Below are 56,827 nucleotides of genomic sequence, written 5' to 3'. Positions count from 1 at the left end.
TAACGTAGTCATATTCCCGCCAATGGCCGATCTCGGCGCGCGAATTGGCAAGCCTCGTCTGGATGACCTCTTCGGTATCTTCGGCACGGCGGTGCAGGCGCGACTGCAATTCGGCCATGGTCGGCGGCAGTATGAAGATCGAGACCACATCGGCCTTCATCTTGTCCTGCAATTGCTGTGCGCCTTGCCAGTCGATGTCGAACAGCATGTCGCGGCCCTGCGACATCGCAAGTTCCACCGGATCGCGCGGAGTGCCATAGAAATTGCCGTGGACCTCGGCCCATTCGAGCAGGGAATCGGAATCGCGCATACGCTCGAATTCGCGCTGGGAGACGAAATGGTAATGCACACCCTCGATCTCGCTCTGACGTCGCGGTCGCGTCGTGACGCTGACGGACATGCCGATATGCCGGTCCCGCTCCATCAAGTTACGCGCGATCGTCGACTTCCCCGCGCCTGACGGAGAAGAAATCACCAGCATCAATCCGCGACGCGCGATCGGAATGACGGTACCCTTGCCTTCTGCCATCAATTCACTCCAAATTCTGGACCTGTTCGCGGAACTGGTCGATGACGACCTTGAGTTCGATCCCGGCCGACGTCACCGCCACCGAGTTCGACTTCGAGCATATGGTATTCGATTCGCGGTTGAATTCCTGCGCGATGAAATCGAGTTTGCGACCGACAGGACCGCCCATGGCCAACAAGTCACGCGCAGCCGTCACATGGGCCTTGAGCCGGTCGATCTCCTCGCGCAGATCGGCGCGGGTCGCCAAAAGAGCGGCCTCGGCGTAGAGCCGGTCACGATCGAGGGTCGCGGCCGCTCCGACCAGCGCCGCCATCTGGCTCTCCAGGCGGCGGGCGATTTCGTCCGGCTGGCGCGACGGATCGGCCTCTACGACCAGCGCCAGTTCCTCCACCCGTGTTACCTGATCAGACAAAAGCCGACAGAGCGCATCACCCTCGACGCGCCGCATGTCGATCAAGGCATGAACGGCCTGCTCCAGACCGGCAAGAATGTCGGCGTCGCGCCGGGCAATCGCCTCGGCGTCGTCGGCCGCCTCCTTGAACTCGACCAGCCCACGGATCGACATAAGAGCATCAAGCGTCAGCGGTGCCGGATCGACCAGATCCGCTCCGAGTTCCTCGCGCAGCCTCAGAACGGCGTCGAGCGCATCGCGGTTGAGTACGGCCTCCACGCGATTCTCGCTGACCTGCACCGTCAAGCCGACCTGCAAGTTGCCACGGGTAACGAACTGCGAAACAAGGCGCCGCACCTCGTTCTCGAAGGCCTCCATGCCCTGCGGCAGACGCATGCGGATATCGAGGCCCTTGCCGTTGACCGAACGCAACTCCCAAGCCCAGCGATACCGACCGCTGGTACCTTCGCTCCGGGCAAAGCCGGTCATGGATTGCAATGCCATCGCCCTGCCCTCGCCTGGTTCAGTTCTTCTTTTTCTTGACGGTGACTGCGTCCGGATCACTCTCCGGCTGTGCGTCGACCGCAGCACCTGGATCCTCGCCGCGCGCGGCCTCCATCTTGCGCCAGTTACGAACGTTGGCGTTGTGTTCTTCCAGAGTCGCGGCGAAGATGTGGCCACCCGTGCCATCGGCGACAAAATAGAGGTCCTTGGTCTTCCACGGTTGAGCAACGGCTTCGAGCGCCGCGCGCCCCGGATTGGCGATCGGCCCTGGCGGCAATCCCTTGATCACATAGGTGTTGTACGGCGTTTCCTTCTTCAGGTCGGACTGGTAGATCGGCCGGTCCGCCGGCTTTCCGTCACCTCCGAACAAGCCGTAGATGATCGTCGGGTCGGATTGCAGCCGCATGCCCTTGGCAAGGCGATTGAGGAAAACAGAAGCGACATGTGCGCGCTCGTCATCCTTGCCGGTCTCTTTCTCGACGATAGAGGCGAGCGTCACGAACTCTTCCTTGGTCTTCAGCGCGAGGTCTGGATCGCGCCTCTCCCAGATCTGGTCGATGAGCTTGGTCTGCGCCGCGGTCATCTGGCTGATAATCTCCGAACGCTTCGTGCCGCGCGAGAATTTGTAGGTGTCCGGACGCAGAGCGCCTTCGACCGGCAATTCGGCTGGCAGGTCCCCCTCGAGGACGGGATCGTCTATCAGCTTCTTGAACATCTGCTTGACGGTCAGACCTTCCGGCATGGAAATCGAATAGAGGATCGACTTGCCGGACTTCAGCAGCTCCATGACCTCCTTCATCGATGCCTGCGCCTTGATCTCGTATTCACCGGCCTTGAGGCTTTCGCCATCGTTCAGGTAAGTGGATGTCACATGGCGGAATATACGGGCATCGGCAATGATGCCGTTACGCTCCAGGCTGTTGGCGATTTCCGCCAGGCCAGCGCCACTGCGCACGACGAAATTGGTGTTGGTCTCCAGCGGCCCCGGCCCCTGGTAGACAGACATGGCGTAGAAAAAGCCGGCGACCGCGAGCGCGCAGACCGCCACCAGAATCGTCATCAGGAAGTTCAGGAAGATCACCAGCTGGCTGCGCGCCTTGCGCGACCGACGGGGCGGGGCTGGCACCCGCTCGGGGCGCAGCGCCTCGGTCGGGGACTTCGGAATAATCGGCCCCTTCGCAGACTCGGCGCCACGGCCGAAGGAACCCCCGCTGTTTTGGTTATTGTCGGTCACCGGCAATCCTCTTCAGTTCGGTATCGCTGCTATCTGGCCAAGCAATACGGCAAAAAGCAGGAGAATGCCGGGCTTCCGCCTCGGCATCCCCAGAGTTTTGGCCTGCTCGCGACTACGCTCAGCCCTGATAACGCTTCAGCACCAGGGAGGCGTTGGTACCGCCAAATCCAAACGAATTGGACAGCGCAACATTGATTTCGCGCTTGCGTGCCTTGTGGGGCACAAGGTCGATCGCCGTCTCGACAGCGGGATTATCGAGGTTCAACGTCGGGGGGGCGATATTGTCGCGAATGGCAAGCACAGAGAAGATCGCTTCCACAGCCCCGGCAGCGCCAAGCAGATGTCCAATCGCCGACTTGGTCGACGACATCGAAATCCGCGAGGCACTCTCACCGACCAGACGCTCGACAGCGCCAAGCTCGATCGTATCAGCCATGGTCGACGTGCCATGAGCATTGATATAATCGACGTCGGACGCCGTCAGACCGGCACGCTTCAGCGCCATCGTCATGCAACGGAAGGCGCCGTCGCCGTCCTCTGACGGAGCGGTGATATGGTAGGCATCGCCAGACAGGCCGTAGCCGACCACTTCGGCATAGATCTTGGCGCCGCGCGCCTTGGCATGCTCAAGCTCCTCCAGCACGACAATGCCGGCACCTTCGCCCATGACGAAGCCGTCTCGATCCTTGTCATAGGGCCGCGAGGCGGCCTTCGGATCGTCATTGCGGGCCGTCGACAAGGCCTTGCAGGCAGCGAAGCCGGCGAGCGAAATCCGGCTGATCGGCGATTCCGTGCCGCCCGCCACCATGACGTCGGCATCACCGAAACCAATCAGGCGCGCCGCGTCGCCAATCGCATGGGCGCCGGTCGAGCAGGCCGTGACGACGGCGTGATTGGGACCGCGCAGTTTGTGGCGGATCGAAACATGGCCGGAAGCCAGATTGATCAGGCGGCCAGGAATGAAGAAGGGCGACAAACGCCGTGGCCCCTTGTCGCGCAGGATGTAACCCGCTTCGACGATCCCCTCTATGCCGCCGATGCCGGACCCGATCATAACACCGGTGGCGCACTGGTCATCGTCGCTTTTCGGGTGCCAATCCGCATCGTCAAGCGCCATATCGGCTGCGGCTACGGCGTAAATGATGAATGGATCGACCTTGCGCTGCTCCTTGAGCTCCATCCAGTCGTCGGGACTGAAGGCACCTTCGGCGTCACCGGTCGGGATACGGCAGGCAATCTTGGCCGGCAGGTCATCGACCTCGAACTCAGTTACAAGGCGGGCACCGCTTTGACCGGCGAGTATCCTCGACCAGGTCAGTTCCGTTCCACACCCCAGCGGAGATACCATGCCGGTACCAGTGATAACGACACGTCTCATCGCTCGTAATCCACCCCACTCTTACAATCGACGCCACCAGAAAACAGTAAGGCCCGCAGTTCGCGGGCCCAGGCGGGAAAGTCAACCGAAGCCGCCTTCCCGCTATTTTTGCAATCGATCAGGGCTGAGCCTTCTCGATGAACTTCACAGCGTCGCCGACCGTCAGGATCGAGTCAGCAGCATCGTCCGGAATCTCGACGCCGAACTCTTCTTCGAAGGCCATGACCAGTTCGACCGTGTCGAGCGAATCCGCACCCAGATCGTCGATGAAGCTGGCGCCTTCAACGACCTTCTCAGCGTCAACGCCGAGATGATCAACAACAATTTTCTTAACGCGTTCTGCGATATCGCTCATGTCGGTTTCCTCGACCTTCTTAATCTCAGGGGCCGTCTGTACGACTTCCCTACCCTGTTCAAACCGGCGAACACTTCGTTGCCACCGGCAAACCCGTTCAGCCCCGTCTCAATGAACCAACCATACAATCAAATGCATAGCAATCGCCTTGGGAGACGGAACGACTGTTCACAGTCATGGCCCGATTAACACGGTTTAGTCGCGTCGCAAAGCCTGAAAATGCCCGCGAGCGCAGCACTCAACATGCATTTTCAAAGGCCACTCGCTTCATCTCAAGGGCCGGGACAGAACCCCGCACGCGCCCAGAGTCGAATCAGACGAGCGGGAGTGTCCGAGTCCGAGAGGCGCCATGGGGATCCGCATCACTAGGCGCGAACAAAAAAGCCGCCCGGAAGGGCGGCTGATGTCTCGCAGAGCGACCGCGACTTTTGCCCGCTCAGATCATCGCCATGCCGCCGTTGACGTGCAGGGTTTGCCCCGTCATGTAGCTGGCCTCGTCGGAGGCAAGGTAGACGACGGCGGACGCCACTTCCGCGCCGGTGCCCATGCGCTTCATCGGGATCGCGCCCATGATCGCTTCCTTCTGCTTGTCGTTGAGCTTGCCGGTCATGGCGCTCTCGATGAAGCCCGGAGCGACGCAATTGACCGTCACGTTGCGGGTGGCGATTTCCTGGGCAAGCGACTTCGACAAGCCGATCATGCCGGCCTTGGAGGCGCAGTAATTGGCCTGCCCCGGATTGCCGGTGACACCGACGACCGAGGTGATGTTGATGATGCGACCAAAGCGGCGGCGCATCATCGGATGGGTAAGCTCGCGCGTCAGACGGAAGACAGCGGTCAGGTTGACTTCGAGAACGGCGTCCCAATCGGCGTCCTGCATGCGGACAAACAGGCCGTCTTTGGTGATGCCTGCGTTATTGACGAGAATGTCGACGCCTTCGAGTTCGGCCTCCGCCTTTTCGGCAAGCGCCTTGACCTCATCGCGATCCGAGAGGTTCGCCGGGAAGATCTTGACGCGATCGCCAAGCTCCGCGGCCAGCGCCTCGAGCTTTTCGACGCGGGTGCCGTGCAGGCCGACGGTTGCGCCCTGGGCATGAAGCTGGCGAGCGATTTCCTCACCAATGCCGCCGGTCGCGCCGGTGACGAGAGCCTTGCGGCCGGTCAGATCAAACATGTTCAAAGTTCCTTGTTCCAGATCATCCAGACAATCAGCCGAGAAGCGCGGCAAGCGCCGCTTCGATGTCGGCCGGAGAATTGACGGCAACGCCGGTGACATTCTTGTCGATGCGGCGGGCAAGCCCCGTCAGCACCTTGCCGGAGCCGATTTCGTAGAGAGTGGCGACGCCATTGGCACCAAACCATTCGACCGTCTCGCGCCAGCGCACCTGGCCCGTCACCTGCTCGACCAGCAGATCGGCGATCTCATTGGCATCGGAGACGGGCGCTGCGCGCACATTGGCGATCAGCGGCACGACCGGATTGCGCTTTTCGACCTTGGCCAGCGCCTCGCGCATCGCCTCCGCCGCCGGCGCCATCAGGGCCGAATGGAAGGGGGCAGAGACCGGCAGCATGATGGCGCGCTTCGCGCCCTTTTCAGTCGCAAGGGCTGCCGCCTTCTCAACGGCTGCCTTGCCGCCGGAGATGACCAGCTGTCCACCGCCATTGTCATTGGCGATCTGGCAGGGGCCGGCAGCAGAGGCTTCCTGACACACTGTTTCGACAACTCCATGCTCGAGGCCGATGATCGCCGCCATGGCGCCCTCACCCACCGGAACGGCGGCCTGCATGGCATTGCCGCGGATGCGCAGGAGGCGCGCGGTGTCAGCGAGGGAAAAGGTGCCGGCAGCGCAGAGCGCGGAATATTCGCCGAGCGAATGACCGGCGACATAAGACACCTTGGACGCAAGATCGAGGCCGCGGACCTGCATGACACGGATCATCGCCATAGACACGGCCATCAGCGCCGGCTGCGCGTTGGCCGTCAGGGTCAGCGTTTCCTCCGGCCCCTCAAACATGATCGAGGACAGCTTCTCTCCGAGAGCCTCATCGACTTCGGCGAAGACCGCTCTGGCCTCCGGATACGTCTCGGCAAGCTCCTTGCCCATGCCGACGACCTGGCTGCCTTGGCCGGGGAATGTGAATGCAACGTTCATGGGGACAATCCTTCTCGGGAGCGTGTTCTTCCCTAGTTTTTTCTTTCCAATTGACGTGTTTTTCCAGTGAGTCAAGACCGGGTTTCCGGGCAGCGGCGTTTGCCCACCATTGGAAAGCGCCGCATTTTGCACTTGCGAAAGGTCACCGGGCGCCTAAATTCCCGCCAGACCTTCTCCCATTTCGCAGCGAAACAGCACGGACTCCTTTTATGAAATATAATACACTTGGCCGCACTGGCATTTCCGTCTCGGAGATCTGTCTCGGAACGATGACCTGGGGTTCGCAAAACTCCGAGGCAGAGGCCTTCGAGCAGATGGATTACGCCCTGGCGAACGGCGTCAATTTCTTCGACACCGCCGAACTCTATCCTACGACGCCGCTTTCTCCGGACACCTACGCGCTGACCGAAACGATCATCGGCAATTGGTTCGCGCGGACCGGCAAACGCGAGGACGTGGTGCTGGCCACCAAGGTTGCCGGTGCCGGGCGCCCCTATATCCGGGAGGGTAAGCCAATCACCGGAGCGGCGATCCGAGAGGCGGTGGACGCCAGCCTCAGGCGTCTGCAGACCGACTATATCGACCTTTACCAGATCCACTGGCCGAACCGCGGGCATTTTCACTTCCGTCAGTCCTGGACCTACGACCCTTCCAAACAGGATCGGGAGCGCACGCTTTCCGACATGAACGAGAAGCTCGAGGCGCTTGATGCTTGCGTCAAGGCCGGCAAGATCCGCGCCATCGGGCTTTCCAACGAGACCACCTGGGGCACACAGAAGTTCATTGCGCTGGCAGAAGCGCGCGGCCTGCCGCGGGTCGCGACCGTGCAGAACGAATACAATCTGCTCTACCGCCATTATGACCTCGACATGGCCGAGCTTTCACACCATGAGGATGTCGGTTTGCTTGCCTATTCGCCGCTCGCCGCCGGCCTCCTGACCGGAAAATATCTCGAGGGCCAGAAGCCGGCGGGATCCCGCGCAACGATCAACGGTGACCTGGGCGGGCGCTTGCAGCCGCTCGCCGAACCCGCTGTACGCGCCTATGTCGACATGGCGAAAACGCATGGCCTCGATCCGTCGCAGCTGGCTCTGGCCTTCTGCCTGACGCGCCCCTTCATGGCTTCGGTCATCATCGGCGCCACAACGATGGAGCAGCTGAAGACCGATATCGGGTCCGCCGACATCACGCTTTCGGACGAGATCCTGCGTGAAATCGCCAAGGTGCATCGGCTCTACCCAGCGCCCATCTGAGCCGCATCATGGCCCTGATCCGGCTTCGCAAGCCAACTGGGCCGGACTACGGTCCGATCCAGGCAGAACAAACGAAAACGTTATCAGGGTCAGGCCTGTAAACTGGCATCTCCGGCAACCACTTGCCAAGCGGTTCACAGAACCTCGCCCGTCGCGCGACCGTAGTGAGAGGGAAGCCTTTGGATTATCTTCTGGTTGCTGGAGGCCTTGTCGGCCTCTATTTCGGAGCGGAATGGCTGTTGCGTGGCGCGATCGCGCTCGCAGAGAGAATGGCAATCCCAACCATGCTGGTGTCACTCGTGATCGTCGGCTTCGGAACCTCCGTGCCCGAACTCCTGGTGTCGGTGCGCGCAGCCATGTCCGGGTCGTCCGACATCTCGCTGGGCAATGTTGTCGGGTCCAACACAGCGAATATCCTGCTGATTGTCGCAGTCAGCGCCCTGATCCACCCGATCACCGTCTGGGACAAAGGCGTCAAGCGTGACTCCTTCATCATGATGGGCTCGGCGGTCCTGCTGCTGGCTCTCGTGCAGTTCGACGCGATCAATCGTGTCTCCGGACTGTTCATGATCGCCCTCTTGTTGGCCTATATCGGCTACGCCTATATCCGGGGTCTCGGCGCTGGCGAACGACCGGAAGAGAGCCTCAGTCATGAGCAGTTGAGCAAAGTGCTCACTGGCACGCTCATCGCCGGCGGGCTCGCAACGCTGTTCGTCGGCGCGGAACTGCTGGTGCGTGGGGCCACGAGCCTGGCGCGCGAGTTCGGCGTGTCCGAAGCGGTGATCGGCTTGACGGTCGTCGCTGTCGGCACCTCCTTGCCGGAACTGGCGACGGGGGTCATGTCGGCCCTGCGCCGACACTCCGACATCATGATCGGCAACGTTGTCGGCTCGAACATCTTCAACGTCCTGTTCATCCTCGGCGCAACCGCCATCATACAGCCGATCAGCGTCGATCCTCGCTTTGCCAATTTTGACGTTCCGGTAATGCTGGCCGTGACTCTCGGCTTTGCGGCCCTCCTGCTCACACACGCCGGCGTCAAACGACTCACCGCCGCGACCATGCTGCTGATTTATGCGGGGTATAATGTCGCCTTGGTGCTGGTTTGACGACCAAGCGCCGAGGACCTCGCTGGAGGAAAGACCACGCAACCGTGAACAGTCCGGCCCTTTACTCCAGCGCAAGACTATGGTCGAGCCCCCCCGCGCGCTGCCGAATATCACATTGCGACATAACGATTGAGCGTATGCTTTTATATATAGCATACGTGCCTGTCTGTCTGAATGCGGCAATCAGTCGGTTAGCGGGCCGCATGGTCCTCGACCGACTTACAAGTCATAATTTGGCCCGCCCCTTGCTTTTCCTCGAAAGACGCGTATAAGCGCCCCGTTCACAACACCCGGTCTCCTGGCTGGTGGCTGAACGGAGGGCCGGTTTCCGATGAGGATGCCGCAGGAACCAAGAGAGGTTCCGGCCTCCCGTGTCTCCGCTCTCGACCGTCTCGATACAACAGCTTTTCTTGCCTTGGGTTTCCCAAACAGGAGCAGTCGTTGAGGCTAAGCGCCGGATCCGGGTGATGACAACCGCAAGAAAGGCAAAGCTTACAATGGCTCTTTACGAACATGTATTCCTTGCCCGGCAGGATATGTCCGCTCAGCAGGTTGATGCCCTCGTCGAACAGTACAAGGGTGTCCTCGAAGCGAATGGCGGCAAGGTCGGGCGCGTAGAAAACTGGGGTCTGAAGTCCCTCACCTACCGCATCAAGAAGAACCGCAAGGCTCATTACGCCCTCATGGACATCGATGCTCCGGCAGCGGCCGTCCATGAAATGGAGCGCCAGATGCGCATCAACGAAGACATTCTTCGTTACATGACCATCGCTGTGGAAGCCCACGAAGAAGGCCCGTCTGCCATGATGCAGAAGCGCGACCGTGACGACCGTCCGCGTCGTGATGGCGATGACCGTGGCCCGCGTCGCGAAGGTGGCTTCGGCGACCGTGGTCCGCGTCCGGATCGCGCCCCCCGCGAAGGTGGCTTCGAGCGTCGTCCGCGCGAAGACCGCGCGTAATTTCGAGCAACAGGAGAAAACACAATGGCTGATGCATCCTCTGCTCAGGCGCGCCGTCCGTTCCACCGTCGTCGCAAGACCTGCCCCTTCTCGGGCGCAAACGCACCGAAGATCGACTACAAGGACGTTCGTCTTCTTCAGCGCTACATTTCCGAGCGCGGCAAGATCGTTCCCTCGCGTATCACCGCAGTTTCCCAGAAGAAGCAGCGCGAACTGGCCCAGGCCATCAAGCGCGCCCGCTTCCTCGGCCTGCTGCCCTACGTGGTCGCCTAATTGATCCGAAGCCTGCCGGTTTTGCCGGCGGGCTTCATCCCTTCCGCGTTGGGCGCGGATCGGAACCATGCCAAGGGTCGACGGCTTCAAGCGAAGCATGAATGACTTAAGGTGAAATCCCATGTTGGGGACGGGGTTCGGGATCTGAATCCGGACTATCCCCTAACTGCTTGAACCGGCAGGACAGCGAACTTGAAACAGGTAAATGGACAACTGCTGCTGATCGGCGCAATCGCCGGTATTACCGCCGCCCTGCTGGTGCTGGGCGCGAACGCGCAGCCGTCCTTTTCGTCCATCCTCTACGCCGCATCGGCCCTGCCCGTGCTGATCGTCGGCCTCGGCTGGGGCAATGTCGCGGCAATCACCGCGGTCGCCACGGCAGCCGCTCTCGGCGCGCTTGCGATTTCACCGCTCTTTGCGCTCGCCATGACGATCTTCACCCTGCTGCCGGCCGGCTGGCTGAGCCATCTTGCCAATCTCGCCCGCCCGGCGTCCGAGATCGGCGGACCGGACGACCTGATGGCCTGGTACCCGCTTTCCGACATTCTGCTGCACCTGTGCGGTCTGGTCTCGCTCGCCGTCATCTTCCTCGGCGTGATGATCGGCTACGGCCCGGAACTGACCGGCCAGATGGTCGACGTGCTGTTCGCCTCGGTCGCCAACCGGGATCCGACGCTGGTGGCGGACCCGGCCTCGGTCGAGCAGATCAAGCGTACGATGGTGCTGCTCCTGCCGATCGTTCAGGGCGGCATGTGGGTCCTGATGCTGTTCGCCGCATATTATATCGCCATGCGCATTGTCAGCGCTTCGGGCCGAGCGCTTCGTCCGCGCGAGGACCTGCCGTCGTCGCTGCGCATGAACCGCAATGCGGTCTTCGTCTTTCTCGCCGGCATCGTCGCCTGCTTCATCGGAGGCACGCCGGCGCTGATCGGGGCAACGGTCTGCGGCACCTTCGGCGCGGGCTTCCTGCTGGCGGGCTTCGGCTCCCTGCATCTGCGCAGCCGCGGCAAGGACTGGCGCTTGCCGGTGCTGGTGCTCGCCTATATTTCCGCGCCAATGATTCTGCCGGCCTTCTTCATTCTCGTCCTCGGACTTGCCGACACCAGGCGGACCGTGGCCCTGACACCGGCCCGCAAGGCCGGGACCGACCAATCCAATTCGTGAACTCAAACTGAAAGGAACAGAAAATGGATGTCATCCTTCTCGAACGCATCGCCAAGCTTGGCCAGATGGGCGAAACCGTAAAGGTCAAGGACGGCTTTGCCCGTAACTACCTTCTGCCGCTCGGCAAGGCCCTGCGCGCCAACGCCGCCAACAAGGCCCGCTTCGAAGCCGAGCGCGCAACGCTCGAAGCCCGCAACCTGGAACGCAAGTCGGAAGCCCAGCAGGTCGCCGACGTCCTCGGCGGCAAATCCTTTATCGTCGTCCGCTCGGCCGGAGAAACCGGTCAGCTCTACGGCTCGGTCGCTGCCCGTGACGTCGTCGAAATTCTCGGCGCCGAAGGCTTCATTATCGGCCGGAACCAGGTCGAGCTGAACACCCCGATCAAGACCATCGGCCTGCACAACGTAACGCTGCACCTGCACGCCGAAGTCGAACTCACTGTCGAGCTCAACGTTGCCCGTTCGGCCGAAGAAGCCGAGCGCCAGGCCAAGGGCGAAAGCCTCACCTCGGCCGACGCCATCTACGGCGTTGATGAAGACGCACTTCGTCCGGAAGACTTCTTCGATCCGGACGCAGACCGCGACGGCGACGAAGAATAAGATTTGGCGCAAGCCGAACGCGAAACGCCCGGGTCTTGCGACCCGGGCGTTTTTGTTTGACGTGCCAGCGCAACGCTGCCCGGAAATGGCCGCCGACTATGCTATGATCGGGCCTCGTTTGGCGATTCGCACGGCGATCCTCGACGCAAGCGCTTTCATCCATAGGTGTGCTGATTTTTCTGTGACACCTGTGGATTAAAGGGGACAAGTCACACACGCTCGATTGCGGTTGACTTGGGGCCCGTCGGCCGCCAAATCGAAAGCACGATGGACACTCCCAAGAAGAAAAGACGGTAGCCCGCGATGAACGACGCTGCACGCAAGATCGCCCCCCTCCAGCCGGCCGAACCCCACTATCGGGAAGCGCCGAACAACATCGAGGCCGAACAGGCGCTCCTGGGCGCGATCCTCGTCAACAACGACGCCTATTACCGGGTCTCGGACTTCCTGAAGCCGGATCACCTCTACGAACCCCTGCACCGCAAGATTTTCGAGGTCGCCTCGGAAATCATCCGCATGGGCAAGACCGCCAACCCAGTCACCATCAAGACCTTCCTGCCGGCCGAGCAGAGGGTGGGAGACCTGACGGTCGCGCAATATCTCGCCCGTCTCGCCTCCGAAGCCGTCACCATCATCAATGCCGAGGACTATGGTCGGGCGATTTACGACCTGGCGCTGCGCCGTTCGCTGATCCAGATCGGCGAGGACGTGGTCAACATCGCCTATGACGCCCCCCTCGATATGCCGCCGCAGGCCCAGATCGAGGATACCGAACGCCGCCTGTTCGCGCTTGCCGAGAACGGCCGCTATGACGGCGGATTTCAATCGTTCAACGACGCGGTATCCCAGGCAATCGACATGGCTGGCGCAGCGTTCGAGCGCGACGGCCACCTCTCGGGTATTTCCACCGGGATCATGTCGCTCGACGGCAAGATGGGCGGTTTGCAGCGTTCCGACTTGATCGTGCTCGCCGGCCGTCCGGGTATGGGTAAGACCTCTCTGGCCACGAATATCGCCTACAATATCGCCGCCGCCTACGAGCCCGAGGTCATGCCGGACGGATCATTCAAGGCCAAGAACGGCGGCGTCGTCGGCTTCTACTCGCTCGAAATGTCGTCCGAACAGCTCGCGACCCGTATCATCTCCGAGCAGACCGAAGTTTCGTCCTCGAAGATCCGCCGTGGTGACATCACCGAGGCCGATTTCGAAAAGCTGGTCGCCTGCAGCCAGATGATGCAGAAGGTTCCGCTGTTCATCGACCAGACCGGTGGCATCTCGATCGCCCAGCTGTCGGCCCGTGCCCGTCGTCTCAAGCGCCAGCGCGGCCTCGATTGCCTGGTGGTCGACTATATCCAGCTGATGACCGGCACCGGCAAGGCGGGTGAGAACCGCGTGCAGGAAATCACCCAGATCACCACCGGCTTGAAAGCGCTCGGCAAGGAACTCAACGTGCCGATCATCGCGCTGTCGCAGCTGTCGCGTGGCGTGGAAAGCCGTGAAGACAAGCGGCCGCAGCTCTCCGACCTTCGTGAATCGGGCTCGATCGAGCAGGATGCCGACGTCGTGCTCTTCGTGTTCCGCGAAGAGTATTACGTGAAGAACATGGAACCCCGCGACATGGCCGATCCCAAGTATCCGGAATGGGAAGCGCTGATGGACAAGGTCAAGGGTACGGCCGACGTCATCATCGCCAAGCAGCGCCACGGGCCGACCGGCACTGTGAAGCTCGCGTTCCAGTCGGAGTTCACCCGTTTCGCCGACCTCGCTGAGCCGTCTTTCACCGCCTACGAGGAACCGTAAGGCGTCTCAAAGACCGGCGAAACGCAAGAGCGCAACTGTCGCGACGCCGGCTGTGGCGGCCGCCAGCATGGGCAATTTAAGGGCCGCAAGGACCGTCACTGCGCAGGCGATGCTCTCGGCCGGCCCGGTCGCAAACGCCGTCGGCGTGACGACCGCGACCATTACCGCCGGCGGGATGGCTTCAAGCCTCCTCTGCGCGCTCGGTGAGAGCGTCGCGAACTTCAACACGACCAGCCCTACCTGCCGCGTCAGCACGGTCGCGGTCGCCATCGCCAATATGGCCACAAAAGTCGCAAGATCGAGGCTCATCTGGTCTTTCCATCCGACTTTCCGCCGTATGCTGCGGCAAGCAGGCCGCTGGCTGCACCGGCAGCGATGTACCAGACGCCCGGCACGACATGATGGACGGCGAGCGCGGTCACAGCGCTGGCGAGCAGCACGATCCCGGTCTCCCTGCCCTTCCAGAACCCGGTCACCAGCACGATGAAGACCGTGGGGAAGGCAAAGTCGATGCCGATCACCGCAGGGTCTCCAACGAAGCTGCCAAGCAGCGCGCCGAGAATGCCGGCAAGCACCCAGGCGAGATAGAACGGTCCGACGACACCCGCGTACCAGGCCGGCGTCAGCGTGGTCTCACGGGCGCGAAACTCCGACATCGCCCATATCTCGTCGGCAAGAAAGAGCAGCGAAATGCCCTTCTGCGCGCCGCCGAAGGCTTCCATTTTGCCGGCAATCGAGGCTCCCATGAGCACATGGCGGACATTGACCAGAAGAGCGGCTAAACCGACCGCCGTCCAACTCGCCGGGTGGGTCCAGATATCCATGGCGACGAACTGCGATCCGCCGGCGAAGACGAGCGCGCTCATCAGCGTGGTCTCCAGCGGCGAAAGTCCCTTGGTTACAGCGACCGCACCGAACACCATACCGACGGGCAGGACGGCTATGGTGAGCGGCGCCATGCGCCGCACCCCTTCGAGAAATTCCTGCGCTGCTGTCTGTTTTGTCGCCATTTCACGTTCCGATCGAGAGCTTTGACGCGACTTCTATGGAGCGGGTGCCGGTCGGTCTTGAACAAAAGTGATCAGCGCTTGCGGAACTGGCCCGGCGTGACGCCGACGCGTGCCTTGAAATGGCGGGTGAAGTGGGCCTGATCGGCAAAGCCACAGGCAAAGGCGACGTCCGCCGGACTTCGACCGAGGCACAGAAGCGCGCGCGCCCGACGAATACGGACGTCAGTGAGAAAGGCATGCGGCGTGATGTGAAATTCCTTGCGGAAGACGCGGATCAGGTGAGCCCTTGACAGGCGTGCGATCCCTGCCAGTTCTTCCAGACCGATATCCGTTGCGAAATTCGCGATAAGGTAATCGCGTGCACGCCAGACCGCGGTGCGTTCCCGCCCCTCGATCGGTGCGCGCTGTTCCCTGCCGTGGCGCAGGATCAGAGCGGTGAGCACGCCGTACATGCTCTCCTCCGCCTCCAGTGTGCCGACATTGTCCTCAAGCGCGCGGTGAGCGCGATGAAAGGCAAATGCCAGCTCGGAATCCTGCGACAGTTCGCGCGCGAAGGTTGGTGTCGAGCGGCAGGCACGCCCGGTCACATCTTCCAGCACCTCGCGAAACAGCGCCTCGTTCGGATAGATCATGCGGTAGGTATAGCCGCCCGGCCCCGGTGCGCCGTCGTGCACGACCTCCGGATTGATCAGGTAGAGGCAGCCCGGCCCCGTTTGTTCGCGCGCACCGCGGATTCGGGCTATCTGGCTTCCGCTCACGATCGCTCCGATCGAAAAGGTTTCGTGCGTATGCGGGGCATAGGCATGGGTCTGGAAAGTCGCGCTCAAGCACTCCATGCCACCGAACCGGACATCGCGCCAGAATCTGGTGCGTTCGGCCGCGGTCAGTGGCATGTCGTTTGCGGCATCCATCTGCGAAACGTTGTGCATTGCAGAATTATAGCCGCGCCAAGCATTCCAGTCTTGAAGAAAAGTGCTAGGGTCCCGGCCAGTCCTTCACTGATATGTGGTTTCCAATTTCAAAATGTCTGCCGCCTTCGATCTGACTGATGCTTCCGAAGAATTCCTCGCCGCGCCATTGCGGCTGACCGTCGACCTTTCCGCGCTCGCCGACAATTGGCGTGACATGGCGAAGCGCTCGGGCAAGTCCCGCACCGCCGCCGTGATCAAAGCGGACGCCTACGGCCTTGGCACCGAGGATGTCGGCCAGACCCTTTATCATGCCGGCGCGCGCGACTTCTTCGTCGCAGTGCCTGCCGAGGGCGCCACGCTTCGGCCCTACGCGCCGGAAGCGCGCATTTTCGTGCTCTCCGGCATCTGGCCGGGCATGGAAGATGTTTTCTTCGACAATGATCTGGTACCGGTCATCGCCTCGCAGGAACAGCTGGCATTTTGGATGTCGACGGTGTCCGAGCGCGGTGACCACCCGTGCGCGCTCCATGTCGACACCGGCTTCAATCGCCTTGGCCTGTCGCTCGAAGACGCTTTGGCGCTCGCCGACGACGTGTCACGGCCAGCCAGCTTCTCGCCTGTGCTGATCCTTAGCCACCTCGCCTGCGGCGACGATCCGGAATCCCCGATGAACCGCCAGCAACTGGAGGTTTTCCGCAGGGTTAGCGACGCTTTCGAAGGCATTGATTCAAGCCTTTCGGCTTCTGCTGGAATTTTCCTCGGCACCGAATACCACTTCGACCTCACCCGCCCCGGTATTGCCCTTTACGGCGGTGAGGCGGTCAACGGAGCGAAGAACCCCATGCGCCCGGTCGCAACGGCCGAGGCCCGCATCCTGCAGATCCGTGACGCCAAGGTCGGCGAGACGGTCAGCTACGGCGGAACCTGCAAGCTTGCCCGCGACAGTCGCCTCGCCATAGTCTCCGCCGGCTATGCCGACGGTTACCTGCGCTCGCTTTCCGGCAGTGGGGTTGCCGTGCGCAACACCGGGATCGTCGGCGCCTATGGCTATATCGCCGGGCACAAGGTTCCGGTCGCCGGCCGCGTGACCATGGACCTGACGATCTTCGACGTGACAGACGTTCCGAGGAACGCAATCGCGGCAGGAGACTATATCGAGCTGTTCGGCCGCAACGTGGCACTCGACGATGTGGCGCGCGCGGCCGGCACGATCGGCTACGAATTGCTGACAAGCCTCGGCCTGCGCTACGAGCGGCGCTATATCGACGCGCTGTAGGATATTCGCCGGCGCCTTGCACATTCCCGCGATTTCTCCTAACTGAGAGATCAATATTCACTTTTTGTTCCGCCCTTCGCGCGGACGCGGGAATTCTCAGGATGGCGAAAGCGAAGACCCAATTCATCTGTCAGAACTGCGGCACGGTTCATACCCGCTGGGCGGGGAAGTGCGACGGCTGCGGCGGGTGGAACACCATCGTCGAAGAGGACCCGATGGGCGGCATCGGCTCCGGGCCGGGCAAGGTGCCGAAAAAGGGGCGCCCGGTCACCCTCACCTCACTGTCCGGCGAGATCGAGGAAGCGCCGCGCATCCCGACCGGCATGGATGAACTCGACCGCGCGACCGGCGGCGGCTTCGTGCGCGGCTCCGCCGTGCTGATCGGCGGCGACCCCGGCATCGGCAAGTCGACGCTCCTGATGCAGGCCGCCGCCGCCCTGTCGCGCAAGGGGCATCGCGTCATCTACGTTTCAGGCGAAGAGGCGGTCGCCCAGGTGCGCCTCAGGGCGCAGCGCCTGCACGCAGCCGAGACCGACGTGCTGCTTGCCGCCGAAACCAATGTCGAGGACATCCTCGCCACCATTTCCGAGGGCAAGCGTCCCGACCTCGTCATCATCGATTCGATCCAGACGCTGTGGAGCGACACGGCCGACTCTGCCCCCGGCACCGTCACCCAGGTGAGGACCGGCGTGCAGGCGATGATCCGCTTTGCCAAGCAGACCGGCGCCACCATGGTTCTCGTCGGCCATGTCACCAAGGACGGCCAGATCGCCGGTCCGCGCGTCGTCGAACACATGGTCGACGCCGTGCTTTATTTCGAGGGCGATCGTGGTCATCACTACCGCATCCTGCGCACGGTGAAGAACCGTTTCGGCCCCACCGATGAGATCGGCGTATTCGAAATGTCGGACAAAGGGCTGCGCGAAGTCGCCAACCCTTCAGAACTCTTTCTCGGGGAGCGCAATGCGAAGGCGCCGGGAGCCGCCGTTTTTGCCGGCATGGAGGGAACCCGTCCCGTGCTGGTCGAAGTGCAGGCACTCGTCGCGCAGACGGCGCTCGGCACCCCGCGTCGCGCCGTGGTTGGCTGGGATTCGTCGCGGCTTGCGATGATCCTCGCCGTGCTTGAGGCCCATTGCGGAGTGCGCCTTGGACAGCACGATGTCTACTTGAATGTCGCCGGTGGATACCGCATCTCTGAGCCGGCGGCCGACATGGCGATCGCCTCGGCTCTTGTTTCGTCACTGGCCGGTCTTGCCCTTCCGGCCGATTGCGTCTATTTCGGCGAAGTCAGCCTGTCAGGGGCCGTGCGTCCGGTCGCACACACGGCCCAGCGGTTGAAGGAAGCGGAAAAGCTCGGCTTTTCGTCCGCCGTTCTACCCGCCGCCTCGCCGGAACTTCCGAAGGGGGCGATGGGAAGGTGGAGTGAAATCGAGAGCCTGCCCGATCTCGTGGCGCGGATCGCCGGTTCCCGGCTGAAAGCACGCACGGAAGAGGCCGGCGACTGATCCAATCCGGCGCGCCCGGCCGGCTGAAGACGGCCCGGTCGCGATGGCAATCAAGCGGGCGTTGGCCGGCAAGTCTTGGAGTTGGTATTTATGCCCATTACAATTTTCGACGGTATTGTCATCGGGGTCGTGCTGTTTTCCGCCGTGCTCGCCATGGTGCGCGGGTTTTCCCGCGAAGTGCTCTCGATCGCCAGCTGGGCCGGCGCGATTGCCGCCGCCTACTATCTCTACCCGGTCCTGCTTCCCTATGTGAAGAACTATACCAGCGACGACCGCATCGCCATGGCCGGGTCGGCCGGCGCTATCTTCCTGATCGCGCTGATCGTCATTTCGTTCATCACCAGCCGCATCGCCGACCTCATCATCGACAGCCGGATCGGTGCGCTCGACCGCACGCTTGGCTTCCTGTTCGGCGCGGCCCGTGGCATTCTGCTTCTCGTCGTCGCCGTTGCTTTCTGGAACTGGCTGGTCGACGTCAAGCATCGCCCGGACTGGGTCAACAACGCCAAGTCCAAGCCCTTCCTCGACACCCTGGTTCTCAAACTCGAGGCTGTGCTGCCGGACGACATCGAGCCACAGATCCGCGCCCGCATCCTTGGCAAGCAAGAACCCGCGGCCGACGCACCGGCCGCCGAAGCTCCAGCAGATCAGGCTCCGGCGGAAGACGCCCCGGCCGCCAACAACTGACCGGGCTGCGGCCTTCGGCCGCGCCCTTGAAATCCACAAGCGGACGCCGCCGGATCAGGACAGACCGGCGGCTTCCGTGTTAAAGCCGTCCCGGCACATCTGTCCGATCGAGCAAAGGCCTGCTTCCATGTCTCAGTCTGATTTTTCCGGTTCCAATTGGAGTCTCGAGGACGACACACTCCATGAGGAATGCGGGGTGTTCGGCATTCTGGGCCACACCGATGCGGCGACACTGACTGCACTTGGCCTGCATGCGCTACAGCATCGCGGCCAGGAGGCGGCCGGCATCGTCTCCTTCGATGGCAAGCAATTCCACACCGAAAAGCACATGGGCTTGGTCGGTGACCACTACACCAATCCTACGACGCTGGCGAAGCTGCCGGGATCGTCCGCGATCGGCCATACCCGTTATTCGACCACCGGCGAAGTGGCGCTCAGAAACGTGCAGCCGCTGTTTGCCGAACTCGAGGAGGGCGGCATCGCCATTGCCCATAACGGCAATTTCACCAACGGCCTGACGTTGCGCCGCCAGATCATCGCCACCGGCGCCATTTGCCAGTCGACCTCGGATACCGAGGTCGTGCTGCATCTGATCGCCCGCTCGCGCCACTCCTCAACCGCCGACCGCTTCATCGACGCCATCCGCCAGATGGAAGGCGGCTATTCGATGCTGGCCATGACCCGAACCAAGCTGATCGCCGCGCGCGACCCGATCGGTATCCGCCCGCTGGTGATGGGTGAACTCGACGGCAAGCCGATCTTCTGTTCGGAGACCTGCGCACTCGACATCATCGGTGCGAAATTTGTCCGCGACGTCGAGAACGGCGAGGTGATCATCTGCGAGATCCAGCCGGATGGTTCGATCACCATCGATGCCCGCAAGCCGGCCAAGCCGCAGCCGGAACGGCTCTGCCTGTTCGAATACGTTTATTTCGCCCGCCCCGATTCCGTGGTCGGTGGCCGTAACGTCTACCAGACGCGCAAAGCCATGGGCATGAATCTGGCCAAGGAAGCCCCGTGCGACGGCGACGTCGTCGTGCCGGTACCGGACGGCGGCACGCCGGCTGCGCTCGGTTACGCCCAGGCGAGCGGCATTCCCTTCGAATACGGCATCATCCGCAACCATTATGTCGGCCGCACCTTCATCGAGCCAACCCAGCAGATCCGTGCCTTCGGCGTCAAACTCAAGCACTCCGCCAACCGGGCGATGATCGAGGGCAAGCGCGTTGTCCTGGTCGACGACTCGATCGTGCGTGGCACCACCTCGCTGAAGATCGTCCAGATGATTCGTGATGCTGGCGCCAAGGAAGTGCATATCCGCGTCGCCTCGCCGATGATCTTTCATCCGGACTTCTACGGCATCGACACGCCGGACGCCGATAAGCTGCTGGCCAATCAGTATTCCGGGGTCGAGGCGATGGCGAAATATATCGGCGCCGATTCGCTCGCCTTCCTGACAATCGACGGGCTTTACCAAGCCGTCGGCGGCAAGCCACGCGACCCGGCTGCGCCGCAGTTCACCGACCACTATTTCACCGGCGACTACCCGACCCGCCTCCTCGACAAAGAGGGCGAGAAGATGGGTCGCAAGGTTTCCATGCTGGCCACCCACGGCTGAGCTTCAAGGATTATTATACGATGACAGTTGATCTGAAGGGCCGTATCGCGCTCGTCACCGGCGCCTCGCGCGGTATCGGCTATTTCACCGCGCTGGAGCTCGCCAAGGCCGGCGCCCACGTGATCGCCTGCGCCCGCACCGTCGGCGGCCTTGAGGAACTCGACGACGCAATCAAGGCTGTCGGCGGCACCGCCACGCTCGTGCCTTTCGATCTCGCCGACATGAACGCGATCGACGCGCTTGGAGCCTCGATCAACGAGCGTTGGGGCAAACTCGACATCCTCGTCGCCAATGCCGGCATTCTCGGCGTGATCTCGCCGATCGGTCACATCGAGGCAAAGGTGTTCGAGAAGACAATGACCATCAACGTCACCGCCACCTGGCGCCTCATTCGCTCGCTTGAGCCGCTGCTGGTAAAATCCGACGCCGGCCGCGCGCTGATCCTTTCATCCGCCGCCGCCCATAAATGCCGGCCGTTCTGGGGCGTCTATTCCGCCTCCAAGGCCGCGGTCGAGGCACTGGCCCGGACCTGGGCAGGTGAAACCCAGCGCCTGCCGCTTCGCATCGTCTCGATCGATCCAGGCCCGACGCGGACCGCCATGCGCGCCCAAGCCATGCCGGGCGAGGATCCCAACACCGTTCCACATCCCTCGGAAGTCGCCGCCAAGCTGCTGCCGCTCTGCGGCCCCGCACTCACCGAAACCGGCAAGCTTTTCGTCGTTCGCGAAAACAAGCTCGTCGATTACCGGATGCCGGAATAAAGCGGGCCAATTCGCCCCACTGCGATGGCATACTTGCCGCCGGCGCACGTGCCTTAGCGATCAGGCCTGACGACTGATCCTGAACGGCAACGCGGCGGGAACTTGTGCCTTATTGGCAGCGACCGGATAACCACCGTCATTCGGCCGGTCATCAAGCAATACGAAATCGCGACTGAAGCAACGCACGCGGTTTCGCCCCTCGCCCTTCGCCTGATAGAGGGCGACGTCGGCGGCCGCGAACAGCGAATCCAGGCCCGCCGCCACGTCATTGGAGGCGGCGACGCCGATACTGACGGTCACGGCCACAAGACCGCTGTCGAACTCTCTATGAAGCTCCTCTACGGCCCGTCGCATTGTCTCTGCGATGTTCGCTCCTTCCTCGGCGGATCGGTTCGGGATCAGGCAAGCGAACTCCTCGCCGCCGATGCGAGCAAAGAGCCAGTCCGCCTGCGTGCGCGCGTCGAGCATGGCGGCGAACCCGGAGAGAACCTTGTCTCCGGTGGCGTGGCCGTGCGTATCGTTGATCTGTTTGAAATGATCGATATCGAACAGCAGCAGGGCCGCCGGGCCACCATTGCGCGCCAGCATCGCCTCAGCCTCGAGCACAAAGGAACGACGATTGCGGACATTCGTCAGCGGATCACGCGCCGCCGCGAGGCGACTGATGCGCTCTTCGCGCTCCAGCGCCAGGATCATCAGGGTCATGATCGACAGGATGATCAGCAGCGCCTGGGCAAGAGACGCGAGCACGAACCAGGGGGCGTAGTGACCCGGCGCCGTATAGGCCGGCGCAAGCAGAAGGCTCGCGGCCAGGACCGCATACCAGATCACGCCGCGGGCGCAATGAACGCCAGCGGCCAGCTTGCGCGAGGCCAAGGGTTCGCGCCGTCTTCCGCGCCAGATTTCGCGACCGGCGAGCATGGAATAGGTTCCCATGATCAGCGAGATAACGGTGGTGCGCAACGTGATCGATGCCTGGAAGACCGGCAGGAGGAAGAGAACGGCCCAGATCACGGCGCCCATGGCGGCGCGGAGATAATTGGGACGCCGCCCCTCGAACACGACAATCGCTTGCCACAATAGGCCGAGCGACAAGGCGCCGGCGCCGAGCGCCGCGCCGGCCGACATCCAGAAAGGCACGATCGACCGCATGGCGTGCATGATGGTGGCAAAGAAGGCGATGGCCGCAGCCAGGGTCAGAATGCCGAGAAGAGTGCTGTGCGGTCGCTGCCGCCAGAGATTGCCGATAACCAGGGCGGAGATCAGCGTCGAGCAGGCGTGGAACACCATGATCGTCGGAAGATGCAGCAGTGGGTCCATATGGAATGAAGCGCCCGTCCGTTGACCTAATAGTCGCAGCGTAAAGCCGTTAGCCTTTACAATTCCTTACCGTCCGCGGGAACTCGATCCAAAGCAGGCTTGGACACTCCGCCCTTTTTTCGACGCGAGATGACGTTCGGCATGACCAAAAAGCGGCGGCTGAATGCGCGCTCCGCACCAGTGTCCATCCAAGATAGACGCACGCGCGGACCGAGCACGGCCCTCCTCGCCCCCTTGACCAATCCCGGCCGGCGCGCCATAACAACGCCCATGAAAACGACCATCTGCATTTGCGGGATCATTATTCGCTAGCGCATCGCTGGCCTGGCCGTTTTCGTCTCCTGACCCAAGTCCCAGATGACAAACGACCCGGCCCAGCCGGACGTGTTGGCTATCGGGAGACAGGAATGGCGGCAAGCCTCAAGCTTTACAATACACTGACGCGCGACAAGGTCGATTTTGAACCGATCGATCCCAACAACGTGCGCATGTATGTGTGCGGCCCGACGGTCTACGATTTCGCCCATATTGGCAATGCCCGGCCCGTCATCGTCTTCGACGTGCTCTATCGGCTGCTTCGCCATGTCTATGGCGAGAGCCACGTCACCTACGTGCGCAACATCACCGACGTCGACGACAAGATCAACGCCCGGGCCTTGCGCGATTTCGGCGCGCAGATCACCAACGGTTCAATGACGCTGAACGACGCCATCCGCGCCGTCACCGGCAAGACGGAGAGCCAGTTCCATGCCGACGTGGCGGCACTGGGCTGCCTCAAGCCTACGGTCGAGCCCCGCGCCACCGATAACATCCCGCAAATGATCGCCATCATCCAACAGCTGCTCGACCAGGGCCATGCCTATGTGGCAAGCGGCTCTGGTGGGCGCGAAGTGCTGTTTTCCACTGCCTCCATGGCCGATTATGGTCAACTCTCCAAGCGCAGGCTTGAAGACCAGCAGGCCGGTGCCCGGATCGCGGTCGAAGCGCACAAGATGAACCCGGCCGACTTCGTGCTGTGGAAGCAATCGGCCGATACCGAGCCCGGCTGGACCGCCGAATACCGCTTCGAGGGCGAGACGGTCTCGATCCACGGTCGTCCCGGCTGGCATATCGAATGTTCCGCGATGTCGGACCGCTATCTGTGGGAGGAAATCAAGGACAGGCTTTCGCCGAAGGCCAAGGCGCGCCCGCACCAGTTCGACATCCATGGCGGCGGGCTGGACCTGATTTTCCCGCACCACGAGAACGAGATCGCCCAGTCCTGCTGCGCCTATGACACGGACATCATGGCCAATGTCTGGATGCACAACGGTTTCGTTCAGGTTGAAGGCCGCAAGATGTCGAAGTCGGAGGGCAATTTCGTCACCATCAATGAGCTGCTGGAAACGGAAAAATTCGGCGGGCGCAAATGGCCCGGCGAGGTTCTGAGACTTGCCATGCTGATGACACACTACCGCGAGCCGATCGACTTTTCGGTCAAGCGGCTGGAGGAGGCGGAACGCCTTCTGGCAAAATGGCCGCTCGCAGACGCCGGCGATGCGACACCCGATGCTTCGATCCTCAACGCGCTGGCGGATGATCTCAATACGGTGGCGGCTGTCCAGGCACTGCACACGCTGGCGCAGGCAGCCAACAGCGATCCGTCAAAGGCCTGCGTGTTCGCCGCAAGCGCCGCCTTGCTCGGCATAGAGCCGAAAAAGACGGCGTTGAGCGATGACCTCTCCTCCGCCGTCCAGGCCCTCGTCGACATGCGCCTCGAAATGTTGAAGGCGAAGAACTTCGCCGAGGCGGACAAGATCCGCGACGATCTTCTCACCAAGGGCATCCAGCTCAAGGACGGCAAAGACAAGGAAACCGGCGAGCGGGTCACCACCTGGGAGGTCAAGCGTTAGGATGGCACTTCAGCCGCTGCATCCCCTCCTCCGTCCTGCCGGGCTTCTCCTCCACATGGGGGGAGACCGGGATGCCGCGCCGTCAATCTGTGGAGGTCGATCATGAGCACTATTTACACCGGCGGCTGTCAGTGCGGCGCTGTCCGCTTCCGGGTTACCGGGACCCTGAAGGACAGCTCCATCTGCCATTGCCGCATGTGCCAGAAGGCGTTTGGCGCCTATTACGCACCGCTCGTTTCGGCACGGGGCGCCAAGCTGGAATGGACGCGCGGAACACCGAAAAAATTCCGCTCCTCGAACTTCGTCTCGCGCGGCTTTTGCGACCATTGCGGCACGCCGTTGACCTATGAGGCGCCGGACGGGATCGCGGTCGCCGCGGGCGCTTTCGACGATCCGTCGCTTCTGCCGCCGACCATCCAGTTCGGCACCGAGGGCAAGATCGACTTCGTCGACCACCTCGCCGAACTGCCCGGCCACCGTACGGAAGACGACGCGCAAGCCGCACCCTTCGTGCTGGAAATCGTCTCCTATCAGCACCCCGACCACGACACGGACGGCGTTTGGCCGAAGGAGAACGAAGGATGACTGATAGGAACCCGAATACGCAGATGCCGAAATGGCTGCTCTACGGGCTGATCGGCAAGGGTATCCTCGTCGTCCTGGTGACGGCCGGCGTCGTCGCCTACGTGGCCCTGCACTAGGAGGCAAGAGATGGAAGGTGTATTCACCGGCGGATGCCAATGCGGTGCGGTCAGGTTCAGGGCGGAAAAGCTTGGACGCCCGTCGATCTGTCATTGCCGTATGTGCCAGAAGGCCTTCGGCTCGTTCTTCGGTGCGCTCGTCACGGCCGACCAGGCGCATCTGACCTGGACACGCGGCCAGCCGTCGCTGTTTGGCTCCTCGGCCAAGGTCAAGCGCGGCTTCTGCAACAAGTGTGGCACGCCGCTCACCTACCATGCTGGCGAGCATATCGAGCTTGCGATTGGCGCCTTTGATCATCCGGCACTGCTCGAGCCACAGGTGCAGGTCAATCACGACCAGCGACTGCCGTGGATCGACCATCTGTTCGAGAAACCGGCTGCAACGTCGCCGGAGATGGAAGCCTTTTTCGCCTCGGTGGTCTCCAACCAACACCCCGATCACGACACGGCGGTCTGGCCGCCCGAAGAGGATTAAGCAATGAGCGGATCGCTGAGTCATAGCGGTGGATGCCAGTGCGGCGCGGTTCGCTACCGGATCGCTGGCACGCTCGGCTATCCGCATCTCTGCCATTGCCGCATGTGCCAGAAGGCCGGAGGCAATTTCTTCATGGCTCTGGCAGGGTGCCGCATGGAGCGATTCGAGATCACACGCGGCGATCCGCGCTGGTTTTCCTCATCCGATCCCTGCCGCCGCGGCTTTTGCGACCGGTGTGGCACGCCGCTTTTCTTCAAGACCGTCGATTCGCCCTATGTCAGTGTGACAATCGGCAGCCTCGACAAGCCGGAAGCGACCATGCCCGTATCGCAGGACGGAGTGGAGGCGCGGATTTCCTATTTCGACAGGCTTTTTTCGCTTCCGGAAAAGGCGACGGATCGCTCCGACATGCCGGATGGCAACAATCGGATCGCCCGGAGCAATCACCAGCATCCCGACCATGATACGGCGGCTTGGCCGCTGGCAAAGGATTGACCATGACGACTGAATTGCGTGGATTCTATCCCGAGATCGAACCGTTCGAGACGGGTTTCCTCGACGTCGGCGACGGACACACCATCTACTGGGAACGCGTCGGCACCAAGGGCGCCAAACCTGCCGTGTTCCTGCATGGCGGCCCGGGCGGTGGAAGCAGCCCGACACAGCGGCGCCTGTTCGATCCGAAGCTCTACGACGTACTCTTGTTCGACCAGCGCGGCTGCGGCAAATCAACCCCGCACGCCGGCCTGGACGCCAACACCACCTGGCATCTGGTCGCCGACATCGAGCGACTGCGCGCGCTGATGGGCGTCGAGCAATGGCTGGTGTTCGGCGGCTCTTGGGGCTCGACGCTGGCGCTCGCTTATGCCGAAACCCATCCGGACCGGGTCTCCGAACTCGTCTTGCGCGGCATCTACACGCTAACCAAGGGCGAGCTTGACTGGTATTACCAGTTTGGTGTCTCGGAAATGTTCCCGGACCGGTGGGAACTGTTCCAGGCGCCGATCCCCGAAGCCGAGCGCCATGACATGATGGGCGCCTACCGCCGCTATCTAACCGGCTCCGACCGCAAGAAGCAGCTCGAATGCGCAATCGCGTGGAGCACCTGGGAAGGTGCGACAATCACGCTGCTGCCCAACCCGGAATACGCCGCCCATTTCGGCGGGGACGACTATGCGATCGCCTTTGCCCGGATCGAGAACCATTTCTTCGTCCATGCCGGCTGGCTGGAGGAAGGACAATTGCTCCGGGATGCCGACAAGCTGAAGGATATTCCGGGCGTCATCGTCCACGGCCGCTACGACATGCCCTGCCCGGCGAAATATGCCTGGGCCCTGCACAAGGCTTGGCCGAAGGCCGATTTCCACCTGATCGAGGGCGCCGGCCATGCCTATATGGAACCCGGCATTCTCGACCAGCTGATCCGCGCAACCGACCGGTTCGCCGGCAAGAAGAACGCATGAAGCGCGTTCATGGCGGAAAACAGAAAGCCTGTGGAGACAAAAGCATGACACGCGAAAAGATCTATCTCTTCGACACGACACTGCGCGACGGTCAGCAGACGCCGGGCATCGATTTTTCCGTCGAGGACAAGATTGCCATCGCCGCCATGCTGGATACATTCGGCCTTGACTATGTCGAGGGCGGTTATCCAGGCGCCAACCCCACAGACACAGCCTTTTTTTCGCAAAACCGCACGCAGAAGGCCAGCTTTGTCGCCTTTGGCATGACCAAGCGGGCCGGCGTCTCCACCTCGAACGATCCAGGTCTCGCCCAACTTCTGCAAGCCAACAGCGATGCGATCTGTTTCGTCGCCAAGAGTTGGGACTATCACGTCAAGGTGGCTCTCGGCTGCACCAACGAGGAGAACCTCGGCTCGATCCGCGAGAGCGTCGAAGCCGCGGTTGCCGCGGGCAAGGAGGCCTTGGTCGATTGCGAGCATTTCTTCGACGGCTACAAGGCCAATCCGCAATATGCCCTCGCCTGCGCAAAGACCGCCTATGAAGCCGGCGCGCGTTGGGTCGTGCTGTGCGACACCAATGGCGGCACGCAGCCGCCGGAGATCCGCGACATCGTTCTGGCGGTAATCGCCGCCGGCGTGCCCGGTTCCGCACTTGGCATCCACGCCCATAACGACACCGGACAGGCGGTCGCCAATTCGCTCGCCGCCGTGGAAGCCGGCGTACGCCAGATCCAGGGCACGCTGAACGGTATCGGCGAGCGCTGCGGCAACGCCAATCTGGTGACGATCATCCCGACGCTCTGTCTGAAAGAGACCTATGCGTCGCGCTTCGATACAGCGGTCAACACCGACAAACTGGTTGAGCTCACACGCCTGTCCCACGCCTTCGATGAGTTGCTCAACCGCTCACCCGATCATCAGGCCCCCTATGTCGGCGCCTCCGCCTTCGCCACCAAGGCCGGCATCCACGCTTCGGCGCTGCTGAAGGACCCGCGCACCTACGAGCATGTCGAGCCCGAAAGCGTCGGCAATTTCCGCAAGGTCATGGTCTCGGACCAGGGCGGAAAGGCCAATTTCATCAACGAGTTGAAGCGCCGCGGCATCGAGGTCGACAAGCAGGATCCGCGCCTCGACAAGTTGATTTCCATCGTCAAGGAGCGCGAAGCCGGCGGCTATGCCTATGAGGGCGCGGACGCGAGCTTCGAACTCCTGGCACGCCGAACGCTCGGAACGGTGCCGGATTTCTTCGCGCTGGAGGGTTTTCGCGTGATGGTCGAGCGCCGCTTCGATGCCAACGGCCATCTCAAGACCGTGTCCGAGGCGGTGGTCAAGCTCGCCATCGACGGCACCCCTATCATGTCGGTGGCCGAGGGCGACGGTCCGGTCAACGCGCTCGACCTTGCACTGCGCAAGGATCTCGGCAAGTACCAGACGGAAATCGATGACCTCGAACTGGTCGACTTCAAGGTCCGTATCCTCAACGGCGGCACCGAGGCCATCACCCGCGTCCTGATCGAATCGTCCGACGACACCGGAGTCCGCTGGTGGACGGTCGGCGTGTCGGAGAACATCATCGACGCCTCGTTCCAGGCCTTGATGGATTCCGTCGTCTACAAACTGATGAAAAACCGACAGCTGGCGGGCAAGATCGCAGCGGAATAACCATCGCTGCGGCAGGCCATGGAACGCCCCGGGCGGGAAGCCCCCGGCCGGGCGTGGGTGTTCGGTGCATACATCAAAAGCAATCAGCCATTCTTCACCGGAATGAATTTGCCCATTCGCGAGGCATCCGCTAGTTCCGCTGCTCAAACAAAGATCAGGATCGCCCATGACCGAGCAGATCGCCTCTGCGGAGAAGAACGAAGACAGCGTCCGAGGCTTCCTGTTCGCACTCTCGGCCTATGTTCTCTGGGGCTTTCTGCCTCTCTACATGAAGGCGCTGGCGCATATGTCGCCTGCCGAAGTGATCGCGCATCGCATCCTTTGGTCCGTCCCCGTGGCGGGCCTGCTGCTCATCATCCTCAAGCGTACGGATGACCTGAAGCGGGCGATACGCAACCCGCGCATGCTCGGCATGGCAATGGTGACGGCAACGCTGATCAGCCTCAACTGGGGTATCTATGTCTGGGCGATTGGGGCGGATCATGCGCTCGATACGGCGCTTGGCTACTTCATCAACCCGCTCTTTTCGATCCTGCTCGGCTCGGTGCTATTGAAGGAAAGGCTGCAGCGCACCCAGATCGCGGCGCTGGCGTTGGTCGTGGTCGCGGTGGCGATCTTGACGGTCGAAGCGGGCCGGCTGCCGATCGTGGCGCTCGCGCTCACTTTATCGTGGGGCTTTTACGCCTTCTTTCGCAAGACACTGCCGATCGGTCCTAACCAGGGTTTTCTGCTCGAAGTGCTCCTGCTGTCGCCGATCGCGCTTGGCTACCTCATCTATCTCACCCTCTCCGGTGAGGGGCATTTCCTGATGGGCAACACGATGGATACCATTCTTCTGGCGTCCGCCGGGCTCGTGACCGCCATTCCGCTGATCCTCTACGCCAACGGAGCCAAGCTGCTTCGGCTGTCGACCATCGGCATCATGCAGTACATCGCGCCGTCGATGATCTTCGTCACCGCCGTTTACGTGTTCAAGGAGCCCTTTAGCGGCGCCAAGGCGGTCGCCTTCCCGCTGATCTGGGCCGCGCTGGTCGTTTATTCCTGGCCGATGATCAGCGGCCGGTTCATGCGCTGAGGCTCACTGGCGGGCTCACAACCTGGCGATAAGGTCTTCGGCACCATCGAGGCCACCGACGGTTTCCAGCTTTTCGAGGATGGCCGGAATGATGTCGTCGATCTCGCCGATCACCATGGGCTGGACCCGGTGCGCGGTGTGGATGAAGCCCTGCTCACGCATGTGGCGGATGAGCTCCAGCATTGGATCCCAGAAACCATTGACATTGGCGAAGACCATCGGCTTTTCGTGACGGCCGAGTTGGGCCCAGGTCATGATCTCGACGATCTCCTCCAGCGTACCGATACCGCCCGGGAGCGTCACGAAGGCGTCCGCCCGCTCGAACATGGCGTGCTTGCGCTCGTGCATGTCCTTGGTCACGATCAATTCGCTCAGTTGCCCGAGAGAATGGTGTGTGGCTTCCATATCCATCAGGAATTCGGGGATAATGCCGGTAACCAGACCGCCGTTTGACAGGACGCCGCTGGCTACCGCGCCCATAATGCCCTTGGTGCCGCCGCCGTAAACCAGGCGCAGACCATTGGCGGCGATCGAACGGCCAAGCGCGCGGCCGGCGGCCATATAGGCGGGATCGCGTCCGGGCTGGGAGCCACAGTAGACGCAGACGGATCGAATCGAAGATGCTTTTTCAGTCATGGCAGAAACATGACTATGAGCTGGCGGCGAGGTCAACAAATTTGACCGAATCCTGTTCGCCACTTCACCGAATCCCTTGAGAATGCTTGTGAAAGCGGCAAGATAAGGCTAGCAATTTTCTTAGATTATAGCGGCTGTTCCGCCCGGAGACCAACAATGATGAAAAACCGCGCCGTTTGGGTGGCCCTGTTGGTGCTCGGCGTTGCCACCTTGCTGATGGTGTTCTTCGTCCTGCCGCGCATCGCGCCGGACACGCGGAACGCCAGCGAGGCCGTCAACTCGGCTGCTGACACAAGCAAGAACGCGAATGGCAAGGCACAGGCGACGGTCGAAGACATCGCCACGTCAGCGAGCGAAAAGATGGGCCGACTGACGAGCGAGGCCACCGCCGCGGTCACGACGATGAAAGGCCTGTTTGCCGAGGGCCGGACTCCGGCCGCCGACGCCTTTGCAACGGCAAAGGGCGTGGCCAGTGTCGCCGTCTCGGCCCTGGCTGGCCTCGACATTCCGGCTGGCATCGACGCCACGCTCGAGGCTGCGATGAAGACAGCACGCGAAAATGCGGCAAAGGCACTCACGCTCATTCAGTCGCTTCCCGATGATCCGGCCAAGGCCGCCGGGCTGATCGCCGCAATCGAAAGCGCGCTGACCGGGGCTCCCGAACCGACGACCGCCGTGCCTCCGGCCTCGTCCAACGAGGCGAGCCAGGCCTCCGACCTGCCGCGCTTCGATGTGTTGCGCGTCGAACCAGACGGCTCGACGGTGATTGCCGGTAACGCCGCGCCGGGCTCCACGCTCGAGATTGTCGCCGACGACAAGGTCATTGCTTCGCTCGAGGTCGATGCCAGCGGTGATTTCGCCGCCGTGCTCGATGCCCCCCTGCCGCCGGGCGACCATAGCATGCAACTTCGGGCCACGGACAAGGATGGCCAGATGGTGACGTCGGATGAGGTCGCGACCATTTCCGTTCCCACCGACTCGACTGGCAAGCTGCTCGCCATGGTTTCCAAGCCCGGTGAGGCAAGCCGCCTGATCACGCTGCCCGAGAGCATCAATTCGGGCGCCAAACAGGAGCGCGTCGCCGCCAGCGGTACCACATCGAATGCCGATGAACCTGTAGCGACACAAGACAGCTCGACCTCGCCGCCCGGCCTGAGCCAGCAGGCGGAAATACAGGTGACCGCCGTCGAGATCGAAGGCGAACGGATCTTTGTCGCAGGCAGGGCCCCGCCCGGCAGCAATGTGCGCGGCTTTGCCGACGAAACGCTGATCGGAACCGTCGTCACGGACGTGAGCGGACACTTCGTCGTCGATGGCAAGGTCAGCCTTTCGGTCGGGTCGCATGTGATCCGGGCAGAACTGCTTGACGCCAGCGGCGCGGTCGCCGTGCGCACCTCGGTCCCGTTCGAACGGCCCGAAGGCGAGCAGGTCTCCGTCGTCGCCCAGGACAGTCAGACCGCTTCAGGGCGGGGCGGCGCCATGGTGCCCGTCGATCTGGCGGACTTCGAAAGGCTGCGTGGATCACTCGCCCAGGCATTCTCCCTGCTGCAGGGACTCTATGCCGATGGCAAAAAGCCGGCCCTCGAAGAGCTTGCGGCCGCCCGATCGGCAACCGAGATCGGCCTCAAGTCGATCGCCGACTTCCGCCCGGCCGCCACGGCAGCCGAACCGCTGGTCCGCTTCGTCGGCACCACCGCCGCCAAGGCAGGAACAGCGCTCGCCGCGCTTCAAGCCCTGCCAAGGGAGATCGACGCCATCGGCGCGGAACTGCCCCGGATCGCGGCCCTTATCGATGCAGTTCTGGCACCGCGCGCGCCGGCAGTAGAGGTCCCACTCGCCGCCGAAGCCACCGCGAGCGCGCCACCCACCCCGGCCACATCGCCCGAAGTGGCCGCAGCCGACGGCGGACCGAAGACGATTGAGCAAGCGCCGCTCACCGAGAGCCGTAACAGCGTTATCATCCGTCGCGGCGACACGCTGTGGCAAATCTCCCGCCGCGTCTATGGTCAAGGCGTCCGCTACACGACGATCTATCTCGCCAACGCCGATCAGATCAGAAATCCGGATCTTATCGAACCCGGCCAGGTCTTTACCGTACCGGCAGAAGCCCTGCCCGATGCGGAGGCAATCCATCGTAAGCGGCTGAAGGGCGAACAGATCAACTAAGAGCAAGGCGGGAGATGTAGTTTTCTCCGCCACGACGTTGCATTGGCCAAGCCGAAGGCCTATTTGCCCAGCAGGCGGCGGCTCTGACAGAGACGCCGCCTTTTGGCACTGAATAGGTTCTCGGGGGCGATGCGAATGGCTGAAAAGAAGAAGACGGTTTCGGCGGACAGCAGCAACCCCCTTGGCACGCTGGTCAATCTCTGGCCCTATATGTGGCCACGCGATCGCCTGGACCTGAAGATGCGGGTCGTCTGGGCAACCGTTTTCCTGATCATCTCAAAGCTGGTGCTGATCCTTGTCCCCTACTTCTTCAAGTGGGCCACAGATGCTCTGAACGGCAAGCTAGACATGGCTGGCATCCTGCCCGCCTTCCTGCTCGGCGCCGTGGCATTGGTGATCTTCTACAATCTGACCCGCATTGCTCAGGTCGGGCTCAATCAGTTGCGCGACGCGCTGTTTGCCAGCGTCGGTCAGTATGCGGTGCGTCAGCTCGCCTATCGGACCTTCGTCCACATGCACAAGCTGTCGCTGCGCTTCCATCTGGAGCGCAAGACGGGTGGCCTATCGCGCATCATAGAGCGCGGCACCAAGGGCATCGAGACGATCGTCCGCTTCACCATCCTCAACTCCATTCCAACCTTCATTGAATTCCTGCTGACGGCGACGATCTTCTGGTGGGGATACGGTTTCTCCTATCTTGCCGTCACCGCGGTCACTGTCGCTGCCTATATCTGGTTCACCATCCGGGCCAGCGACTGGCGCATCGGTATCCGCCGGTCGATGAACGAAAGCGACACCGATGCCAATACCAAGGCCATCGACTCGCTGCTCAACTTCGAGACGGTCAAGTATTTCGGCAATGAGGAGATGGAAGCGAGCCGTTTCGACGCCTCCATGGCCCGCTACGAAAAGGCCGCCACCCAGGTGTGGACCTCACTCGGCTGGCTGAACTTCGGCCAGGGCGTGATCTTTGGCCTCGGCACCATGGCGATGATGGTCATGTCGGCGCTTGCGGTCAGCCGCGGCGAGCAGACGATCGGCGACTTCGTCTTCGTCAACGCATTGCTGCTGCAGCTTTCTGTGCCGCTCAACTTCATCGGCTTCGTCTATCGCGAAATCCGCCAGGGGCTGACGGACATCGAGCAGATGTTCGACCTGCTGGAAGTGGATGCCGAGGTGGTCGACAAGCCGGGTGCCACCGATCTCGCCATAGCGCAGGGCGCCATCATCTTCAAAGACGTGCACTTCGCCTATGATCCGCAAAGACCGATTCTCAAGGGCGTGTCGTTCGAGGTGCCGGCTGGAAAGACGGTCGCCGTGGTCGGGCCGTCGGGTGCAGGCAAATCGACGATCTCGCGCCTGCTCTACCGTTTCTACGACATCCAGCAGGGATCGATCACGATCGACGGGCAGGACGTGCGCGACGTAACCCAGAAAAGCCTGCGCTCGGCCATCGGCATGGTGCCGCAGGACACGGTCCTGTTCAACGACACGATCGCCTATAACATCCGCTATGGTCGTCCGTCCGCCAGCGATGCCGAAATCCGGCAGGCGGCAGAGGTCGCGCAGATCGGTCATTTCATCCACGATCTGCCGGACGGCTTCCAGACCAAGGTCGGTGAGCGTGGGCTGAAACTCTCGGGCGGAGAAAAGCAGCGTGTGGCGATCGCCCGCACAGTGCTCAAGGCCCCGCCCATCCTCATTCTCGATGAGGCCACCTCCGCACTCGACACCACGACGGAACAGGAGATCCAGACAGCTCTCGACGTGGTGTCGAAAAACCGTACCACGCTGGTGATTGCCCACCGGCTCTCCACCGTGGTGGGCGCCGACGAAATCATAGTCCTGAAGGGCGGAGAGATCGCCGAGCGCGGCACCCACACCGCGCTGCTGGAGAAGAAGGGACTCTACGCCTCGATGTGGAATCGCCAACGCGAAGCCACCCAGGCGGAAGAACACCTGCGCCAGGTCCGCGAGAGCGACGAACTCGGCATCGTGGTGCGCAAACCCCCGGCGTCCTAAGGGTTATCCGGGATTTCGACTGAGGCTTGCAAGTCTATTCAGGTTGCGACACAAATGCGGTTGCGCCCGCTGTTCTTGGCCTGGTAGAGCGCATCGTCGGCGCGTTTGAGGGCTTCATCGAGATCTTCCGTCTGCGGATCGAAATCGGCAAGCCCAATGCTGACCGTGCCCGCAACGGCCGACAGCGCCATTTCGCGGCAGGAGCGCTCAACTGCGGCGCGCATGTTGTCAGCGATCTGCTCCGCCTCGGTGACGCGGTTCTCTGGAAAGAGCGCATAGAACTCCTCCCCGCCGGCTCGGGCGATGACATTGCCCGGCCCAATCGCATTCTCCAGGGTAGCGGCGATCGCCCTCAGCGCATTGTCACCTTCGGCGTGGCCAAGGCGGTCATTGATCAATTTGAACTGGTCGACATCGATCACGGCGACCGCCATCGTTTTGCCTGCGTTTTCGGCCCGGTCCACGATCTGTTCGGCCAGTTCGAAGAATTTACGGCGGTTGTAGGCATTGGTCAGAGGATCGCGCTCGGCGGCCTCGATGAGCCGGGCCTCGAGCATCTTGCGGTCGGTGATGTCGAGGATGGCGCCGGCGATCCCGCGAACACGCCCGTCTCCACCTTGCATTGCCGCTTTGTGGAACACCACATGACGGCTCACTCCGCCGGAGTGGCAGACCTCGCTCTCATAGACTTGTGTCCCGCCCCGCACGAGCAGATCGTCGTCGGCCGCCTGATAACGGGCTGCCAGTGCCTCTGGAGCCACTTCGAAAACCGAGCGTCCGACCACGCCGTCCGCGGTCTGGCCAATGAAGGTGGCAAACGCGCCATTGCAGCCGACATAAATACCCTCGGCATTCTTGAAGAAGATGGGGGCCGGCAGGTTGTCGATGCAGGCCTGCAGATAGTCGCGTTCCAGCGCCAGATGCGCCTGCTCATGATAGGCGCCACGCGCCCTTTCGAGGGCGCGCCGGGTGCGCGCCAGACAGATGAGAACATCCGCCTCCGAGGCAGAGTCCACGACGTCATCCGCCCCCAGGGCCATGGCCCGCGCGATCCATGCCGCATTGAGACTCTGGGCGGCAATCACGATGTAGGCGTGGTCCCCGAGGGTCCGACGCAACTCTCGGACCTCATGGCCCAGACGAACGGCTTCGACCGGGACGAGATAGGCCACGGGCTTGTCGGAAATTTCCACGGATAGCGGCGCGGTCACGCCGCATTGCGCCAAAAGCGGCGGTACTGGACGGCTATCGACGGCAAGCCAGAAAATCTCTCGGTCCCCGTGTGCAGCTCCCCGCGGCATCGAACCCTGTTCAATACTGGACAATTGATCTTCCACTTTGTGAAACCGGAAATATATCTTCACAGCCGACAGATGATTTCTTGCAGACACCTTTAATGCGCAATTATTGACGGAAGGTGCACGGACGTGAACGTGCCAAGAAATGGCCGGAGTGCGAAGAGCACTGTGACGTCTTTTGCCTCATACGCCGAAACCCTACCGCGCAACCATTGCCCCCGCCGCGCTTTCGGGGTAGTCAGCGGGCTTTGATCCTTTGCAGCAAAACGAGGTTTTTCATGGATCTGTTTGAAAGCATCCGTAAGGCTATCGTGCCCGTGCACAAGGAGGGCTATCCCTTCGTCGCCATCTTCATCGTGGCGTCCCTGATTCTTGGCTGGATCTTCGAGCCACTGTTCTGGGTCGGCATGGTGCTGACGCTGTGGTGCGCCTATTTCTTCCGCGATCCGGAGCGCGTCACACCGCAGGACGACGATTTGGTGGTCAGCCCGGCCGACGGCCGTGTTTCCTTGATCCAGATGACCGTTCCGCCGGAAGAACTCAATCTCGGCACGGAGCCCATGCTGCGCATCTCGATCTTCATGAACGTGTTCAACTGCCATGTGAACCGTGCACCCATGCGCGGCCGGATCGCCAACATCGTCTATCGCGAAGGCAGCTTTCTCAATGCCGAACTGGACAAGGCGAGTGAGGAAAACGAACGCAACGGGCTCGTGATCGAGACCAAGCACGGCAACCTCGGCGTGGTCCAGATCGCCGGTCTCGTCGCACGCCGCATCGTCTGTTGGGCGAACCCGAACGATTCTCTGTCGGCCGGCGAGCGCTTCGGGCTGATTCGCTTTGGCTCGCGTCTTGATGTCTTCGTCCCAGCCGGCGCAGAGCCTCGCGTATCGGTCGGCCAGACCGCCATTGCCGGAGAGACGGTGATCGCCGAGTTCGGCTCGTCGAAGGGCCCCGTTATCAGCCGCCGCAGCTGAGCCCAAGAGGGACGCAAACCATGCAGACGCCAGAAGAGCCGATGGCAGACGACAAGGAGGACAACGACCGCGCAAGAGGGCCTCGCCTGCGCGAAATACCTCTGCGCCTCATCGTACCCAACCTGATCACCGTACTGGCGATTTGCGCCGGCTTGACCGGCGTCCGGCTGGCCTTTGAAAACCGCTATGAACTCGCCGTCGCCATGGTGCTCGCCGCCGCCTTTCTCGATGGCATCGACGGTCGCATTGCGCGCATGATGAAGGCGACCTCAAAATTTGGCGCACAGATGGATTCGCTGGCCGACATCGTCAATTTCGGCGTTGCCCCCGCCCTTGTCCTTTATGTCTTCCTGCTCGACCAAGCGCGATCCTTCGGCTGGATTGCCGCGCTGATCTACACCATCGCGGCGGGACTTCGCCTTGCACGCTTCAATGTCATGGCCGAGCGTGAGACCAAGGTTCCCTGGCAATCGGAATTTTTCGTCGGGGTTCCCGCGCCGGCTGGCGCCATGCTGGTTCTGCTGCCGGTCTATCTCGGCTTTCTCGGCGTACCGCCGAGCGCGCCAGTCGCTTTCGGCGGCGCCGTCTACACCATACTGATCGCCTACCTGCTGGTCAGTCGCCTGCCCGTCTGGTCGGGAAAATCGGAGACCAGCCGCATTCGCCGTGACCTTGTCCTCCCCATGATCCTTGGCGTCGTACTCTATGTGGCGCTTCTGATGAGCTTCACGTGGGAAGTGCTGTCGCTGACGGTGCTTGGCTACCTCCTCTCGCTTCCCTTCGGCGCGCGCTCCTGGCACCGTCGCTACGGCACGCTGACCATCGACGAGGAGGGGCCGGAAAACGGGCTCTCGGAGATCGATCGCGGCCTCTAGTCGTCTGGATCGGCGAAAAGGGTCTCACTCCAGTGTCGGAAACAGGCTTTTTCTTGCAAAATATGTTCGCAGCTCATCAAAATTGATTTGCACCTTGGTTAGCGCCACGCTTTTGTCTTGATCTGCTCAAATAGAGCAAAAAAACAAAAGACGACGAATACCTAGGAAACACTTCAGGAGCACGACATGACCACTCAAGCGCCCGCCGAGGCGAAGCCGGCGAGCCAGAATCTCGCCTCCAACTACCGGCCGCTCGGCCTCAGGGCCGTCATTGCCGCAGCCCTTATGCTGCAGCGCAAGACGGCCAAGAAGGCTGCGGCCTGAGATCAGAACAGACTCATCTGGCCGGTGCCGGGTGAGTTCTTCTCCGGCTTGGCCACGGCCAGGCTTTCCCCGACCGGGGCTTGCACTTCCGGTCCGGTATTGGCGACCTTGTTGACGAGATCCGAAACGGGGATCGCTTCGAAAAAATCCTCCTCGACCGGCGCCATGAGATCGGCGACATGGCGTGGCTCGCCGGACTTGCAGTCCAACCAGCGCTCGAAATCCTCCGGCTTGATCACCACCGGCATGCGACCGTGAATACGCCCGATCGTTTTGTTGGAGCCAACGGTCAGGATCGCGCCGGTGTCGACTTCCGAGCCATCGGCCGAAGACCAGTTTTCCATCAGGCCGGCGAAGGCGATGATCCTGCCATGGCGCGGTCTGATCCAGTAGGCTTGCGATCTCTCACCACTCTCCTTGGCCGGCCGGTGCCATTCATAGAAACCGGAAGCCGGCACCAGGACCCGATGGTGGCGCATGGCAGCCCGGAACGAGGCCTTGTCGATCGCGGTTTCCGAGCGGGCATTGATCAGCAACGGGAATTCCTTGGGGTCCTTGACCCAGGACGGCATCAGTCCCCAGCGGACCAGGACGGCCTTGCGATCGGGCAAATTGCTGCCCGGCTCCTGCCGATCACCAGCGACGACGACCAGAATCGGCTGCGTCGGTGCGATGTTGAAGCGTGGCGGAAAGCCCTCGAGCTCCAGGAGACCGAGGAAATCCCGAACATCTTCGGGTGTCGCCGTCAGGGAAAAACGTCCGCACATGGGCCAGCCATCGCACTTGCCGCCGAGCCGGTCAAGCCATCGGCAAAGCCGGTCCATGCTTGCGACACCTGATGAAACTGGAGATAATCAGGCGATCAGACTTTCCCATGCGGCCGTATCCGCCGACCAATCCCCCCTCACCCCTCGCAGGAAATCCGATTGATGCAGCCCCGTCCCCGCCTCGCCTCCTCCGCCATCGTCGAACGTGAAGGCCGGTTCCTGCTCGTGCGTCGGCGCAATCCACCTGCGGCGGACCTCTATGCCTTCCCGGGCGGGCGCGCCGAGCCCGGCGAGACGCCCGAGCAGACGGCATTGCGTGAACTTTTCGAGGAGACGGGTTTGCTGGGCCACACACCCAGACTTTACGAAACCGTCGAGCTTTTTCCCGAGGACGGCGTCGCCGAAAGCCACTATCTGCTATCGGTCTTCAAGGTCGAGGCCGCAGCGGAAACGCCCGCCGTCGCCGACGACGATGCGCTGGAGGCCGATTGGTTTCTGCCAGAGGAAATCACCAGTCTGCCCGTTCCAGACAGCGTGCGCGCCTGCGTCGAGAGACTGGTCAGGGACCGCGAAGCGCGTTAGATAAGGCTTCAGGCGTATCGATCGCCGGCAGGTTACGGCAGCGACAAGGCAGGGCATGCGCGCGACAGGATCTTCCGCCAAGGTAGTTTTCGCCCTCGTCGCGCTGCTGTTCGCGCTTGTGCCGGCGAAGGCACAGACCGTGGATTCGTCAAAGGACTTGCCCGACGCTGCGTCCGGCCCGGTGGAGAAGCCGGCCCCTTACGACGACAAGCTGGCGCGCCTCTCCGAAGTTATCGGCGCGGTTCACTACCTGCGCAATCTCTGCAACAAGGACGGCGAGCCAGAGTGGCGTCAGGCCATGCAGTCACTTGTCGATGCCGAAACGGCGGACGAGCCACACCGGCGGGCGCGGATGATCTCCGCCTACAATCGCAGCTACCGCTCCTTTGCCTCGGTCTACACCACCTGCACCGCGTCGGCGATCGCAGCGGAGAGTCTCTACCGTAACGAAGGCGCAACACTGGCGGGAGAAATCGCCGCGCGCTATGGAAATTAACGAATAATTCACCTGTTTTGGTCTCGGGCCGTGTCGTTTTGATAAAAGGCTGATAGTGTCATTAATAGCTGAGTAAGGACTATGCTTCGGGGAATGACCATGGAACCGCGCCGCAACGAGATCGACGAAATGATCGTACATGAAAAGACGCAGGCTGCGCTGGAGTACCAGAACGAAGCCTGGGCCGACGGCATCGCGGACGGCATCGAACCCGAAATCATCGCCGACGCTGCTTTCGCGCTGGCCATGCGCGAGACCATCCGCATTCACGGCGAGCATGGCGCGGAAGCGATTCTTGATTCGCTGCGCAGCCGCATGCTGGCTGGAGAGTTCTCCCCAGAACGGCGTTTCCAATAACCAGATCCAGAGGCAGGTTGATGCTTAGCAGATCGAAGCTCTCGCGGCGTGATCGCCTCCTGCGAGCCGTATCCGTTGGGCTCGCGGTTGCCGTCATCGGCGCTTCGCCGGCGCTGGCCTTGTCCGACATCCGCCAGCTCCCGGCTTCCAGTCAGGATCCAGCAGCGCCGGAGGATAAGGAGAAGCTCGACACCCGCCCCGATACCGGATTGACCGGCATTCCCGACCCCGATCCGCTGATCAGGAAACCGGGCGACAATCCACCGCCGGCCAGTACGACAAGCGATTCCGACGAGCAACCGCCTGAGGTCATTTACGATCTTTCCAAGGCGCCCGAACCGGTGCGCCGCATGCGCGAGCTGCTGATCGAGGCAGCCGCTTCTGGTGATGTCGAGCGCATGCGCCCGTTGCTGAATCCCGGCCCGGACCAGACCCAGATCGCTCTCGGGACGAGCGACGCCGATCCGGTCGCCGCGCTCAAGCAACTCTCCGGCGACGAGGATGGTGTCGAAGTCCTCGCCATCCTGATCGACATCCTGTCCACCGGCTTTGTGCATCTCGATGCCGGGACGCCAGACGAGGTCTATGTCTGGCCCTATTTCGCCGAGAGGCCACTCGCGCTGCTGACCCCGCCGGAAAAAGTCGAACTGCTGCGCATCGTCACCGCCGGCGATGTTGCCGAAATGCAGGATCTCGGCAATTACAATTTCTTCCGACTGGGCATAACGCCTGACGGACGCTGGAAGTTCTTCACTTCAGGCGATTGAGTCTGTTTGTCGCGCCCTTAGTCCTTGCGCTCTTCGCCGTGGATCATCCGAGGCCCCAGGAGCGGAATCGATTCCATTTTCCGATGCGATGCTCTAACTCTCGGACATCGACCAAACGGAACGGAACGACAATGCCCGCAGCCCTCTTGCCCGACCGCGCTCTGATTCGCGTATCCGGTACGGATGCCGAACACTTCCTGCACAATCTGGTGACCACGGACATCGCCAACCTACCGCAAGGCGAAGCCTGGCCCGGCGCGCTTCTGACGCCGCAGGGAAAGGTCCTGTTCGACTTTCTGGTGTGGCGCGACGGAGCGGCTTTCATCCTGGATACGTCCAATGATCAGCGCGACGCGCTGATCAAGCGACTTTCGATGTACAAGCTGCGCGCCGCCGTCGAAATCGCGCCGGTCGACGCGACCGGCATGACCGTCGCATGGGGCGAGGACGCGGACACGGGCGGGCTCATCGACCACCGCTTCGCATGCGCCGGCGTGCGCGTGACACGTAAAGCGGGCGGCTCAGCCGAAACCGGCTCGCAAGCCTACCACGCGCTTCGCGTTCTCGCGGGCATCGCCGAGTCGGGATCGGACTTCGCCCTGCAGGACGCCTTTCCCCATGACATTCTCTTCGATCTGACCGGTGGGGTCTCTTTCAAGAAGGGCTGCTACGTCGGCCAGGAGGTGGTGTCGCGCATGCAGCACCGCGGCACAGCGCGGCGCAGGGTGGTCCTTGTGACGGCCGAGTCCGATCTCCCCCCCTCGGGCACCGAGATCAACGCCGGAGGAAAACCGGTCGGCGCGCTCGGGACGGTCGCCGGCAATCGCGCGCTGGCGATCGTCCGCATCGATCGCACCGGGGAGGCACTTGCGACCGGCAGGCCGATCCTGGCCGGCGACACACCGGTCGGTGTGGCGCTTCCGGGCTGGTCGGGGCTTGCCTTTCCCCGCGATGCAACCGAGGAGGTCTGAACCATGGCGGAGGCAGCAGCCCTTTCCGGCCGGGCGTGGCAGCGCATGCTGTCCGGTCGACGGCTCGACCTGCTCGACCCCTCGCCCCTCGATGTCGAGATCTCCGACATCGCCCACGGCCTTGCCCGCGTCGCCCGCTGGAACGGTCAGACTTTTGGTGACCACGCCTTTTCGGTCGCCCAGCACAGCCTGATCGTCGAGGACATCTTCCGCCGCCTGAACCCGAAGGCGAGTGCCGACGACATGCAGATGGCGCTGCTGCACGACGGACCGGAATATGTGATCGGCGACATGATCTCACCTTTCAAGGCCGTGGTCGGCGGCGGCTACAAGCTGGTCGAGAAGCGCCTCGAGGCGGCAATTCATCTGCGCTTCGGTCTGCCGGCGCATCCAGGCCGGACGCTGAAGGCCCAGATCAAGAAGGCCGACACGATCTCCGCCTATTTCGAGGCAACCGAGCTTGCAGGCTTTTCGGAGGCGGAGGCGCGCAAGTTTTTCGGCCAGCCTCGCGGCATCACCCGCGACACATTGCCGATCAAGCCGCTGCCAGCCTATCAGGCGCAGGCGCTGTTCATTGAGCGCTTCGAGGCCATCGAGGCTATGCGTGGCCTTGGCGAGAAGGTGGCCCGATGAGCCTGATCGTCGTCTCGCCCCTGTCGCGCATCGCCGAGCTCGCCGTGCGCTACAAGGCGCGCGAGATGATCACCCTGATGGCCGAGAAGCAGGACTTCCACCGCCCGGCAGTCATATCCGCCGAGCGCCACCTGAAGCTCGGCATGAACGACATCACCTTTGCCGGCACCGGCGACCTGATTGCGCCGCAGGAGCGGCATGTCCTGCAAATCATCGATTTCGCCCGCACCTGGGACCGCAGTGCGCCGCTTTTGATCCACTGCTGGATGGGCGTGTCGCGCTCGCCGGCAGCGGCCCTCATCGCAAGTCTTGCGGTGGCGCCGGAGGATGATGACGAGGCGCTGGCACTCAGGCTGCGGGCTGCGTCGCCCTATGCTACGCCCAATGCGCGGCTGGTCGAAATCGGCGACGGCCTGCTCGGCCGAAACGGGCGGCTGGTGAAGGCCGTGAAGGGTATCGGCCGCGGTGCCGATGCGGACGGCAATGCCCCCTTCGCGCTGGCGCTGCCTCCAGCACAGGATGCCATCCCGTGAGTACTTCGGTCGAAATCGGTCTCAATGCGGCGATCGTCGCCGTCAGCGGCGGCAGTCCACGCATTCTGGTTGTCAGCGACCCGGCCAGCCAGCTTGAAGGCCTGCCCTTCGGCCCGTTCGACCCGATGCGCCACCGGACGATGGAAATGTCGCTGCGCACCACGGTCACCGCGCAGACGGCATTGCATATGGGCTATATCGAACAGCTCTACACCTTCGGCGACCGTGGCCGGTACAAGATGACCGGTGACGTTGGCCCGCATGTCGTGTCGGTCGGCTATCTGGCACTGACGCGCATGGATCCGGCGCGCGAGGCTGGTCTGGACGCCGCCGGTGCCCACTGGCGCGACTGGTACAGCTACCTGCCCTGGGAGGACTGGCGCCACGATCGCCCGGCGGTAATCGACCGGATCATTCTGCCGGCGCTCGCACAATGGGCCGAGGAGGATCCAAGCGAGGACAAGGCGGAAATGCGGCCTTCCCGGCGCTCGCGGCTGAAGCTGGCCTTCGGGCTCGACGACTTTCCCTTCGACGAAGAACGCGTGCTGGAGCGCTACGAACTGCTGTACGAGGCAGCCCTGGTCGAAGAGGCCGTGCTCGACGGCCGGGTCTCCGTCCGCCGGGTAACGGAACCGCTCGGCATTGCCATGCTTTTCGACCATCGCCGGATCGCCGCGACCGCGCTGGCACGCCTGCGTGGCAAGATCAAATATCGACCGGTCGTCTTCGAGCTCATGGCACCGGAATTCACCTTGACCGAATTGCAGGCGACCGTAGAGGCCATCTCCGGGCGTCACCTGCACAAGCAGAATTTTCGCCGGCTCGTGGAGGGCGCGGAACTGGTCGAACCGACCGGCGGCATGCTCGCGACCGGAGGCCGCCCGGCAGCGCTTTTCCGGTTCCGGCGCCAGATCCTCGAGGAGCGGCCGGCGCCCGGTCTCAAGCTCGGCGGACGCTAGGCCCGGCATCTTTCGGGTCACCCCACCCGCCGGTGAGCTTGACCCTGGCTCGCCCCGCTCCATCTAGTCCCTTGCCGCATGCGAACGTGAAGGAGTGACCCAATCAATGGACCAGCAGGCAACAGACTTTATCGTCGCCACACGAAGCGCACTCAGCCAGGCGAGCGCGCTTGCGGTCCAGTATTCCTTTTCAATTGTCGGCGCTATGCTGCTGCTGCTCGTGGGGTGGGCGCTCTCCGTGCTTGTCAGGCGCTGGGCGCACAACGGCCTGCTGCAAGTGCGGGGTATTGATGAGACTCTCGCCCGTTTCTTCGCCAACTTCATTCGCTATGCCGTCCTGTTGCTTGTCTTCATCGCCGTGCTTGGCCAGTTCGGCGTGCAAACCGCCTCGATCATCGCCGCTCTCGGCGCGGCCGGCCTGGCGATTGGGCTCGCGCTCCAGGGCACATTGCAGAATATCGCCGCGGGCATCATGTTGCTGGTGCTGCGTCCGTTCCGCGTCGGAGAGTATATCGAGACCGGCAATATCTCCGGCACGATTCAGGAGGTCGGACTGTTTGCGACCGAGCTCAGAACGCCAGACGGGCTTTATCGGCTGGCACCGAATTCAACCCTTTGGAATGTCCCCATCACCAATTTCAGCCGTGAAAGCACGCGTCGCTTCGCGTTGACGATCGGGATCGGCTATGAAGACGACATTGATATCGCACAAAATCTCATGCGGGAACTTGCCGAGCGCGACCCGCGTGTGCTGGCCGATCCGCCGGTATCGACCTTCGTCAGCGAACTGGCTGACAGTGCCGTGGTGCTGACCATGTGGTACTGGACGAGCGCGGCCGATTTCTGGCCGACATCCCGCGACATGATCAAGGCGGCCAAGCTGGCCTTCGACGAGAACGGGATCTCTATCCCGTTCCCGCAGGTCACCTATAACAGCAGCGCACCGCTGATCACGTCCCCGCCTGAGAAGGCGAAACGCGAAAAGGCCTGATAGCCAAGCCCGGAGTTGATGCCTCTTCGGGTCAAAGCGTGATCTTGGAGTCGGCAGTCTCGGCGGCGGTCTCCCCGCCATTCGCCGCATAAGCGGCGATAACCTGCTGCATCTCCGCCAGCACATCGAGCAGGCTGACAGTTTCGGATTCACTATCGCTCGCAGACGCTTCACCGACCGGCGATGGCGGAGGACCATCGGGCCGGTTCGCTTCCATGGCCGAGACGAACTGCTCCTCGGTCAGGGTGCCCGTACCTTCGCCGTCCAGCTTGGCAAAGAATGCGGTGGCATTCTCTTCGCTGACGTCGTCGGGGCGAGAGGCCACGAACTCGGCTTCGGTGACCTTGCCGTCGCCGTCCGTATCCATCGAAGCAAACATGTCCGAACTGGACTTCTGCTGCTCGTCGCTCAGGCCGGAATTATCACCGGACAGCAGCAAAGCCATGAAACCGCCAGTCACCTGAGAGATGGGACCGCTCGCGGCACTGTCGCTGCTGACAGTCGGGTTCTGTGTACGCTGGTTGCCGCTTTCGGCAGCGGCCAATTCGTCGGCGGAAATGACACCATCGCCGTTCGTATCCAGGCTGGAGATGCTGCTGGAATACAAAGAGCTGGCGCCGGACGAGGAAGAAACACTGGTCATGAAAACCTCCGGAATAATGACTGAAAATGTCTGTTTCCGCAGTACGCAAGACACAACCCGGCGGCATGCATCCGGGCTACGAGATTCTCCGAAAAGGGTCAAAAGCGAATAATTATCTACGATAAGTAGTTTGACGACGCCCTAATATAGGACAAGTGCTTGCTAACAATAGTTTATGCCTGTGCGATGTGATGAATATCACCGCCGGAAGAGTGGTTGCAACCGAAGCTGAATGTTTGATTTGTATCAGCCGATCGACACGTCAAGGCCGATATCAAGGGTTGGCGCAGCCATAGTGACCTTCGATGTGGAAATGAAGTCGACACCCGATTCGGCAATGGCGCGGACCGTCTGGAGGCTCACATTGCCGGATGCCTCGAGTACGACGCGGCCGATGGCCAGCGAATATTCGGCGCTCGAAAGCCCGTGATGCTGACGATTGATCTCCACGGCCTCGGCAAGCAGGTTCGGGCCCATATTGTCGAGCAGGACTGCATCGGGCTGGACGGCGAGCGCCTCCCGCATCTGCTGAAGATTGTCGACCTCCACCTCGATCTTCACCAGATGGCTGGCATAAGCGCGCGCCGCCTCAATGGCCGGTGCGACACCGCCGGCGACGGCGATGTGATTGTCCTTGATCAGAATGGCGTCGTCGAGACCGAAACGATGGTTGGAGCCGCCACCCAGTCGCACCGCGTATTTCTCGACGGCCCGCAGACCCGGCAGCGTCTTGCGGGTACAGGTGACGCGGGCGCGAGTGTGGGCGATCTCGGCGGCGAAACGCGCCGTATAGCTCGCGACGCCGGAAAGGTGCATCAGGTAGTTGAGCGCGACGCGCTCGGCCGAGAGGATGGAGCGCGCCGCACCTTCGACCTGGATCAGCGCGTCGCCCGCCCGCACATGGTCACCATCGCGGACCAGAGCTTCGAAACGGACCGAGGGGTCGACCAGCCGGAAGGCGGCACCCGCCAGGTCGATGCCAGCGATCACACCGTCTTCACGGCTGTTGAGCTTCGCTGCCGCCGTCTTGCCCGGCCCGATCGTTGCATAGGTGGTGATGTCGCCGGCGCGACCGAGATCCTCAAGGAGCGCCGCGCGCACCTGATCCTCGACCATCAGGGCAAGCAGCACGGGGCGAAACGGCTCTGTCATCGGTGTTACCTTTGTCTTTGATCAGCCGGTGATTTCGGCAGCGATGCGCTCGGCGTCTTTGAGCGTCATGAAGGTACGGCGGCGGAAAGCCTCGACCGGCTCGGGGCAATCGGCGCGATAGTGCCCACCACGGCTTTCCTCGCGTGTCAATGCGGCGGTTGCGATCAGCTTGGCAGCAGTCGCCATGTTGGAGAACCGCACCCGCTTGTTGGCGCTCTCGAGACGCACGATCTCGCGGATCAGGCCCTTCAGCCCGTCGGCATCGCGAATCACGCCGGCGTTGGCCGACATTTCCCGCCGCAGCGCCTTCAGTTGGGCGCTGTCCTCCAGCGTGACCAGTTCGTCGTTCTCGCCAGCGTCTTTGGGCCATTCGTAGTGCGCGGACTCGGGCAGCATGCCCTTGATGTTCTCGGCAATCCGCGCGGCGAAGACGACGGCTTCCAGCAGCGAGTTGGATGCCAGGCGATTGGCGCCATGAACGCCCGTCGACGTCACCTCGCCGGCCGCCCATAGCCCATCGACCGTGGTCTTGCCGTCAGCATCCACCAGCACGCCGCCCATATGATAATGCACGGCCGGCACGACCGGGATCGGCTGGGAGACAGGATCGATCCCGGCAGCCTTGCACGAGGCGTAGACAGTCGGGAAGAGATCGGGGAAGTGTGAGCCGACCGCCTTGGTGCAGTCGAGGAAGGCACCGCGACCGGCCTTGACCTCGGCGAATACACCGCGGGCCACGACATCGCGCGGGGCGAGCTCGGCGTCGACATGAAGATCGGTCATGAAACGATGGCCGGCCCGGTTGACGAGGATCGCACCATCGCCGCGCAACGCTTCGGTGGCAAGTGGCGCAGGGTCCTGGCCGATGTCTATCGCGGTTGGATGGAATTGGACGAATTCGGCATCGGCGATCATCGCACCGGCCTTGGCCGCCATGCCGAGGCCGGCGCCACGCGCTTCAGCGGGATTGGTCGTCACCTGGTAAAGGTGACCGATGCCGCCCGAGCACAGAACCACGGCGCGCGCCGGAAAGGCGACACGGGTCTTCGACTGGCCAGCATCCGGACGGGCGATGACACCCGAGACAAAGCGCCCCTCGGAGATCAGTTCCTCAACGACATAGCCTTCCATGACACGGATCGATGGCGTCTTGCGCACCGTCGCGATCAGCGCCTCCATGATCGCCCTGCCCGCCTGGTCTCCCTTGACGCGGACGATGCGACGCTCGGAATGGGCGGCCTCGCGCGACAGCAGCAATTGCCCCTCGAGGTCGCGATCGAAAGGAACGCCATAGGCCAGAAGGTCGCGGATTCGATCGGGACCTTCCGAAATCATCAGTCGGGCGATGCGTTCATCGACAATGCCGGCACCGGCGGCCAGCGTGTCGGCGAGATGCTTCTCGATGGTATCACCGGGGCTCATCGCCGCTGCGATACCGCCCTGCGCCCAGGCGGAGGAGGCGCCCTGACCGATCGGGGCCGCCGCCAGAATGGTCACCGGACGGGGAGCAAGCTTCAATGCACAGAACAGACCGGCCAGACCACCGCCGATAATGACAATGTCATCGATCCCCTGCCAGGACTGCGGACGCATGGATTCCAGTTTCGTCGACATACGGGCAATCTCCACCGGCGCATGGCCGGGCCTCGTCAGTTCTTCAGATTGATCATCCGCTCCACCGCAAGGCGGGCGCGGTCGGCGATCGCCGGATCGACGGTCACCTCCTCCGTCATGAACAGCAGGCTGTCGAGGATCTTCGGCAGCGTGATGCGCTTCATGTGCGGACAGAGATTGCATGGCTTGACGAAATCGACGTCGGGGACCTCGGCCTGGATGTTGGAGGCCATGGAACACTCCGTCACCAGCAGCACACGGCCGGGGCGCTTGGTCTTCACATAATCGATCATGCCCGAAGTCGAGCCGGCATAGTCGGAGACCGAGAGCACGCTTGGATGACATTCCGGATGGGCGACGATCTCGATCGACGGATCGGCGGCCTTGTATTCGAGCAATTCCTCCGCCGTGAAGCGCTCGTGCACCTCGCAATGTCCCTGCCAGGTGAGAACCTTTTTATTCGTCCGCTTGGCGACATTCATCGCCAGATATTCGTCGGGAATGCAGAGAACCGTGTCCGACTCGAGACTGTCGACGACGGCAACCGCGTTGGACGAGGTACAGCAGATATCGGTCTCGGCCTTCACATCGGCAGAGGTGTTGACGTAGGTGACAACCGGCACACCGGGATAGCGAGCTTTCAGCGTCCGTACGTCGGCACCGGTGATCGATTCAGACAGCGAGCAGCCCGCCCGGCTATCCGGTATCAGCACCGTCTTTTCCGGATTGAGCAGCTTCGAGGTTTCGGCCATGAAATGCACACCGCACTGGACGATGATCTCGGCATCGACCCGCGTCGCGTCGCGGGCGAGCTGGAGCGAATCGCCGGTGATGTCCGCAACGCAGTGGAAGATTTCCGGCGTCTGGTAATTATGGGCCAGAATCACCGCACCGCGCTCCTTTTTGATCCGGTTGATGGCGTGCACATAGGGCGCGAAGACCGGCCATTCGATGGCCGGAATGAAGGCCTTCACCTTCTCGTAGAGGTGCTCGGTCTCCCTGGCGACCGCCGGCGTGAAAGTGAGATCAGGGCGCTCAACCACGCCAAAACGTTCCGCCGCCGTCTGCGACTGGCGCGCCTGCGCAAGGTTGGCGTCTCGACTGATATGCGCCATGCCAAATTCCTCCCGACTGATTGCCTGCTTATACTCATGTTGAGCAAAAACAGGATCAAAGAAAACCGGCTGCGGCCGGTGGCGTTGATTTAGAAAGTTTTGTGACAAATTGCAAGGGTGAAGAAAGTGGACGAAATGCGCCGGCGGTCGCATTCTGGACTGGCGACCGGCATTGACCTTGGCTTTGGCGCTCGCCAAGAATGCCGCTATGACAACCATACCCTCGCCCACCCCACCCGATCCGAGCCGTTTCCTCCCCCACGAGGCGCTGGCGGCGCAGCTGTTACCGCATGCTGTCATGAGTGACGACGGATCCCACGACCTGGCGCACATCCAGCGGGTCTTCCGAAACGCGATGCGCATTGCCGAACAGGAGGGTGGCGATCGGCGCATCCTTGCGGCGGCCGTGCTGCTGCATGACTGCGTCGCGGTCGAAAAGAGCTCACCGCTGCGCGCGCAGGCCTCGCGGCTGGCGGCGGAAAAGGCGAGCGCTATTTTGACGGACCTTGGCTGGGCCAGACCCGAGACCGACGCCGTCGCCCACGCGATTACGGCGCACAGTTTTTCCGCCGCCATCGCGCCCGAGACGCTGGAGGCGAAGATCCTGCAGGATGCCGACCGGCTTGACGCCATCGGCATGATCGGAGCGGCGCGCTGCTTCTACACCGCCGGCCGGATGGGATCGGCCCTCTACGACCCCGCCGATCCGCTGGCCGAACATCGTCCCCTCGATGACCGCAATTACGCCATCGACCATTTCGCCGCGAAGCTGTTCACGCTCTCCGGCAATTTCCAGACTAGGACGGGCGGCCTGCTCGCCAGCGAACGCCACGACCGCCTGACCGCGGTCCTTGCCCAATTCATCGACGAGATCTGAGGCCCTGATGCAAATTAGCGAACTGAACATCTATCCGTTGAAGAGCGCCCGTGGCATCCCGCTCCCTGCGGTTCCCGTCGATGCGCGAGGGCTTTCCGGCGACCGGCGGATGATGATGGTCGATCCGTCCGGGCACTTCATCACCCAGCGAGAACTGCCGGCGCTGGCGACGCTCACCGCCCTGCCCCAGTCCTCGCACCTCCATCTGGCGCTTGCCGACGGCCGGGAGATGATGGTCGCACCGCCGCATCCGGAACGCCGCATGGATGTGGCCATCTGGAAGTCGATCGTCAGCGCGGCGGTCGCCGAGGACAGCGTCAATCAACGCCTGTCCGACTGGTTCGGGCGGGAGATGAAGCTGGTTTTCTTCGACGGCCAGGCCAGCCGTACGGCAAGCGTCGAATGGGCCGGACCCGACACACCGGTCGCCTTCGCCGACGGCTATCAGGTTCTCGTCACGACGACGGGTTCCCTCGCCGCGCTTAATGCCGATATGGCCGCGCACGGCGAAGGCGAGGTCGGCATGGAGCGCTTCCGGCCGAACATCGTCATCGAGAACGACGAGCCCTGGGCGGAAGACCGCTGGGCGACGATCGACATCGGCGGCATCCGCTTCGACCTGGTCAAGCCGTGCGCCCGGTGCATCATGACAACGCAGGATCAACACAGCGGATCGCGCGACACGGCCAATCCCATGCCCGCCATGGGCCGTATCCGCATGTCCGCAGACCGGCGCGTGCCCGGCCCCCTGTTCGGCTGGAACGCGGTGCCGCGCAGTGAAGGTCGCATTACCGTCGGGGACGAGGTCAGCATTGTGGAAACACGTCCCGACGGCTGGCCGCTCAAGCAACGCAGATACCAAAAATAGTCTACCACTAATGAGGGGTCTTTTTTTGGGGTATTAAAGGAAACTTCAGAATATTCGAACATTTTTATCGTTGCGCAGATACTGCCATGAAAGGCGGCGGGCATGCCCGGGCGCGATGATTTTTCAGCTCAATTCGAGTATTCCATGGTCAGTATTCAAACCAACGGCGCAGCCATCGCGGCGCTCGATACCTTGCGCTCGATCAACAGCCAGCTCGACACGACGCAGTCGCGGGTATCAAGCGGTTACCGGGTGGAAACGGCAGCCGACAATGCCGCCTACTGGTCGATCGCCACCACCATGCGCTCCGACAACAAAGCACTCTCCGCCGTGCAGGACGCACTGTCACTCGGAGCAGCCAAGGTCGACACAGCCTATACCGGCATGGAGGCGGCGATTGATGTCGTTGACGAGATCAAGGCAAAGCTGGTCGCCGCGCGCGAGCCCGGCGTCGACAAAGAAAAGATCAATTCCGAAATAACGGAGTTGAAAAGCCAGATCACCTCGATCGTGGAGTCCTCAAACTTCAGCGGGCAGAACTGGCTGAAGTGGGACAATGATCAAAATCCGTGGTCGTTGCCTGACACCGAGCTCGTCGGTTCCTTTACCCGACACGCGGATGGAACTGTGTCCGTCGACACCATCACCTACGACAACATCGATACCTCGACATTCCCCCGCAGCAATGCGTTGATCGACAATTCCGACGGCACGATGGGCGAGTTTGGTGTATTGACGTCGGACACCTATTCCTCTGGCCTCGGCTATACGACAGGCTGGGTCCTGATCCAGTCGCAGGGCGCATCGTCCGGCGGCTATGCCTATATGGGAGGCGATACTGAAATTTCGCTATCCTCGGCCACGACAAGCAGCGAAGTGGAGGAAATGATCTCTGTCGTGGATGCCATGCTGCAGGATATGACAGATGTCAGCGCCGACCTCGGTGCGCTGAATGCGCGCCTGACGTCGCAAAACGAGTATGTCTCCGATCTCAGCGACACCATCGAGACAGGCATCGGTCGCCTCGTCGATGCCGACATGAACGAGGAATCGACCAGGCTCAAGGCGCTGCAGACGCAACAGCAGCTCGGCATCCAGTCGCTGTCGATCGCCAATTCGAATTCGGAAAACATCCTCTCTCTGTTCCGCTAAGGCTTCAGCGCCCGAACGACAATAAAGGCCGGCTTATCTCCGGCCTTTTCAGTTTTTCTGTCATGAACCGTGATTTCGATCAAATCCCCTTATCGAAGCTTCACGAAAAGGCACTTTTCGCGATCCTGCCTGCACTCTATCGTCACTCCTCCCCAAAGGAGACGATTCATGGCCACGACTGCCCGCAACCCCATGCCCTGGCTGATCATCATCAGCGGTTCGCTGATCGCGATGCTGACCTTCGGCCCGCGCTCGGCCATGGGCTTCTTCCAACTGCCCATGCTCGCCGACACTGGTTGGGATCGATCGACCTTCGGCCTCGCCATGGCGCTGCAGAACCTCTGCTGGGGCCTGAGCCAGCCCTTCTTCGGCGCCCTCGCCGACAAATACGGTACCGGCCGCGTATTGGTCGCGTCAGGCCTGCTCTACGCCGCCGGGCTGATCCTCATGGCCCATGCGGATGCGCCGATCTGGCTGCATATCGGCGGCGGTGTGCTCGTCGGCACGGCCATCGGCGCCGGTTCCTTCAGTGTCATCCTGTCAGCCTTCGCGCGGCATGTGAGCCCGGAGCAGCGTTCGATGGCCTTCGGCATCGGCACGGCGGCCGGCTCCGCCGGCATGTTCATCTTCGCGCCACTCAGCCAGGCTCTGATCAGCAATCTCGGCTGGTCCGACAGTCTGGTTTACATGTCGGTCATGATGCTGATCGTGCCCCTGCTGGCCTTCCCGCTGCGTGGCAACGCCAATTCCGGCAACCAGTCGCAAAACCAGTTCAAACAATCGGTCGGCGAGGCCTTGAAGGAGGCACTGGGCCACAAGAGCTATCTGCTTCTGACCACCGGCTTCTTCGTCTGCGGCTTCCAGGTCGCCTTCATCACCGCGCACTTTCCAGCCTATCTCGGCGACGTCGGCATCGAGGCACGCTATGCGGTGATCGCCATGGCGCTGATCGGCTTCTTCAATATCATCGGCTCACTCGCCGCCGGCGTGATCGGGCAGCGCTATTCTAAGCCTTATTTCCTGGCACTCATCTACATCGCCCGCTCGATCGCCGTCACAGCCTTCCTGCTTCTGCCACAGACGCCGCTTTCGGTTGTAATCTTCGCCTCCGTCATGGGCCTGCTCTGGCTCTCGACCGTCCCGCCAACCAATGCGCTGGTCGCCATCATGTTCGGCACCCGCCACCTCGGCTTGCTCGGCGGCCTAGTGTTCCTGTCGCACCAGATAGGCTCCTTCCTCGGAGTGTGGATGGGCGGCTACCTTTATGACCGGCTCGGCTCCTACGACAGCGTCTGGTGGTTCGGCGTGGCGCTCGGCCTATTTGCCGCCCTGGTCCACTGGCCGATCCGCGAAAAACCCGTGGAACGTGCGATTCCGGCGGCGGCTTAAGCCGCCGCCTCTGGGTTCATTTTTCAACGATCGCCACAGCTTCGATCATTTTTTGCCGCAATGCACCCGTATTAAAACCTTCACAGAATATTATTTTATTTTTCGCTCAAGGCTGGTTGACGTCGCAGACAGGCAAACCTACTTTGTTGCAACCGGTGCGAACCGGGAGAAACCGGGTCTCGATGATGAGACCCTTGCCGATAAGGAGGTTAGCGAAATGCGTGTACTTTTCCATCATGCCGCCCGCTCCTGGCAGGAATCCTCGCTCGGTGTGGCGACGTGCAAGCCCGCGCGACGCTTCTGTCGAATGTGACGCTGCGCAAGCTCTGAATTCTACAATCGACGCAATATGTTATGTCTGCGCTACCGCGTGGGCGGGGAAACGTTATGGAAAAGCAAGTTATCGAATACGCCGGAATTCCGGTCGGGATCACCATTCCTGACGGTGATCGGCTGAAGTTCATCGCAGTCAAATATCCGGTCATCGCACTGGACGGCGGCAGCTATCTCAATATCGGAGAACTTCAGAACGCCATTCACCAGCACATCCAGGAAACAGGGGACGATCAGGATATGTTCCGAGTTGCCGCCAATGGCGGCGCGGCATCTGCCGCGCGCAAGGTCTTCAGCGCCGCCTGACAAAAGCCTTCCCGAGCCGCGCCGGCTTCGAGCCCGCGCGGCTCGTAGACGTGACGGTTGAGAAAAAATCCTGTCAGCCGAAAGGCCGCCGCGAGGCTCTCACTGTCCGCTGCCGTCTTGGCACCCGCATTGAGGAACCCCGGCAAAGCAAGCATACGATCGGCCCAGGGGAGACCCGCCTCCCGGCAGACGGCCCTTCCGGTCTTCGGTGAGACGAAGGCCAGTTCCTCCTGCCCTCCGGTCGCTGCGCACCGCTCCAGATCCAGGCCGAACCCCAGATCGTCGAGCACAGCAAGTTCGAAACGGATGAACAGTTCGCCCGCGGTCGCCGGCTCGTCCAGATGATCAAGGATGACGTCGAGCGCCTCGAACAGATGCGGGTGTGGCTCACGCTCCGGCAAAAGCCTGAGAAGCGCTGCGAGCGCCTGAACGCCATAGACAGCTGTTGCGCGCTCCATCAGCCGCGCGGCCCTCTGGGTAATCGGTTCGACGCGGAACTCGCCCAGATGATCCTCCAGTCTCGCCCGCCAGGTCACCTCCAGGCGATTGCCCGGCTGCAAGACCGGCTGCTGGCTTCGTGAGCGTCCACCCCTCACCATTCCGAGGTGACGTCCACGGGCGCGCGTCATCACCTCGGCGATGACACTTGTCTCGCCGTGGCGCCGCGCGCCGAGGAATATCGCTTCATCCGTCCATTGCATGGTGCTGTTCTAGCCGATTTGTCAGGGCGCGGACAGACGGTATGGGCATGGGTTCCTCGCCATAAATGAGCCCTGAACTGATCTTCGCCAAGTTTTCGCACGACTGCGCAACGAATCGGTATAGTTCAGCGCACTATCTGTTCCGCGCCCGCCCAGCATCAGGCCTTCCGCAATGCAGCCATCACCAGCCGGACCTGCCGACCATCAGCCCGATCCGGGATTGCTGACACAATTGCCGGTTTCGCTGCGCTGGACCGTCCTTCTCTTCGTCTCGGTTCTCTTTTCCGCCCTGCTTCAGCGCATTCACCTACCGGGCTCACTTCTGCTCGGCCCAATGGTCGCGGCCATTGTCATGGCCACGCAAGGCGCCCGGCTTTCGGTACACCGGATTCCATATATTGCCGCCCATTCGCTCATAGGCTGCGTCATCGCCCGCTCGCTCGACCCGAAGATCATCGACGCCTTCGCCGCCGACTGGCCAGTGTTTCTAGCGATCGTGCTTGCTGTCATCGGCGCCAGCAGCGTCATGGGCTATCTCATGGCGCGCAGTGGTACGCTGCCGGGCACGACGGCGGTATGGGGCACGTCGGCGGGGGCGGCTTCGGCGATGATGCTGATGGCAGAGGCCCACGGAGGCGATGTTCGGCTGGTCGCTTTCATGCAGTATATGCGGGTCGTGTGCGTCGCCTCTGCCGCCTCGCTGGTCGCGGCCTTGATGTTCCAGGCGCGCGGTGGTGCCGCTGAGGAGATCATCTGGTTTCCGCCCGTGGACTGGATCGCGCTGGCAAAGACACTGGCCGTCTCCTTCGCTGCCAGTGCAGTCGGCGCACGGCTGAAGATCCCGGCCGGCACCATGCTCCTGCCGCTGATCGCTACCGCCGCGCTGCATGCGGCGGGCTGGATCACCATCGACCTACCACCCTGGCTACTCGCTATCGGCTATGGCACACTCGGCTGGAAGATCGGCTTGGGCTTCACCCGCCGGATCCTGCGCCACGCGGCCCATGCGCTGCCGCAGATTCTTGCCTCGATCGTCGTGCTGATCGTCTTCTGTGGCGGTCTCGCGGCACTGCTGACCTTTGAGTTCGGCATAGACCCGCTGACCGCTTATCTGGCGACAAGTCCGGGCGGACTGGACTCGGTCGCCATCATCGCCGCCTCGACGCCGGTCGATATATCCTTCGTCATGGCCTTGCAGACGGTCCGGCTTTTTCTGGTGCTGCTGCTCGGCGGGCCGATCTCGAAATTCGTCGCCCGCCGCATAGAG

Annotated in this window: 58 protein-coding genes (2 of these 58 cut by a window edge); 39 read left to right on the top strand and 19 right to left on the bottom strand. The window is 62.2% G+C overall.

Going from position 1 to position 56,827, the window contains the following annotated elements; translation table 11 throughout:
• The 7 genes from gmk to fabD form a co-directional block, all read right to left on the bottom strand.
• A protein-coding gene (gene gmk / locus RNA01_RS07345) for a guanylate kinase (RefSeq protein WP_147179314.1) crosses the window boundary here: on the bottom strand, positions 1–529 show its 5' portion. It extends 131 nt beyond the left edge of the window; 529 of the gene's 660 nt are visible here — the first part of the coding sequence; it begins with the start codon at positions 527–529; its stop codon lies beyond the left edge, outside the window.
• Positions 530–533: 4 nt separating this feature from the next.
• Positions 534–1,424 carry a YicC/YloC family endoribonuclease gene (locus RNA01_RS07340; RefSeq protein ID WP_147179313.1) on the bottom strand — a complete coding sequence of 297 codons (891 nt, stop codon included), beginning with the start codon at positions 1,422–1,424 and terminating at the stop codon, positions 534–536.
• A 19-nt stretch (positions 1,425–1,443) separates the two neighbouring features.
• A complete protein-coding gene (mltG, locus tag RNA01_RS07335) occupies positions 1,444–2,664 on the bottom strand; it encodes an endolytic transglycosylase MltG (RefSeq protein ID WP_371864055.1) in 1,221 nt (406 codons plus the stop codon).
• Positions 2,665–2,776: 112 nt separating this feature from the next.
• Positions 2,777–4,036 (bottom strand): beta-ketoacyl-ACP synthase II, encoded by a 1,260-nt coding sequence (gene fabF / locus RNA01_RS07330; RefSeq protein ID WP_147179311.1) that lies wholly within the window; start codon positions 4,034–4,036, stop codon positions 2,777–2,779.
• A 118-nt stretch (positions 4,037–4,154) separates the two neighbouring features.
• Positions 4,155–4,391, bottom strand: coding sequence for an acyl carrier protein (locus RNA01_RS07325; protein ID WP_028736116.1), 237 nt, complete (start codon positions 4,389–4,391; stop codon positions 4,155–4,157).
• Positions 4,392–4,827: 436 nt separating this feature from the next.
• Entirely contained in the window at positions 4,828–5,565 is a 738-nt protein-coding gene (gene fabG / locus RNA01_RS07320) for a 3-oxoacyl-[acyl-carrier-protein] reductase (protein ID WP_147179310.1), read from the bottom strand.
• A gap of 34 nt (positions 5,566–5,599) precedes the next feature.
• Positions 5,600–6,544 (bottom strand): ACP S-malonyltransferase, encoded by a 945-nt coding sequence (fabD, locus tag RNA01_RS07315; protein WP_147179309.1) that lies wholly within the window; start codon positions 6,542–6,544, stop codon positions 5,600–5,602.
• 209 nt (positions 6,545–6,753) lie between these two features.
• Between fabD and RNA01_RS07310 the strand changes: the two genes are divergently transcribed.
• From RNA01_RS07310 to RNA01_RS07275, 7 genes are all read left to right on the top strand, one after another.
• Positions 6,754–7,797, top strand: a complete 1,044-nt coding sequence (locus RNA01_RS07310; RefSeq protein WP_147179308.1) for an aldo/keto reductase — start codon at positions 6,754–6,756, stop codon at positions 7,795–7,797.
• Between the two features lie 179 nt (positions 7,798–7,976).
• A complete protein-coding gene (locus RNA01_RS07305; RefSeq protein WP_147179307.1) occupies positions 7,977–8,906 on the top strand; it encodes a calcium/sodium antiporter in 930 nt (309 codons plus the stop codon).
• A 497-nt stretch (positions 8,907–9,403) separates the two neighbouring features.
• Positions 9,404–9,865: a 30S ribosomal protein S6 gene (rpsF, locus tag RNA01_RS07295; RefSeq protein WP_147179306.1), complete on the top strand. Its 462-nt coding sequence runs from the start codon at positions 9,404–9,406 to the stop codon at positions 9,863–9,865.
• Between the two features lie 24 nt (positions 9,866–9,889).
• Positions 9,890–10,138, top strand: coding sequence for a 30S ribosomal protein S18 (rpsR, locus tag RNA01_RS07290; protein ID WP_147179305.1), 249 nt, complete (start codon positions 9,890–9,892; stop codon positions 10,136–10,138).
• A 192-nt stretch (positions 10,139–10,330) separates the two neighbouring features.
• A complete protein-coding gene (locus RNA01_RS07285; protein WP_147179304.1) occupies positions 10,331–11,302 on the top strand; it encodes a DUF2232 domain-containing protein in 972 nt (323 codons plus the stop codon).
• 23 nt (positions 11,303–11,325) lie between these two features.
• Entirely contained in the window at positions 11,326–11,901 is a 576-nt protein-coding gene (gene rplI / locus RNA01_RS07280; RefSeq protein WP_147179303.1) for a 50S ribosomal protein L9, read from the top strand.
• 303 nt (positions 11,902–12,204) lie between these two features.
• Positions 12,205–13,701 (top strand): replicative DNA helicase, encoded by a 1,497-nt coding sequence (locus RNA01_RS07275; RefSeq protein WP_147179302.1) that lies wholly within the window; start codon positions 12,205–12,207, stop codon positions 13,699–13,701.
• A gap of 6 nt (positions 13,702–13,707) precedes the next feature.
• Here the strand turns inward: RNA01_RS07275 and RNA01_RS07270 are convergent, their stop codons facing one another.
• The 3 genes from RNA01_RS07270 to RNA01_RS07260 form a co-directional block, all read right to left on the bottom strand.
• Positions 13,708–14,010 carry an AzlD family protein gene (locus RNA01_RS07270; protein ID WP_147179301.1) on the bottom strand — a complete coding sequence of 101 codons (303 nt, stop codon included), beginning with the start codon at positions 14,008–14,010 and terminating at the stop codon, positions 13,708–13,710.
• Positions 14,007–14,711 carry an AzlC family ABC transporter permease gene (locus tag RNA01_RS07265; protein WP_147179300.1) on the bottom strand — a complete coding sequence of 235 codons (705 nt, stop codon included), beginning with the start codon at positions 14,709–14,711 and terminating at the stop codon, positions 14,007–14,009. The genes RNA01_RS07270 and RNA01_RS07265 overlap by 4 nt, the downstream gene beginning before the upstream one ends.
• A 71-nt stretch (positions 14,712–14,782) precedes the next feature.
• Positions 14,783–15,640, bottom strand: coding sequence for an AraC family transcriptional regulator (locus RNA01_RS07260; RefSeq protein WP_147179299.1), 858 nt, complete (start codon positions 15,638–15,640; stop codon positions 14,783–14,785).
• Between the two features lie 94 nt (positions 15,641–15,734).
• Between RNA01_RS07260 and alr the strand changes: the two genes are divergently transcribed.
• From alr to RNA01_RS07235, 5 genes are all read left to right on the top strand, one after another.
• The gene (gene alr, locus RNA01_RS07255) at positions 15,735–16,898 is read left to right on the top strand and encodes an alanine racemase (RefSeq protein ID WP_170253389.1); all 1,164 of its coding nucleotides are present in this window, start codon (positions 15,735–15,737) and stop codon (positions 16,896–16,898) included.
• 101 nt (positions 16,899–16,999) lie between these two features.
• Positions 17,000–18,403, top strand: a complete 1,404-nt coding sequence (gene radA, locus RNA01_RS07250) for a DNA repair protein RadA (protein WP_147179297.1) — start codon at positions 17,000–17,002, stop codon at positions 18,401–18,403.
• A 90-nt stretch (positions 18,404–18,493) separates the two neighbouring features.
• On the top strand, positions 18,494–19,090 hold the full coding sequence (locus RNA01_RS07245; protein WP_147179296.1) for a CvpA family protein: 597 nt from the start codon (positions 18,494–18,496) through the stop codon (positions 19,088–19,090).
• Positions 19,091–19,217: 127 nt separating this feature from the next.
• Positions 19,218–20,708: an amidophosphoribosyltransferase gene (gene purF, locus RNA01_RS07240; protein ID WP_147179295.1), complete on the top strand. Its 1,491-nt coding sequence runs from the start codon at positions 19,218–19,220 to the stop codon at positions 20,706–20,708.
• Positions 20,709–20,728: 20 nt separating this feature from the next.
• A complete protein-coding gene (locus tag RNA01_RS07235; RefSeq protein ID WP_147179294.1) occupies positions 20,729–21,469 on the top strand; it encodes an SDR family NAD(P)-dependent oxidoreductase in 741 nt (246 codons plus the stop codon).
• A gap of 60 nt (positions 21,470–21,529) precedes the next feature.
• On the opposite strand, the gene RNA01_RS07230 is transcribed toward RNA01_RS07235, so the two are convergent.
• Positions 21,530–22,789, bottom strand: a complete 1,260-nt coding sequence (locus RNA01_RS07230; RefSeq protein WP_147179293.1) for a GGDEF domain-containing protein — start codon at positions 22,787–22,789, stop codon at positions 21,530–21,532.
• Between the two features lie 407 nt (positions 22,790–23,196).
• Here RNA01_RS07230 and cysS point away from each other — a divergent pair, with 407 nt between their 5' ends.
• From cysS to rarD, 7 genes are all read left to right on the top strand, one after another.
• A complete protein-coding gene (gene cysS / locus RNA01_RS07225; protein ID WP_147179292.1) occupies positions 23,197–24,681 on the top strand; it encodes a cysteine--tRNA ligase in 1,485 nt (494 codons plus the stop codon).
• Positions 24,682–24,783: 102 nt separating this feature from the next.
• The gene (locus tag RNA01_RS07220; RefSeq protein ID WP_147179291.1) at positions 24,784–25,266 is read left to right on the top strand and encodes a GFA family protein; all 483 of its coding nucleotides are present in this window, start codon (positions 24,784–24,786) and stop codon (positions 25,264–25,266) included.
• 126 nt (positions 25,267–25,392) lie between these two features.
• Positions 25,393–25,857, top strand: a complete 465-nt coding sequence (locus RNA01_RS07215; protein ID WP_147179290.1) for a GFA family protein — start codon at positions 25,393–25,395, stop codon at positions 25,855–25,857.
• A 3-nt stretch (positions 25,858–25,860) separates the two neighbouring features.
• Positions 25,861–26,352: a GFA family protein gene (locus RNA01_RS07210; RefSeq protein ID WP_147179289.1), complete on the top strand. Its 492-nt coding sequence runs from the start codon at positions 25,861–25,863 to the stop codon at positions 26,350–26,352.
• Between the two features lie 2 nt (positions 26,353–26,354).
• Positions 26,355–27,320: a prolyl aminopeptidase gene (gene pip / locus RNA01_RS07205; RefSeq protein WP_147179288.1), complete on the top strand. Its 966-nt coding sequence runs from the start codon at positions 26,355–26,357 to the stop codon at positions 27,318–27,320.
• A 44-nt stretch (positions 27,321–27,364) separates the two neighbouring features.
• Entirely contained in the window at positions 27,365–28,981 is a 1,617-nt protein-coding gene (gene cimA / locus RNA01_RS07200; protein ID WP_147179287.1) for a citramalate synthase, read from the top strand.
• Between the two features lie 166 nt (positions 28,982–29,147).
• Positions 29,148–30,056, top strand: a complete 909-nt coding sequence (rarD, locus tag RNA01_RS07195; protein WP_147179286.1) for an EamA family transporter RarD — start codon at positions 29,148–29,150, stop codon at positions 30,054–30,056.
• Positions 30,057–30,071: 15 nt separating this feature from the next.
• Here the strand turns inward: rarD and RNA01_RS07190 are convergent, their stop codons facing one another.
• Positions 30,072–30,692, bottom strand: a complete 621-nt coding sequence (locus tag RNA01_RS07190; RefSeq protein WP_147179285.1) for an LOG family protein — start codon at positions 30,690–30,692, stop codon at positions 30,072–30,074.
• Between the two features lie 156 nt (positions 30,693–30,848).
• Here RNA01_RS07190 and RNA01_RS07185 point away from each other — a divergent pair, with 156 nt between their 5' ends.
• Together RNA01_RS07185 and RNA01_RS07180 are read left to right on the top strand one after the other, a co-directional pair.
• A complete protein-coding gene (locus RNA01_RS07185; protein WP_170253388.1) occupies positions 30,849–32,858 on the top strand; it encodes a LysM peptidoglycan-binding domain-containing protein in 2,010 nt (669 codons plus the stop codon).
• A gap of 135 nt (positions 32,859–32,993) precedes the next feature.
• Positions 32,994–34,880 (top strand): ABCB family ABC transporter ATP-binding protein/permease, encoded by a 1,887-nt coding sequence (locus RNA01_RS07180; RefSeq protein WP_147179284.1) that lies wholly within the window; start codon positions 32,994–32,996, stop codon positions 34,878–34,880.
• Positions 34,881–34,918: 38 nt separating this feature from the next.
• On the opposite strand, the gene RNA01_RS07175 is transcribed toward RNA01_RS07180, so the two are convergent.
• The gene (locus tag RNA01_RS07175) at positions 34,919–36,205 is read right to left on the bottom strand and encodes a sensor domain-containing diguanylate cyclase (protein WP_147179283.1); all 1,287 of its coding nucleotides are present in this window, start codon (positions 36,203–36,205) and stop codon (positions 34,919–34,921) included.
• 251 nt (positions 36,206–36,456) lie between these two features.
• Between RNA01_RS07175 and RNA01_RS07170 the strand changes: the two genes are divergently transcribed.
• The 3 genes from RNA01_RS07170 (at position 36,457) to RNA01_RS23655 (ending at position 38,354) form a co-directional block, all read left to right on the top strand.
• Positions 36,457–37,155, top strand: coding sequence for a phosphatidylserine decarboxylase (locus RNA01_RS07170; RefSeq protein WP_147179282.1), 699 nt, complete (start codon positions 36,457–36,459; stop codon positions 37,153–37,155).
• A 20-nt stretch (positions 37,156–37,175) separates the two neighbouring features.
• A complete protein-coding gene (locus RNA01_RS07165; RefSeq protein WP_147179281.1) occupies positions 37,176–38,030 on the top strand; it encodes a CDP-alcohol phosphatidyltransferase family protein in 855 nt (284 codons plus the stop codon).
• 186 nt (positions 38,031–38,216) lie between these two features.
• Positions 38,217–38,354, top strand: coding sequence for a hypothetical protein (locus tag RNA01_RS23655; RefSeq protein ID WP_170253387.1), 138 nt, complete (start codon positions 38,217–38,219; stop codon positions 38,352–38,354).
• Positions 38,355–38,356: 2 nt separating this feature from the next.
• Here the strand turns inward: RNA01_RS23655 and RNA01_RS07160 are convergent, their stop codons facing one another.
• On the bottom strand, positions 38,357–39,121 hold the full coding sequence (locus tag RNA01_RS07160; protein WP_147179419.1) for an SOS response-associated peptidase: 765 nt from the start codon (positions 39,119–39,121) through the stop codon (positions 38,357–38,359).
• A gap of 162 nt (positions 39,122–39,283) precedes the next feature.
• Here RNA01_RS07160 and RNA01_RS07155 point away from each other — a divergent pair, with 162 nt between their 5' ends.
• The 9 genes from RNA01_RS07155 to RNA01_RS07115 all read left to right on the top strand — a co-directional run bounded on the left by RNA01_RS07155 (position 39,284) and on the right by RNA01_RS07115 (position 45,410).
• Positions 39,284–39,703 carry an NUDIX hydrolase gene (locus RNA01_RS07155; protein WP_147179280.1) on the top strand — a complete coding sequence of 140 codons (420 nt, stop codon included), beginning with the start codon at positions 39,284–39,286 and terminating at the stop codon, positions 39,701–39,703.
• A 55-nt stretch (positions 39,704–39,758) separates the two neighbouring features.
• Positions 39,759–40,199, top strand: a complete 441-nt coding sequence (locus tag RNA01_RS07150; RefSeq protein WP_147179279.1) for a TIGR02301 family protein — start codon at positions 39,759–39,761, stop codon at positions 40,197–40,199.
• Positions 40,200–40,298: 99 nt separating this feature from the next.
• A complete protein-coding gene (locus tag RNA01_RS07145; protein ID WP_174824539.1) occupies positions 40,299–40,556 on the top strand; it encodes a hypothetical protein in 258 nt (85 codons plus the stop codon).
• 20 nt (positions 40,557–40,576) lie between these two features.
• Entirely contained in the window at positions 40,577–41,323 is a 747-nt protein-coding gene (locus RNA01_RS07140) for a hypothetical protein (RefSeq protein ID WP_147179277.1), read from the top strand.
• Positions 41,324–41,454: 131 nt separating this feature from the next.
• The gene (gene ygfZ, locus RNA01_RS07135; RefSeq protein ID WP_147179276.1) at positions 41,455–42,294 is read left to right on the top strand and encodes a CAF17-like 4Fe-4S cluster assembly/insertion protein YgfZ; all 840 of its coding nucleotides are present in this window, start codon (positions 41,455–41,457) and stop codon (positions 42,292–42,294) included.
• 3 nt (positions 42,295–42,297) lie between these two features.
• Positions 42,298–42,927, top strand: coding sequence for an HD domain-containing protein (locus RNA01_RS07130; protein WP_147179275.1), 630 nt, complete (start codon positions 42,298–42,300; stop codon positions 42,925–42,927).
• Positions 42,924–43,460, top strand: coding sequence for a tyrosine phosphatase family protein (locus RNA01_RS07125; protein WP_147179274.1), 537 nt, complete (start codon positions 42,924–42,926; stop codon positions 43,458–43,460). The genes RNA01_RS07130 and RNA01_RS07125 overlap by 4 nt, the downstream gene beginning before the upstream one ends.
• Positions 43,457–44,419: an NUDIX hydrolase gene (locus RNA01_RS07120; protein WP_147179273.1), complete on the top strand. Its 963-nt coding sequence runs from the start codon at positions 43,457–43,459 to the stop codon at positions 44,417–44,419. Before RNA01_RS07125 ends, RNA01_RS07120 begins: the two co-directional genes overlap by 4 nt.
• Positions 44,420–44,525: 106 nt before the next feature.
• Positions 44,526–45,410: a mechanosensitive ion channel family protein gene (locus RNA01_RS07115; protein WP_147179272.1), complete on the top strand. Its 885-nt coding sequence runs from the start codon at positions 44,526–44,528 to the stop codon at positions 45,408–45,410.
• 31 nt (positions 45,411–45,441) lie between these two features.
• Here the strand turns inward: RNA01_RS07115 and RNA01_RS07110 are convergent, their stop codons facing one another.
• The 4 genes from RNA01_RS07110 to nadA all read right to left on the bottom strand — a co-directional run bounded on the left by RNA01_RS07110 (position 45,442) and on the right by nadA (position 49,934).
• Positions 45,442–46,053: an EF-hand domain-containing protein gene (locus RNA01_RS07110; protein WP_147179271.1), complete on the bottom strand. Its 612-nt coding sequence runs from the start codon at positions 46,051–46,053 to the stop codon at positions 45,442–45,444.
• A gap of 246 nt (positions 46,054–46,299) precedes the next feature.
• Positions 46,300–47,205, bottom strand: a complete 906-nt coding sequence (gene nadC / locus RNA01_RS07105; protein ID WP_147179270.1) for a carboxylating nicotinate-nucleotide diphosphorylase — start codon at positions 47,203–47,205, stop codon at positions 46,300–46,302.
• Between the two features lie 21 nt (positions 47,206–47,226).
• Positions 47,227–48,819, bottom strand: a complete 1,593-nt coding sequence (locus tag RNA01_RS07100; protein ID WP_170253385.1) for an L-aspartate oxidase — start codon at positions 48,817–48,819, stop codon at positions 47,227–47,229.
• A 35-nt stretch (positions 48,820–48,854) separates the two neighbouring features.
• A complete protein-coding gene (gene nadA / locus RNA01_RS07095) occupies positions 48,855–49,934 on the bottom strand; it encodes a quinolinate synthase NadA (protein ID WP_147179269.1) in 1,080 nt (359 codons plus the stop codon).
• A 208-nt stretch (positions 49,935–50,142) separates the two neighbouring features.
• Between nadA and RNA01_RS07090 the strand changes: the two genes are divergently transcribed.
• The 5 genes from RNA01_RS07090 (at position 50,143) to RNA01_RS07070 (ending at position 54,859) form a co-directional block, all read left to right on the top strand.
• The gene (locus tag RNA01_RS07090; protein ID WP_147179417.1) at positions 50,143–50,811 is read left to right on the top strand and encodes an HD domain-containing protein; all 669 of its coding nucleotides are present in this window, start codon (positions 50,143–50,145) and stop codon (positions 50,809–50,811) included.
• A 7-nt stretch (positions 50,812–50,818) separates the two neighbouring features.
• Entirely contained in the window at positions 50,819–51,679 is an 861-nt protein-coding gene (locus RNA01_RS07085; protein WP_147179268.1) for an MOSC domain-containing protein, read from the top strand.
• A gap of 144 nt (positions 51,680–51,823) precedes the next feature.
• On the top strand, positions 51,824–52,831 hold the full coding sequence (locus tag RNA01_RS07080) for a flagellin N-terminal helical domain-containing protein (protein ID WP_147179267.1): 1,008 nt from the start codon (positions 51,824–51,826) through the stop codon (positions 52,829–52,831).
• Between the two features lie 168 nt (positions 52,832–52,999).
• Positions 53,000–54,220, top strand: a complete 1,221-nt coding sequence (locus tag RNA01_RS07075; protein ID WP_147179266.1) for an MFS transporter — start codon at positions 53,000–53,002, stop codon at positions 54,218–54,220.
• Between the two features lie 387 nt (positions 54,221–54,607).
• A complete protein-coding gene (locus RNA01_RS07070; protein WP_147179265.1) occupies positions 54,608–54,859 on the top strand; it encodes a hypothetical protein in 252 nt (83 codons plus the stop codon).
• Here RNA01_RS07070 and recO read toward each other — a convergent pair.
• Positions 54,787–55,560 (bottom strand): DNA repair protein RecO, encoded by a 774-nt coding sequence (gene recO / locus RNA01_RS07065; RefSeq protein ID WP_147179264.1) that lies wholly within the window; start codon positions 55,558–55,560, stop codon positions 54,787–54,789. The two genes, RNA01_RS07070 and recO, sit on opposite strands and share 73 nt — an antisense overlap.
• A 172-nt stretch (positions 55,561–55,732) precedes the next feature.
• On the opposite strand from recO, the gene RNA01_RS07060 reads away from it, so the two are divergent.
• Positions 55,733–56,827, top strand: partial view of an AbrB family transcriptional regulator gene (locus RNA01_RS07060; protein ID WP_147179263.1) — the 5' portion only. The gene runs 6 nt beyond the window's last position; the window shows 1,095 of its 1,101 coding nt (coding positions 1–1,095); its start codon is at positions 55,733–55,735; its stop codon lies beyond the right edge, outside the window.

It is taken from the genome of Paenirhizobium naphthalenivorans, from assembly GCF_007992095.1.
Classification (GTDB): Bacteria; Pseudomonadota; Alphaproteobacteria; order Rhizobiales; family Rhizobiaceae; genus Allorhizobium; species Allorhizobium naphthalenivorans.
Note: the sequence above shows the minus strand (reverse complement) of the source record. Positions and strands in the feature narration are given on the sequence as shown.

Coding starts and splice junctions, on each gene's coding strand:
- RNA01_RS07340 (WP_147179313.1), bottom strand. CDS start 1,424: ATGGCATTGCAATCCATGACCGGCTTTGCCCGGAGCGAAGGTACCAGC.
- fabF (WP_147179311.1), bottom strand. CDS start 4,036: ATGAGACGTGTCGTTATCACTGGTACCGGCATGGTATCTCCGCTGGGG.
- RNA01_RS07325 (WP_028736116.1), bottom strand. CDS start 4,391: ATGAGCGATATCGCAGAACGCGTTAAGAAAATTGTTGTTGATCATCTC.
- fabG (WP_147179310.1), bottom strand. CDS start 5,565: ATGTTTGATCTGACCGGCCGCAAGGCTCTCGTCACCGGCGCGACCGGC.
- fabD (WP_147179309.1), bottom strand. CDS start 6,544: ATGAACGTTGCATTCACATTCCCCGGCCAAGGCAGCCAGGTCGTCGGC.
- RNA01_RS07310 (WP_147179308.1), top strand. CDS start 6,754: ATGAAATATAATACACTTGGCCGCACTGGCATTTCCGTCTCGGAGATC.
- rpsF (WP_147179306.1), top strand. CDS start 9,404: ATGGCTCTTTACGAACATGTATTCCTTGCCCGGCAGGATATGTCCGCT.
- rpsR (WP_147179305.1), top strand. CDS start 9,890: ATGGCTGATGCATCCTCTGCTCAGGCGCGCCGTCCGTTCCACCGTCGT.
- rplI (WP_147179303.1), top strand. CDS start 11,326: ATGGATGTCATCCTTCTCGAACGCATCGCCAAGCTTGGCCAGATGGGC.
- RNA01_RS07275 (WP_147179302.1), top strand. CDS start 12,205: ATGAACGACGCTGCACGCAAGATCGCCCCCCTCCAGCCGGCCGAACCC.
- RNA01_RS07270 (WP_147179301.1), bottom strand. CDS start 14,010: ATGAGCCTCGATCTTGCGACTTTTGTGGCCATATTGGCGATGGCGACC.
- RNA01_RS07265 (WP_147179300.1), bottom strand. CDS start 14,711: ATGGCGACAAAACAGACAGCAGCGCAGGAATTTCTCGAAGGGGTGCGG.
- RNA01_RS07260 (WP_147179299.1), bottom strand. CDS start 15,640: ATGCACAACGTTTCGCAGATGGATGCCGCAAACGACATGCCACTGACC.
- alr (WP_170253389.1), top strand. CDS start 15,735: ATGTCTGCCGCCTTCGATCTGACTGATGCTTCCGAAGAATTCCTCGCC.
- radA (WP_147179297.1), top strand. CDS start 17,000: ATGGCGAAAGCGAAGACCCAATTCATCTGTCAGAACTGCGGCACGGTT.
- RNA01_RS07245 (WP_147179296.1), top strand. CDS start 18,494: ATGCCCATTACAATTTTCGACGGTATTGTCATCGGGGTCGTGCTGTTT.
- purF (WP_147179295.1), top strand. CDS start 19,218: ATGTCTCAGTCTGATTTTTCCGGTTCCAATTGGAGTCTCGAGGACGAC.
- RNA01_RS07235 (WP_147179294.1), top strand. CDS start 20,729: ATGACAGTTGATCTGAAGGGCCGTATCGCGCTCGTCACCGGCGCCTCG.
- RNA01_RS07230 (WP_147179293.1), bottom strand. CDS start 22,789: ATGGACCCACTGCTGCATCTTCCGACGATCATGGTGTTCCACGCCTGC.
- cysS (WP_147179292.1), top strand. CDS start 23,197: ATGGCGGCAAGCCTCAAGCTTTACAATACACTGACGCGCGACAAGGTC.
- RNA01_RS07220 (WP_147179291.1), top strand. CDS start 24,784: ATGAGCACTATTTACACCGGCGGCTGTCAGTGCGGCGCTGTCCGCTTC.
- RNA01_RS07215 (WP_147179290.1), top strand. CDS start 25,393: ATGGAAGGTGTATTCACCGGCGGATGCCAATGCGGTGCGGTCAGGTTC.
- RNA01_RS07210 (WP_147179289.1), top strand. CDS start 25,861: ATGAGCGGATCGCTGAGTCATAGCGGTGGATGCCAGTGCGGCGCGGTT.
- pip (WP_147179288.1), top strand. CDS start 26,355: ATGACGACTGAATTGCGTGGATTCTATCCCGAGATCGAACCGTTCGAG.
- cimA (WP_147179287.1), top strand. CDS start 27,365: ATGACACGCGAAAAGATCTATCTCTTCGACACGACACTGCGCGACGGT.
- rarD (WP_147179286.1), top strand. CDS start 29,148: ATGACCGAGCAGATCGCCTCTGCGGAGAAGAACGAAGACAGCGTCCGA.
- RNA01_RS07190 (WP_147179285.1), bottom strand. CDS start 30,692: ATGACTGAAAAAGCATCTTCGATTCGATCCGTCTGCGTCTACTGTGGC.
- RNA01_RS07185 (WP_170253388.1), top strand. CDS start 30,849: ATGATGAAAAACCGCGCCGTTTGGGTGGCCCTGTTGGTGCTCGGCGTT.
- RNA01_RS07180 (WP_147179284.1), top strand. CDS start 32,994: ATGGCTGAAAAGAAGAAGACGGTTTCGGCGGACAGCAGCAACCCCCTT.
- RNA01_RS07170 (WP_147179282.1), top strand. CDS start 36,457: ATGGATCTGTTTGAAAGCATCCGTAAGGCTATCGTGCCCGTGCACAAG.
- RNA01_RS07165 (WP_147179281.1), top strand. CDS start 37,176: ATGCAGACGCCAGAAGAGCCGATGGCAGACGACAAGGAGGACAACGAC.
- RNA01_RS23655 (WP_170253387.1), top strand. CDS start 38,217: ATGACCACTCAAGCGCCCGCCGAGGCGAAGCCGGCGAGCCAGAATCTC.
- RNA01_RS07160 (WP_147179419.1), bottom strand. CDS start 39,121: ATGTGCGGACGTTTTTCCCTGACGGCGACACCCGAAGATGTTCGGGAT.
- RNA01_RS07155 (WP_147179280.1), top strand. CDS start 39,284: ATGCAGCCCCGTCCCCGCCTCGCCTCCTCCGCCATCGTCGAACGTGAA.
- RNA01_RS07150 (WP_147179279.1), top strand. CDS start 39,759: ATGCGCGCGACAGGATCTTCCGCCAAGGTAGTTTTCGCCCTCGTCGCG.
- RNA01_RS07145 (WP_174824539.1), top strand. CDS start 40,299: ATGGAACCGCGCCGCAACGAGATCGACGAAATGATCGTACATGAAAAG.
- RNA01_RS07140 (WP_147179277.1), top strand. CDS start 40,577: ATGCTTAGCAGATCGAAGCTCTCGCGGCGTGATCGCCTCCTGCGAGCC.
- ygfZ (WP_147179276.1), top strand. CDS start 41,455: ATGCCCGCAGCCCTCTTGCCCGACCGCGCTCTGATTCGCGTATCCGGT.
- RNA01_RS07130 (WP_147179275.1), top strand. CDS start 42,298: ATGGCGGAGGCAGCAGCCCTTTCCGGCCGGGCGTGGCAGCGCATGCTG.
- RNA01_RS07125 (WP_147179274.1), top strand. CDS start 42,924: ATGAGCCTGATCGTCGTCTCGCCCCTGTCGCGCATCGCCGAGCTCGCC.
- RNA01_RS07115 (WP_147179272.1), top strand. CDS start 44,526: ATGGACCAGCAGGCAACAGACTTTATCGTCGCCACACGAAGCGCACTC.
- RNA01_RS07110 (WP_147179271.1), bottom strand. CDS start 46,053: ATGACCAGTGTTTCTTCCTCGTCCGGCGCCAGCTCTTTGTATTCCAGC.
- nadC (WP_147179270.1), bottom strand. CDS start 47,205: ATGACAGAGCCGTTTCGCCCCGTGCTGCTTGCCCTGATGGTCGAGGAT.
- RNA01_RS07100 (WP_170253385.1), bottom strand. CDS start 48,819: ATGTCGACGAAACTGGAATCCATGCGTCCGCAGTCCTGGCAGGGGATC.
- nadA (WP_147179269.1), bottom strand. CDS start 49,934: ATGGCGCATATCAGTCGAGACGCCAACCTTGCGCAGGCGCGCCAGTCG.
- RNA01_RS07090 (WP_147179417.1), top strand. CDS start 50,143: ATGACAACCATACCCTCGCCCACCCCACCCGATCCGAGCCGTTTCCTC.
- RNA01_RS07085 (WP_147179268.1), top strand. CDS start 50,819: ATGCAAATTAGCGAACTGAACATCTATCCGTTGAAGAGCGCCCGTGGC.
- RNA01_RS07080 (WP_147179267.1), top strand. CDS start 51,824: ATGGTCAGTATTCAAACCAACGGCGCAGCCATCGCGGCGCTCGATACC.
- RNA01_RS07075 (WP_147179266.1), top strand. CDS start 53,000: ATGGCCACGACTGCCCGCAACCCCATGCCCTGGCTGATCATCATCAGC.
- RNA01_RS07070 (WP_147179265.1), top strand. CDS start 54,608: ATGGAAAAGCAAGTTATCGAATACGCCGGAATTCCGGTCGGGATCACC.
- recO (WP_147179264.1), bottom strand. CDS start 55,560: ATGCAATGGACGGATGAAGCGATATTCCTCGGCGCGCGGCGCCACGGC.